Raw genomic sequence first — 57,671 nt, forward strand, 5'->3', positions numbered from 1 at the left:
GTAGAGCATCTGACTTTTAATCAGAGGGTCGACAGTTCGAGCCTGTCACGACTCATTTATTTTATTTTTTTTGCGGGTGTGGCGGAATTGGCAGACGCACTAGATTTAGGTTCTAGCGTCGAAAGACGTGGGGGTTCAAATCCCTTCACCCGCACCATATATGCCGACTTAGCTCAGTTGGTAGAGCATCTGATTTGTAATCAGAGGGTCGGGCGTTCGAATCGTCTAGTCGGCATTTTTTAATATTTATGCGGAAGTAGTTCAGTGGTAGAACATCACCTTGCCAAGGTGGGGGTCGCGGGTTCGAATCCCGTCTTCCGCTTGTCAGAGTTCTTGCCGGGGTGGCGGAACTGGCAGACGCACAGGACTTAAAATCCTGCGGTAAGTGATTACCGTACCGGTTCGATTCCGGTCCTCGGCATTTATTTATTATGATGCACCCATAGCGCAATTGGATAGAGTGTCTGACTACGAATCAGAAGGTTGTAGGTTCGACTCCTACTGGGTGCATTAATCGGGAAGTAGCTCAGCTTGGTAGAGCACCTGGTTTGGGACCAGGGGGTCGCAGGTTCGAATCCTGTCTTCCCGATTTTTTTTACTTGAAGGACTTGTTTCTTTTGATTTATGTTTCGGGAAGTAGCTCAGTTTGGTAGAGCACTACGTTCGGGACGTAGGGGTCGCAAGTTCAAATCTTGTTTTCCCGATAATATATAGATTATAAAAGCTATGGAATATATTTCTGTAGCTTTTTTCGTTAACAAATTTTAATAACTTAGCAAGATCTGAGTATTAGTCCTAAATGTAGAAGTTGCTAGGAGCACAAACTAGAATGAAATGAAAAATGAAATTTATTTATTTTGTCCTGTCATTTTTAGAAGTTTTTAATATTAAGAGTTGCTAAAAAATATTTTTGTGGTTTAATCTTTAACAAAGCAAATAATATTTACAATCGTATTAACTTTGCATTTGCAATTTTTTTCCGTATAATTAAAGTCAGTATTAGTCAAATTAAAAAGGATGATTGTATGCAAAGTCAAAATATTTCAGATATCATCGAAAAGTACTTGAAAAGTATTTTAGGCGATTCGCAACAAATTGAGATAAAACGCTCAGAAATTGCTGAACTTTTTAATTGTGTACCATCTCAGATTAATTATGTTATCAACACAAGGTTTACTATTCAAAACGGATACGTGGTAAAGAGTAAACGTGGTGGTGGTGGGTACATTAGAATTGTTAAAGTTAACTTACTAGATGATTCAGATGTTATTAAGGATTTAGTAAATATAATTGGAGATGGGATTGATTTTAATAAGTCACTTCAAATTATTCAAAGTTTATTTCAAGAAGATTTGCTTACAAGAAGGGAGTCTAACTTGATTATTGCAAGTATTGATAAACGAACGCTTGCATTTGAAGATAGGCAAATTGAAAACATTGTTAGAGCTAGAATTTTGATTAGTATATTGAATCGTTTAAGGTACGATGACTAGAAAGTGAGGGGTTACAAATGGATAATTTATTTACACCAAGCGCAAAAAAAGTGTTAGTTTTAGCACAAGAGCAAGCAAAATATTTTCGTCACCAAGCAATTGGAACGGAGCATTTATTACTTGCCTTGACCCTCGAAGAACATGGTATAGCAGCAAAAGTGCTCAAGCAATTTATAGTTACTGAAACTGATGTACGTGAAGAGATTGAAAGAATAGCCGGCTACGGTACTTTAAAAAACACTGACAAAGTTGGATATTTGCCATATTCACCAAGAGCAAAAGAAATTTTAGCTTTAGCGGGTGATGAAGCAAAACGAACTAATGCACAAAAGATTGGGACAGAACATTTGTTGTTGGCATTACTCAAAAATAACGATATTTTATCTTCCCGTATTTTGCAAGCACTTAACGTTGATACAAGAAGAATGTATCAGTCTATCATTCATAAGCTGGGTCTAAGTGAAGCTCAAATGAAGAAATTTGAGAAGAAGGCGACTAAAGTAAGTGGAACACCAACACTTAATTCACTTGCAAGAGATCTTACTGATTTGGCGCAGAATAAAAAAATTGATCCGGTAATAGGGCGTGAAAAAGAAGTAAAGAGATTGGTGCAAGTCTTAAGCCGGAGAACAAAAAATAATCCTGTGTTATTAGGAGAACCTGGTGTTGGGAAGACAGCAGTAGCTGAGGGATTGGCTGAAGCCATTGTTGCTGGAAATGTTCCTGAATCATTACAAGATAAAAGGGTAATGATGCTTGATATGGGGTCGCTTGTAGCCGGAACTAAGTATCGCGGAGAATTTGAAGATCGTGTTAAAAAAATAATCGATGAAATATATGCCGATGGTAACGTAATTTTATTTATCGATGAATTGCATACGCTTATTGGCGCTGGAGGAGCGGAAGGAGCTATTGATGCTTCTAATATTTTAAAACCTGCTCTAGCTAGGGGAGAAGTGCAAGTTGTTGGTGCAACAACCCTTGATGAATTTCAAAAATATATTGAATCTGATTCAGCACTTGAGCGTCGTTTTGCAAAAGTAATGATTGAGGAACCTACAAGTGAAGATACCGTTGAAATTCTTAAGGGTTTGCGATCAAGGTATGAGGAACATCATCAAGTTGAAATTACTGATGAGGCAATTAAGAGTGCGGTCCAACTCAGTGTACGGTATATTGCGGATCGCTTTTTACCAGACAAAGCAATCGATTTGATGGATGAAGCTGCAGCTCGAGTAAGAATTGAAAATAGTGATGGTAAAAATAAAGTAGCAGATAAAAGGAACCAACTAAGAGATTTGGCAGAGGAAAAGATTGTTGCCTTAGGAGCTGAAAAATTTGATGAGGCTGCTCAAATCAGGAAAAAGGAATTAAAAGTAAAGAAACAACTTGAGACTCTTTTGGAGAATGAAGAAAATAAGAATTCCGGATATTCTTTGAGCGTTAATGCTGAAGATGTTGCTAAAATTGTTTCTGAATGGACCGGCGTACCAGTTACACAAATGCAAAAGAAAGAAACTGAACGTCTAATTGATCTTGAAAAAGTATTGCACAAACGTGTGATTGGACAAAATGATGCAGTTTCTGCAGTTTCACGTGCAATAAGGCGTGCTCGAAGTGGATTGAAAGATCCAAATCGCCCAATTGGTTCCTTTATGTTTCTTGGGCCTACAGGTGTTGGGAAAACAGAGTTGGCTAAAAGCTTGGCTGAAGTTATTTTTGGCTCAGAGGATTCTATGATTAGAATTGATATGAGTGAATACATGGAGAAATATGCGACAAGTCGCTTAATTGGTTCACCTCCTGGATATGTTGGATATGAAGAAGGTGGACAATTAACTGAGAAAGTAAGACAACACCCTTACTCAGTTATTTTATTTGATGAGGTTGAAAAAGCCCATCCCGATGTATTTAATATTTTATTGCAAGTTTTAGATGATGGGTACCTTTCTGATTCAAAAGGACGAAAAATTGATTTTAGAAATACTATTATTATAATGACCTCAAATTTAGGTGCGACAACTTTGAGAGACGAAAAAGAAGTAGGATTTGGTAGTTCAGATGCATCTAATGATTTCAAAAAAATGTCTGCTAAAATCCATGAAGTGTTGAAAAAAGCTTTCAAACCTGAGTTTCTTAATAGAATTGATGAGACAATCATTTTTCATGCTCTTCAAAAAGATGAGCTCCATCAAATTGTCAAATTAATGGCAAATGAATTGTTGAATCGTGTTAGAGAACAAAATGTTACGATTAAAATAACGCCAGCTGCTGTAGATGTAATTACAAAAAATGGCTTTGATCCAGAATATGGAGCGCGACCAATTCGACGAGCACTTCAAACAGATGTCGAAGATAAATTAAGTGAACTTTTAATTACTGGTCAGATTAAGGTTGGAAGTAAAGTATCAATTGGTGCGATGAAAGGCAAAATTAATATAGTAATTGCTGAAAATGAAGAAATTAAAGAATTAACAAAACAATAATTTATAACTATTTAAAAAAGTTGAGTCAAGCAAAATTTTGACTTGGCTTTTTTGCTTGAGAAATGTCTAAGGTAAAGGCTTGACATTTTTTTTGAATATTGATATCATAATGAAATGTAAAACTGTGAAATTGGGAGTTTGTGATCTATTGTCCATAGACTTCCTGTATAAGAAGCAAAAATAGAGTTAATTCGTCGGACGAGGTGACCTGTTTTTGGTTTTTTTTTGCCAAAAAACATGTTTTTTTATAATTTGTAATGTAATTGTAATATTTTTTTGGATGTCGCAGAAAAAATTTGAGAGGTGAACAACTTGGCAGGACATATAGTAAAATACGGTAAACACCGTACACGTAGAAGTTATGCTCGAATCAAAGAAGTGTTGGACTTGCCTAATTTGATTGAGATCCAAAGCGATTCTTATAATTGGTTCTTAGATGAAGGTCTTCGCGAAATGTTTGAAGATATTATGCCAATTGAAGATTTTGCAGGTAACTTGTCGCTTGAATTTGTTGACTATCAGTTACTTGAACCTAAGTATACTGTGGAAGAAGCTCGTCAACACGATGCAAATTATTCAGCACCACTTCATGTAACTCTTAACTTGATTAACCATGAAACTGGTGAAATAAAAGCACAAGATGTTTTCTTTGGTGATTTTCCTCTTATGACGGAACAGGGAACATTTATTATAAATGGTGCTGAACGTGTTATTGTTTCACAGTTAGTTCGCTCACCTGGTGTGTACTATAATTCAGAATTAGATAAAAATGGGCGTGAAAACTACGGAACTACTGTGATTCCTAATCGTGGAGCATGGCTTGAATATGAGACAGATGCTAAAAACATTGCATATGTTCGAATTGATCGAACACGTAAAATTCCGCTTACAGAACTAATTCGTGCCCTTGGATACAGTTCTGATGATGAGATTATTAAAATTCTTGGGAACAATGATAGCTTAATGTTGACTTTAGAAAAAGATGTTCATAAAAATGCCGACGATTCTCGGGTTGTTGAGTCATTAAAGGACATATATGAAAGACTACGTCCAGGTGAACCAAAGACAGCAGATAGTTCACGAAGTTTATTGACAGCACGCTTTTTTGATCCTAAGCGATATGACCTAGCTCCTGTTGGACGTTATAAAATCAACAAAAAATTGGATTTAAAAACAAGACTGCTCAACTTAACATTAGCTGAAACTCTTGCAGACCCAGAAACTGGGGAAATTATTGTTAATAAAGATACTATACTTGACAAGCATGTTATGGAAAAATTAGCACCTTATCTTGAAAAAGCTGACTTTAAGACGGTAATTTTCCATCCTTCAGATGAAGGGGTCGTTACAGATCCAATGAAATTACAAATTATCAAAGTATATTCACCAAAGGATCCAGAACGTGTTGTGAATATGATTGGTAATGCAAATATTGACTTGAAATTTAAACATATTTTACCAGCGGATATTATTGCTTCTATGAACTATTTCTTCAATTTACAAGAAGGCATTGGGTTTGTTGATGATATTGATCACTTGGGTAATCGTCGTATCCGATCAGTTGGTGAATTATTGCAAAATCAATTTAGAATTGGACTTTCACGTATGGAACGTGTTGTTCGTGAAAGAATGTCAATTCAAGATGTATCAACTGTAACGCCACAACAATTGATTAATATCCGACCTGTTGTGGCATCCATCAAAGAATTCTTTGGTAGTTCTCAGTTATCACAGTTCATGGATCAGACAAATCCGCTTGGAGAATTGACTCATAAGCGTCGTTTATCTGCGTTAGGACCTGGTGGATTGACGCGTGATCGTGCTGGTTATGAAGTTCGTGATGTGCATTATACTCATTACGGGCGTATGTGTCCGATTGAAACACCAGAAGGACCTAATATTGGTTTGATTAACAGTCTTTCTTCATATGCTCGTGTTAATAGATATGGGTTCATTGAAACGCCTTATCGTCGTGTATCATGGACAACTCACATGGTTACAGACAAGATTGATTATTTAACAGCTGACGAAGAAGATAATTATGTTATTGCACAAGCTAATTCACCATTGAATGAAGATGGATCTTTTGTTGATAATGTGGTTATGGCACGTAGTAAGAGTGAAAATATTGAAACGACAGTTGATAAAGTCGATTACATGGATGTTTCTCCAAAACAAGTTGTTGCTGTTGCGACTGCATGTATTCCTTTCTTGGAAAATGATGATTCTAACCGTGCTTTGATGGGGGCGAATATGCAACGTCAAGCAGTGCCATTACTTGATCCACATGCACCATTGGTTGGAACTGGTATTGAGTATAAGACTGCTCATGACTCTGGTGTTGCTCTAATTAGTAAGAGTGAGGGAACAGTTGAATATGTAGATGCTCGTGAAATTCGAGTTCGTCGTGCAGATGGATCACTTGACAAGTATAAGTTAATGAAATTCCGTCGCTCTAATGGTGGTAAGAACTACAACCAACGCCCAATTGTTCGTGTAGGGGACCATGTAGATTATGATGAAGTGTTGGCAGATGGGCCATCGATGGAAAACGGTGAATTAGCATTAGGACAAAACCCATTGATTGCCTTTATGACATGGGATGGATATAACTTCGAAGATGCTATTGCTATTAATGAACGACTAGTGAAGGAAGATGTCTATACATCTATTCATATTGAAGAACATGAATCAGAAGCTCGTGATACAAAGCTAGGGCCTGAGGAGATGACACGTGAAATTCCTAATGTTGGTGAGGATGCCTTACGTGATCTTGATGAGTTTGGAATTGTCCGTATTGGAGCTGAAGTGCATGACGGCGATATTTTAGTGGGTAAAGTTACTCCAAAAGGGGTTACTGAACTTTCAGCTGAGGAACGTTTATTACATGCTATTTTCGGTGAAAAGGCTCGTGAAGTTCGTGATACCTCTTTGCGTGTTCCTCATGGTGGCGGTGGAATTGTTCAAGATGTGAAAATCTTTACGCGTGAAGCCGGCGATGAATTGTCTCCAGGAGTTAACATGATGGTACGTGTTTATATTGCACAAAAACGTAAAATACAAGTCGGTGATAAGATGGCCGGACGTCATGGTAACAAGGGAACTGTTTCGATTGTTATACCAGAAGAGGATATGCCATTTATGCCAGATGGAACACCAATTGATATTATGCTTAGCCCAATGGGTGTGCCTTCACGTATGAATATTGGACAGGTACTTGACCTTCATCTAGGAATGGCCGCACGGAAGCTTGGAATTCACGTGGCTTCACCTGTTTTTGATGGTGCGCGTGATAGTGATATCTGGGATGCTCTAAAAGAAGCTGGAATGTCAACTGATGGTAAGACTGTTCTTTATGATGGTCGTACGGGTGATGCTTTCGATAATCGTATTGCAGTTGGTGTAATGTACTACATGAAACTCGCACATATGGTAGATGACAAAATTCATGCTCGTTCAATCGGACCATACTCTCTAGTTACGCAACAGCCTCTTGGTGGTAAAGCACAATTTGGTGGACAGCGTTTTGGTGAAATGGAAGTTTGGGCACTTGAAGCGTATGGTGCTGCTTATACCTTGCAAGAAATTCTTACTTACAAGTCTGATGATGTTGTTGGACGTGTTAAGACGTATGAAGCAATTGTGAAAGGTGAACCAATTCCAAAACCTGGTGTCCCTGAATCATTCCGCGTTTTAGTTAAAGAATTGCAGTCTTTAGGACTTGATATGAAAGTTCTCGATACTGGTAAAAATGAAATTGAATTGCGTGATATGGATGATGAAGATGATGATGTTGTCAATGTAGATGCACTAAGCAAGTTGGCAAAAGAACAAGCTGAAAAGAAAGAACAAGAAGACGGTTTAGAAAAAATAGAATCCAGAACTGAAAACTAGGTAAAAATACTAGTTATTAACTCTAAATCACCTAAATAAGAAAAGGAGGTCGGTCTCTTGATCGATGTCAATAAATTCGATAGTATGCAAATTGGGTTAGCTTCATCAGATAAGATTCGTAGTTGGTCTTATGGCGAAGTTAAAAAACCAGAAACGATAAACTATCGTACTCTTAAACCAGAAAAAGACGGTTTGTTTGACGAAAGAATTTTTGGGCCAACAAAGGATTGGGAATGCGCATGTGGTAAATACAAACGTATTCGATATAAGGGAATAGTTTGTGATCGTTGTGGGGTTGAGGTAACTCGCGCTAAGGTACGCCGTGAACGTATGGGACATATTGAGCTTGCAGCACCAGTAACCCATATTTGGTATTTTAAGGGAATCCCTAGTCGGATGGGGCTTGTTCTTGATATGAGTCCTCGAGCACTTGAAGAGGTAATATATTTTGCTTCTTATGTTGTCACAGAACCTGGCAATACACCACTTGAAAAGAAACAGTTGTTAACTGAACGTGAATTCCGTGAAAAACGTGAACAATATGGACAAGAGTTTAAAGCTGGAATGGGTGCTGAAGCAATCCGTACTTTATTGCAAGATGTTGATCTTGAAAAAGAATGTGCTGAGCTAAAAGAAGAGCTAAAAGAGGCTACTGGGCAAAAAAGAACTCGTGCTGTTCGACGTTTGGATATTCTTGAAGCATTTTTACAATCAGGAAATGAACCAGGTTGGATGGTAATGGATGCTATTCCTGTAATTCCACCAGATTTGCGTCCAATGGTACAGCTTGAAGGTGGACGTTTTGCAACATCTGATTTAAATGATTTGTATCGACGTGTAATCAATCGAAACAATCGTTTGAAACGTTTATTAGATTTGAATGCACCTGGAATTATTGTGCAAAATGAAAAACGTATGTTACAAGAAGCTGTTGATGCATTGATTGATAATGGACGTCGCGGAAGACCTGTAACTGGGCCAGGGAATCGTCCTTTGAAATCTTTGTCACATATGCTAAAAGGTAAACAGGGACGTTTCCGCCAAAACTTGCTTGGTAAACGTGTGGATTATTCTGGCCGTTCTGTTATTGATGTAGGTCCAAAACTCAAAATGAACCAAATGGGAATTCCTCATGAGATGGCTCTTGAATTGTTCAAACCATTTATGATGAAAGAATTAGTTCAACGAGAGATGGCTTCAAATATTAAAAATGCGAAGCGCAAAATTGATCGAGGCGATGAAGATATTTGGGATGTACTTGAAGAAGTTATTAAAGAGCATCCAGTTTTATTGAACCGTGCACCTACATTGCATAGATTAGGTATTCAAGCATTTGAACCTACATTAGTTAACGGTAAGGCAATGCGTCTACATCCATTAGCATGTGAAGCCTACAATGCCGATTTCGATGGTGATCAAATGGCTATTCATGTTCCTCTTTCTGCAGAAGCACAAGCAGAAGCTCGCTTATTAATGCTTGCAGCACATCATATTTTAGCTCCAAAAGATGGTAAACCAATTGTGACACCATCTCAGGATATGGTTATTGGAAATTACTACATGACTGTTGAAGAAGCAGGGCGTGAAGGTGAGGGAATGGTCTTTAAGGACGTTAATGAAGCTCGTATGGCGTACTTAAATAACTATGTTCACTTGCATACTCGTATCGGGTTACAAACTACTTCCTTAGTCAAAGCAGGAAAACCATTTAGTGACTGGCAAAAAGAACGAGTGATGGTTACGACAGTTGGGAAAGCAATTTTTAATGAAATTTTGCCACCAGAGTTTCCGTATTTAAACGAACCTTCAGAAGAAAATTTGATGGGAGCAACACCTGATAAGTTTTTCATTGAACCAGGTGCAGATATTCATCAATATTTAGCTGATCATGAATTAGTTTTACCTTTTAAGGCTGGTTTTTTGAGTGATATTGTCGCTGAAGTTTACAAGAAATTTAAGGTAACTGAGACTTCAAAATTACTGGATAGAATGAAGGATACTGGATATTATGAATCAACTAAATCAGGATTGACTGTTGGTATTTCTGATGTTACTGATTTGAAAGAAAAGCCTGAAATTATTGATAATGCTCATAAAGAAGTAGCCAACGTGGCAAAGCAATTTCGTCGAGGTTTAATTACTGAAGATGAGCGTTATGAAAGAGTTATTGCAATTTGGAATAATGCAAAAGATCAAATCCAAGAAAAGCTTATTCAAAATATGAATCCCAAGAATCCGATTCAGATGATGTCAGATTCTGGAGCTCGTGGTAATATTTCAAACTTTACGCAACTTGCAGGTATGCGTGGATTAATGGCTGCACCTAATGGTAAGACAATGGAATTGCCAATTATTGCTAATTTCCGTGAAGGCTTGTCGGTTATGGAAATGTTTATTTCCACTCATGGGGCTCGTAAGGGTATGACTGATACAGCCCTTAAGACTGCTGACTCGGGATACCTTACTCGTCGTTTAGTTGATGTTGCACAAGATGTGATTATCCGTGAAAAAGATTGTGGAACTGATCGTGGGCTTGATGTTACTGCAATTCGTGAAGGAAACGAGTTGATTGAACCACTATATGATCGTATTTTGGGCCGTTATACGATGAAAGAAGTTAAAAATCCTAAAACAGGGAAAATTATTGTACCAGCTAACGTTATGATGAATGAAGATATTTCCGCTGAAATAATCAATGCTGGCGTTGAAATGGTTACTATTCGTTCTGCATTCACATGTAATACACGACATGGGGTTTGTGAACACTGTTATGGACGTAATATGGCTACTGGAGACGAGGTTGAAGTTGGTGAAGCAGTTGGAACCGTTGCTGCTCAATCGATTGGTGAGCCAGGTACTCAGTTAACCATGCGTACTTTCCATACTGGTGGTGTTGCCGGTGATGATATTACACAAGGACTCCCACGTGTTCAGGAAATTTTTGAAGCACGTAATCCTAAAGGTCGTGCTGAAATTACTGAAGTTACGGGTGTTATTGAAACAATTGAAGAAAACCCGGCTGAACGAACCAAGGAAGTAACTGTTAAGGGTGAAACTGATACAAGAACCTATAGTCTTCCATTTACTTCAGTACTAAAAGTATCTGAGGGAGATCAAATTCATCGTGGTGATGCATTGACTGTTGGTTCAATCGATCCTAAACAATTGATTCAGGTTCGTGATGTATTATCAACGGAAAATTATATTTTACGAGAAGTTCAAAAAGTTTATCGTATGCAAGGTGTAGAAATTTCGGATAAACATATTGAAGTTATGTCTCGTCAGATGTTACGCAAGATTAGAGTAATGGATCCTGGGGATACTGACTTGTTGCCAGGGACTTTAATGGATATTTTTGATTTTAAAGACCAAAACTTTAAGACTCTTGTTAAAGGTGGAATTCCAGCAACTGCTAGACCCGTCTTGCTTGGGATAACAAAAGCATCTCTTGAAACTAATAGTTTCTTGTCAGCTGCTTCTTTCCAAGAAACAACTCGTGTTTTAACTGACGCAGCAATTCGTGGTAAGAATGATCCACTTATTGGATTGAAGGAAAATGTTATTATTGGAAAGATTATTCCAGCTGGGACAGGAATGCCTGATTACCGTGGAATTAAGCCTAAAGAAGTAGGCGCTGTTTCTGAAAATGTTTATTCTATCTCTGACTTAGAGAAAAAGATGAAGGAAGAAGAATCATCTTTGAATAATTAAGCACGATTTAACAATAATGAACTTATGTTTTAAAAAGTATCAATAATTAAAAAATTTCTGATATTATATGATGAAAATCAATTAATATCAGAAATTTTTATTTTACACTGAAATGAACAATGAGAATGTGAAATAAGTTGAAAAAATGGAATTAAACAGAGGATTTTAACTTATGGAACTCAGTTATACGAAACACAGTGAGGTCGGGTCAAAATTAACTTTTGGCACGGCCTTTTATTATTTTACGAGTAAACAAGATTATAATTTGAGATTTTCAAATTAATACTATGGAAAAAGTTTAAAGAGTGCAATTTATTTAAGACATAAGTTTTTATAAATTGGTTAATAAAAAAACAATAATAAAAGCGGAAGATTGAAATGGTAAGAAGGGTATTTTTCTCTTTTTTGTAATCAAAAAAGAAATAATTCCGAGTATTGAAGAAAGTAACAAAATCCAAAGCATATACTTATATCCCATGACAAAATAAATACTAGTTGTATAAATGATATCAGCGAAACCAAATTTTTTTTTGAGAAAAAAAATAGTGAGAATACTTAATAATAGGCAAAATTGTGTGAAAAATGGAAAAGTAAAATGAAACTGCACTAAATAAATAAGTGAGAAAAAAATAAATCCTAAGAATAAACAATTGCTTGAAACTGCATATAACTTATAATCCTGAAGTGTAAGGCAAAAGCTCCACATAATAAATAGAAATAAAATAATACAATTATAAAGAGGATAGTTAAGATAACAGTATAAGATTGCTAATCCGCTTAGAATCTCAAAGATAGTACTTAGAGGGGAAATTTTTGAATTACAAAAATAGCAATGGCCTTTTTGTAGAAGAAATCCCCAGATAGGAATTAATTGAATAATTGTGAGTGCATGATGACAATTATCACAAAATGATCTTTTTTCAAATTGTGATATACTGTTAATAAAGCGCCAGCTGTAGCAAACTACGAAGGAACCAATAATTGTTCCAAGTGAAAAAACTAATATCAATATAAAGTACAAGATCTACACCTACCTTTCTTTTTTATAAATACGCAAAATACGTGAAATTAAAAAAATATATTGACGGAACACTTGGTAGGGTGTTAATATGTTAAAGGTGCTTTATGTAGACAGTTTCTCTCGCAATGAGACATGCTGACTGTGTTGCGTTAGCATACAGATGTTTCATCTGGGTCTTTTTATTTTTTTGCAAAATAATGAACCACCTGGATGTGTGTACTTAGAAAATGTAAATTTAGGAAGGAGGAAGCTTTAGATGCCAACAATTAATCAATTAATTCGTAAAGGTCGTAAGTCTAAAGGTTCAAAATCTGATTCCCCAGCTTTAAACTTTGGGTATAACAGTTATAAGAAAGTTCAAACAAACAATCCTGCTCCTCAAAAACGTGGGGTTGCTACTCGTGTTGGTACAATGACACCTAAAAAGCCTAACTCAGCTTTGCGTAAATATGCACGTGTTCGTTTATCCAACTTGATTGAAGTTACAGCGTACATTCCAGGTATCGGTCATAACTTACAAGAACATAGTGTTGTTTTGATTCGTGGAGGTCGTGTAAAGGATCTTCCTGGTGTTCGTTACCATATCGTTCGTGGTGCTTTAGATACAGCCGGCGTTGCTGACCGTAAACAAAGTCGTTCGAAGTATGGTACTAAGAGACCTAAGAAATAATAATAGATTGGTTTAAGGAGGTTATTTAGATGCCAAGAAAAGGTGCTGTTACAAAGCGTGAAGTATTTCCAGACCCAATTTATAAATCTAAATTGGTTACTCGCTTAATCAACCGTTTGATGGTCGATGGAAAGCGCGGAACTGCTTCAAGAATTTTATACGAAGCTTTTGATTTAATTAAAGAACAAACAGGTAATGAACCATTAGAAGTATTTGAAGAGGCAATGAAGAATATCATGCCAGTACTTGAAGTTAAGGCTCGCCGTGTCGGTGGATCAAACTACCAAGTGCCTATCGAAGTTCGTCCTGATCGCCGTACAACGTTAGGATTAAGATGGTTAGTAAATTACTCACGTTTACGTGGGGAACATACGATGCCTGAGCGTTTAGCTAAAGAAATCGTTGATGCTGCTAATAATACTGGTGCATCTGTTAAAAAACGTGAAGATACACATAAGATGGCTGATGCGAACCGTGCATTTGCACATTATCGCTGGTAATTTTTTTAGGATGGCTATTATATGATTTCGGAAATCTTATAGTAGTCATTTTTTTGAAGTTGCATAATATGTTTTAAATCTTAATAGATTTGGAAGGAGAAAATTCTCAAATGGCTAACAAACGTGAATTTCCACTAGAAAAAACGCGTAATATCGGAATTGTTGCTCATATCGATGCTGGTAAGACAACTACGACAGAACGTATCTTGTATTATACTGGTAAAATCCATAAGATTGGTGAAACTCATGAAGGGGCTTCACAAATGGACTGGATGGAACAAGAACAAGAACGTGGGATTACAATCACATCTGCTGCTACTACGGCTCAATGGAAAGATCATCGTATTAACATCATTGATACACCAGGACACGTTGATTTTACTGTTGAAGTAGAACGTTCACTCCGCGTGTTAGATGGAGCTGTTGTAGTACTTGATGCACAATCTGGTGTAGAACCACAAACTGAAAATGTTTGGCGCCAAGCAACAACCTATGCGGTTCCTCGTATTGTTTTTGCTAATAAGATGGACAAAATCGGTGCTAACTTTGATTATTCTGTAAGTACAATCAAAGACCGTCTTCAAGCAAATGCAGTTGCAATTCAAATGCCTATTGGTGCAGAAGATGAGTTCGAAGGTGTTATCGATTTAATTGAAATGAAGGCTGATATCTACGATGAAGATGAGCTTGGTTCAAAGTGGGATACGGTTGATATTCCGGATGACTATAAAGAAGAAGCTCAAAACCGTAGAGATGCAATGATTGAGGCAATCGCTGACGTTGATGAAGATGTTATGGAAAAATATCTTGAAGGTGAAGAGATTTCTAAAGAAGAATTAAAAGCAGCTATTCGTCGTGCAACATTGAATTTGGAATTGTTCCCAGTTTTAGCTGGTTCAGCTTTCAAAAACAAGGGTGTTCAAATGATGTTAGATGCGGTTAATGATTATTTACCATCACCACTCGATGTTAAACCTTATAAAGCTACGGATCCAGAAACTGATGAAGAAATTGAATTGGTTGCAGGAGATGACAAACCTTTTGCTGGTTTAGCATTTAAGATTGCTACCGATCCATTTGTTGGTCGTTTAACATTCTTCCGTGTCTATGCTGGGACACTTGAAGCTGGTTCTTATGTATTGAATGCAACAAAAGATAAGCGCGAACGTGTTGGTCGTCTTTTGCAAATGCACTCAAATCACCGTACAGAAATTGCAGAAGTATTTTCAGGAGACATTGCGGCTGCTATTGGTTTGAAAGATACAACTACTGGAGATTCATTAACGGATATTAAGCATCCATTAATTCTTGAATCAATGGAATTCCCTGATCCAGTTATTCAAGTTTCAATTGAACCAAATACAAAGGCTGATCAAGACAAGATGGATGTTGCCTTACAAAAACTAGCAGAAGAAGATCCTACTTTTAAAGCTGAAACAAACCCTGAAACTGGTGAAACATTGATTGCTGGGATGGGTGAACTTCATTTGGATATCATCGTTGATCGTATGAGACGTGAATTCAAAGTTGAAGCCAAAGTTGGTGCTCCTCAAGTGGCTTACCGTGAAACATTTACAAAACAAGTTTCTGCCCAAGGTAAATTTGTTCGTCAATCTGGTGGTAAAGGTCAATATGGTGATGTTTGGGTTGAATTTACACCAAATGAAGAAGGCAAGGGCTTTGAATTTGAAAATGCAATTGTTGGTGGTGTAGTTCCACGTGAATATATTCCTTCAGTTGAACAAGGATTACGTGAATCAATGCAAAATGGTGTTCTTGCAGGCTATCCTTTGATTGATGTTAAGGCTAAGTTATATGATGGAAGTTACCATGATGTCGATTCTAGTGAAGCTGCATTTAAGGTTGCTGCATCATTGGCATTACGTAATGCCTCTAAGAATGCAGGCGCTGCAATACTTGAACCAATTATGCGTGTTGAAATCGTTGCCCCAGAAGATTATTTAGGTGATGTTATGGGACATGTTAATGCTCGTCGTGGACGTGTTGAAGGAATGGAAGCTCGTGGAAATGCACAAGTTGTTAAGGCATTTGTACCGCTTGCTGAAATGTTTGGATATGCAACTACATTACGTTCTGCAACACAGGGCCGTGGAACATTTACAATGACAATGGATCATTACGAACCAGTTCCAAAGACTATTCAAGAAGAAATTATTAAGAAAAATGGCGGAAACGCTGAATAATTAAATTAGTTAAAAAATAAGAAGGTGTAGTCAATTAGTTTTGACCTAACCTTCTTTTTTTATTACTATATGTGCTTATTAAGTTAAATATTATCGAATACTCAACGTTAAAACGTGAGGCTATATTTTGATAATTAATATTACCAAGGGCAATCATTATTTAGATAATTTGAAAATTAGTTCTCTATTATAGTTGCTCCTAAACTATTTTTAAAATGGTTTAATGCCCATTCGTGACCAATTTGGTTGAAACTTGCAACAGCATTTTTGGGAATTGTAATATCAAAATTTTTATTGTAGGCATCTATAGCAGTATGAAGTACACAAATATCTGTACATACGCCAGCCAAATAAAGTTCTTCAACAAAGTGTGTACGCAAAAAATTTTCAAGGTTTGTGTTAACAAAAGCAGAATATCTATTTTTGTCATAAAAGTATACGTGATTTGAATTTTTGTGTGCAGAAAACCAGGAACCTACATCACCATAAAGCTCGCGTCCCCAAGTATGTGCAAGATTATGTGGTGGAAAGAGTTTAGTTTCCGGGTGGAAGGGGTCGTTTTTAACATGAAGATCAGTTGGAAAAACAATATAATCTTGATTAGTCAAAAATTCTTCGGCTAAATGTGTAATAGCATGATCAATTGCTTGTCCTGGCTTCCCACATGTTAAAGTACCATTGTTAGCAACGAAGTCGTTGGTATAGTCAATAATTAAAAGAGCTTTATTCATAGATGGAACCTCCTTATTGTTATATATAGTGAGAATAAGCATTTTGCAAAAAAAAAGCAAATTAAATTTAATAAAAAGCTTGCTTTGCAAATGCAATCAAGGTATTATAGATAAGTACTTGTCCAAGGGATGAGTGCGCGCATTAAAAAGAAGTATGAGCTTTGATGTTGAAGGTTGCGACACACCCGGGAGCTTTGCCATGGGGTGGTTGGGAATTTCGACGGAGCTAGTCTTGTTTTTAAAATAGACGAAGGAGGGAACACAATGGCAAAACAAAAAATTCGTATCCGTCTTAAGGCATACGAGCATCGCATTTTAGATCAGTCTGCTGACAAAATTGTTGAAACAGCAAAAAGAACTGGTGCAACAATTGCAGGTCCTATTCCGTTACCAACAGAACGTACTTTATATACGGTTATCCGTTCACCACATAAGTACAAGGACTCACGTGAACAATTCGAAATGCGTACGCATAAGCGTTTGATTGATATTGTTAATCCAACACCAAAAACGGTTGATTCATTAATGAAATTAGATTTACCTAGTGGTGTTGATATTGAAATCAAATTATAATTTGGTAGTGGCTAGTTTACTAGTATAGAAAAATAAAAAATAATTGGAGGTGTACTCATGACCACTAAAGGAATCTTAGGGAAAAAAGTAGGGATGACACAAGTTTTTACTGATAATGGCGAATTAGTTCCAGTAACTGTCGTTGAAGTTAGTGCTAACGTTGTAATGCAAATCAAAACTATTGAAAATGATGGTTACGAAGCTGTTCAATTGGGCTTTGATGATTTACGTGAAGTGTTATCAAACAAACCTGCTAAAGGTCATGCAGCAAAAGCAAATACTGCTCCTAAGCGCTTCATTCGTGAAATTAAAGATGTTGAGCTTGGAGATTACAAAGTCGGAGATGAAGTTAAGGTAGATATCTTTGAAACAGGCGACATCGTTAATGTCACAGGTACATCAAAGGGCCATGGCTTCCAAGGTAATATCAAACGATGGGGACAATCCCGTGGACCAATGGCTCACGGTTCTCGTTACCATCGTCGTCCCGGTTCAATGGGAGCGGTTATTAACCGAGTGTTCAAAGGTAAGTTGCTTCCTGGACGTATGGGTGGCGATCGCGTTACAATCAAGAACCTTGAAATCGTTAAAGCAGATGTAGAAAATAGTGTATTATTAATCAAAGGTAACGTACCAGGTGCTAACAAATCATTAGTTACAATTATTGGTACAGTTAACGGAAAATAATTCGAGGAAGGGAGGACAATTAAATGCCAAAAGTTACATTATTCAAACAAGATGGTAGCAAAAATGGGGAAGTTGAATTAAACGAAAGCATTTTTGGTATCGAACCAAATAATAATGTCGTCTTTGATGCTGTAATTATGCAACGTGCATCATTACGCCAAGGAACGCATGCTGTAAAAAACAGAAGTGCTGTTTCTGGTGGTGGTAAGAAACCATGGCGTCAAAAGGGAACAGGTCGTGCCCGTCAAGGCTCGATTCGTTCACCACAATGGGTTGGTGGTGGAACAGTCTTTGGACCAACACCACGCTCATATAGCTATAAACTTCCAAAGAAAGTTCGTCGTTTAGCAATCAAGTCAGTACTTTCACAAAAGGTATTGGACGAGAGTTTATTGGTTGTTGATACTTTAAGTTTTGAACAACCAAAAACAAAGGCTTTCGCAGAAGTTTTGAATGGTTTAGATGTTAAGACAAAAGTTTTAGTAGTTCTTGAAGATGGCAATGACTTGGCTGCTCTTTCAGCACGTAATTTACCAAATGTTACTGTTGTTAGTGCAAAAGGTGTTAACGTCTTAGATGTTGTTAACAACGACAAGTTGGTCATGACTCAAGAGGCTCTTTCTCAAGTAGAGGAGGTTCTTGCATAAAATGGAAGCACGTAAAGTTATTTTAAAACCAGTTATTACAGAAGCAACAACTGAAAGCTTAGATGCAAAGCGTTATACTTTTGATGTAGATACACGCGCAACTAAAATTGAAGTGAAAAAAGCTATCGAAGAAATTTTTGATGTTAAGGTTGTTAAAGTTAATATCATGAATGTTAAGGGTAAATTAAAGCGCATGGGTCGCTATGCTGGCTACACAAAGAAACGTAGAAAAGCAATTGTTACTTTAAGCGCAGATTCAAAAGAAATTCAATTATTCGAAAATTAAAATTTATAATAGGAGGGAATTCACGTGGGGATCAAAAAATTTAAACCAACCTCAAACGGACGTCGTAATATGACAGGTTCAGATTTTTCAGAAATTACAAAGACAACTCCTGAAAAATCATTGCTTGAATCACAAAGCAAGACAGCTGGTCGTAATAGTTATGGCCGTATTACAGTTCGTCATCGTGGTGGTGGTCACAAACGTCAATATCGTTTAATTGATTTTAAACGTATTAAAGATGATGTACCTGCAACAGTTAAAGCGATTGAATATGATCCAAACCGTTCAGCAAATATTGCGTTACTTGTTTATGCTGATGGTATAAAGTCATATATCATTGCTCCTAAAGGACTTGAAGTTGGACAAGTTGTTCAATCTGGAAAGGAAGCTGATATCAAAGTTGGTAACACATTGGCATTGATTGATATTCCTGTTGGTACGGTTATTCATAATATTGAATTAAAGCCTGGCAAGGGTGGACAGTTGGTTCGTTCAGCTGGAACTTCAGCACAATTACTTGGTAAAGAAGGTAAATACGTTTTAGTTCGTTTAACTTCTGGTGAAGTTCGTATGATTCTTTCAACATGTCGTGCAACGATTGGTGCTGTTGGTAATGAACAACATGAACTTATCAAAATTGGTAAAGCTGGTCGATCACGTTGGGCAGGTAAACGTCCTACAGTTCGTGGATCTGTTATGAACCCTAACGATCATCCACACGGTGGTGGTGAAGGTAAAGCACCTGTTGGTCGTCCAAGTCCTATGTCACCATGGGGTAAAAAGACCATGGGTTACAAGACTCGTTCGAAGAAAGCACAATCTGATAAATTTATTGTACGTAAGCGTAACAAGTAATCTAAGGATTGCATAAGGATTAGTTGATCCGAAAGGAGGATTCACATTGAGTCGTAGTTTGAAAAAAGGACCATTTGCTGATGCTCATTTGATGAAAAAAATTGAAGCACAAGCAGATCAAGAAAAGAAATCAGTAATTAAGACATGGTCACGTCGTTCAACAATTTTCCCAAGCTTTATCGGTTATACAATTGCTGTGTACGATGGTCGTAAGCACGTGCCAGTTTATATTCAAGAAGACATGGTTGGCCATAAGTTGGGTGAATTCGTACCAACACGTACATTCCGTGGCCATGGTAATGACGATAAAAAAACAGGTGTTAAGTAAGGGAGGGTAATAAAATGGCTGAACAAGTTACATCAGCAAAGGCAACTGCCAAAACAGTTCGAATCCCTGCACGTAAAGCACGTCTAGTGATCGATCTTATCCGTGGCAAAAGTGTAGCTGAGGCATTAGGGATCCTAAAGTTCACACCAAGAGCTGGCTCCCCAATCATTGAAAAAGTATTGAAATCAGCAATTGCAAATGCAGAAAACAATTTTGACTTAGACGTTGAAGATTTGTTCATAAGCGAAGCATTTGTTAACGAAGGACCAACTTTAAAACGTTTCCGTCCTCGTGCAAAAGGTTCTGCTTCACCAATCAATAAACGTACTAGTCATGTTACTGTAGTTGTATCTGTAAAATAAGGAGGGATAATGCGTGGGTCAAAAAGTAAATCCAACGGGATTACGTGTCGGAATCATTCGTGATTGGGATGCAAAATGGTATGCAGAAAAAGATTTTGCAGAAAACCTTCATGAAGATTTACACATCCGTGAATACATTCAAAAGAAATTAGCCGATGCATCTGTCTCTACCGTTGAAATTGAGCGTGCTGCAAAGCGCGTTAATGTTTCAATCCATACTGCAAAACCAGGTATGGTTATCGGTAAAGGTGGGGCTGAAGTAGAAAAACTTCGTAAAGAATTAAACGAATTAACAAATAAGAGAGTTCATATCAATATTGTTGAAATTAAGAGACCTGATTTAGATGCATTGTTAGTTGGCGAGAGTATTGCTGTTCAATTAGAGAACCGCGTTGCTTTCCGTCGTGCAATGAAACAAGGTATTCAACGTACAATGCGTTCTGGTGCTAAAGGAATCAAAGTTCAAGTTGCAGGACGTCTTAACGGTGCAGATATGTCACGTGTTGAGCATTTTTCAGAAGGAACTGTTCCATTGCACACATTACGTGCGGATATCGATTATGCATGGACAGAAGCTCAAACAACTTACGGTAAATTAGGTATTAAGGTATGGATTTACCGTGGTGAAGTTTTGCCTGCTAAGAAAGATAATAGTAAAGGAGGGAAATAACCTATGTTAGTACCAAAACGTACAAAGCATCGCCGTGAGTTCCGTGGTAAGATGCGTGGCGAAGCAAAGGGTGGTAAGACAGTTGCTTTTGGTGAATACGGTTTACAAGCTGTTGATTCACATTGGATTACAAACCGTCAGATTGAAGCTGCTCGTATTGCAATGACACGTTACATGAAACGTGGTGGGAAAGTTTGGATTAAGATTTTCCCTCATAAATCATACACTGCTAAAGCTATTGGTGTTCGTATGGGTTCTGGGAAAGGTGCTCCAGAAGGTTGGGTAGCTCCAGTTAAACGTGGCAAGATTCTTTTTGAAATTGCTGGTGTTTCTGAAGAAGTTGCTCGTGAAGCATTGCGTTTAGCATCCCACAAGCTCCCATTGAAGACTAAGTTTGTAAAACGTGAGGAAGTAGGTGGCGAATCAAATGAAGATTAAAGAAATTAATGAATTAACCACTGCTGAAATGCTCGAAAAAGAAAAGCAATTCAAAGAGGAATTATTCAACTTGCGTTTCCAATTAGCTACCGGTCAATTGGAAAATACAGCTCGTTTGAAAGAAGTTCGTAAGACTATTGCACGTATTAAAACTGCATTACGTCAGCAAGAATTAAACAAATAGAATACGAAGAGGAGGAAAAAAAGTATGGCTGAAGCTCGTAACCAACGTAAAGTCTATCAAGGACGTGTTGTTTCGGACAAAATGGATAAGACGATTACTGTTGTTGTTGAAACTTACAAGAACCACAAAGTTTACAACAAACGTGTTAAGTACTCCAAGAAGTTTAAAGCACATGACGAAAACAACGAAGCAAAAGTTGGAGATATCGTAAAGATTATGGAAACTCGTCCGTTGTCAGCAACAAAGAGATTCCGTTTAATTGATATCGTTGAAAAAGCAGTTATTATCTAGATTGTTTATCTGGATTTAAATGTACTTTGATTCGTATTCTGATTCGTTAACGAAAGGAGGTCACATACCGTGATCCAACAAGAAAGTCGTTTGAAAGTTGCTGATAACTCTGGCGCACGTGAAATTTTAGTAATTAAGGTTTTAGGTGGTTCGCGTGTTCGTACAGCGAATATCGGTGACACAATTGTTGCTACAGTTAAACAAGCAACACCAGGTGGCGTTGTCAAAAAGGGTGACGTTGTTAAGGCGGTTGTTGTTCGAACAAAATTTGGAACACACCGTGCAGACGGTTCATACATCAAATTTGATGAAAATGCTGCAGTTATTATTGGTGATGACAAATCGCCAAAGGGCACACGTATCTTCGGGCCAGTTGCACGTGAATTACGTGATGGAAACTTTATGAAGATCGTTTCCTTAGCACCTGAAGTATTGTAATAAACCGATGTTGGCAAGGAGGTGCGAAATATAATGTTCGTAAAAAAGAATGACAAAGTTAAAGTAATTGCAGGTAAGGATAAGGGAAAAGAAGGAATCATTGAAAAAGTTTTCCCTGATAAAGACCGTGTGATTGTTAAAGGTGTTAATGTGATTAAGAAACACCAAAAACCAAGTAACGCAAATCCAAACGGTGGAATTGTTGAGATAGAAGCACCAATTCATGTTTCTAACGTTATGTTGCTTGATCCTTCAAACAATGAGATAACTCGTGTAGGGGTTAAGGTTGTTGATGGTAAAAAAGTTCGAGTTTCTAAAAAAACTGGTGAATCTTTAGATAAATAGAATAGGAAAGGAGGATTACTTTCTTCATGGTTAATCGTTTAAAAGAAAAATATGATAAAGAAGTAGTGCCATCATTGATGGAAAAGTTTAGCTATACTTCAATCATGCAAGCTCCTAAAGTTGATAAAATTGTTATCAACATGGGTGTTGGTGATGCAGTTAGCAATGCTAAGAACTTAGATGAAGCTGTTGAGGAATTGACTTTGATTTCAGGTCAAAAACCTGTTATTACAAAGGCAAAGAAATCAATCGCTGGATTCCGTTTACGTGAAGGTATGCCTATTGGAACTAAGGTTACACTACGTGGTGAACGTATGTATGATTTCTTAGACAAATTAGTTTCTGTTTCATTGCCACGTGTTCGTGATTTTCACGGTGTTAGCAAACGTGCTTTTGATGGTCGTGGTAACTATACATTAGGTATTCGTGAACAGTTGATCTTCCCAGAAATTGATTTTGATGATGTAAACAAAGTTCGTGGAATGGACGTTGTTATCGTTACAACTGCAAATTCAGACGAAGAATCAAAAGAATTATTAACGCAACTAGGAATGCCATTCGCTAAATAAAGAGGGGGTTTCACATTGGCAAAAAAATCGCAAATTGCAAAGAACAAACGCGAAGCTAAGTTCTCTACGCAAGAATATACACGCTGTGAACGTTGTGGTCGTCCACATTCAGTTTATCGTAAGTTTAAGTTATGCCGTGTTTGCCTTAGAGATCTTGCCCACAAAGGTCAAATTCCTGGGATGAAAAAGGCTAGCTGGTAATCCAATAAAGTAAAGGAGGGCAAATTTAATGGTCATGACTGATCCAATCGCAGACTTCTTGACACGTGTTCGCAATGCAAACATGGCAAAGCACGAATCACTAGAAGTACCTGCTTCAAAAATTAAGCACGATATCGCTGAAATCCTCAAAAATGAAGGTTTCGTTCGCGATGTTGAATATATCGATGATGACAAACAAGGAATTATTCGAGTATTCTTGAAATTTAGTAAAGATAATGAACGTGTTATCACTGGTATCAAACGTATTTCAAAACCAGGTCTGCGTTCATATGTTAAAGCAGATGCTGTTCCTAAAGTTTTAAATGGTTTAGGAATTGCAATTCTTTCAACCTCAGAAGGGGTTATGACAGATAAAGACGCCCGTGCAAAGAAAATCGGCGGCGAAGTATTAGCATACGTTTGGTAGAAATTTTCAAAAAGTGAGGAGGTGTCACTACCGTGAGTCGTATTGGTTATAAAGAAGTAACTGTACCTGCTGGTGTCGAAGTTAAACGTGATGGAGACATTGTGACTGTAAAAGGTCCCAAAGGGGAGTTAACTCGTGAATTCTCAGATAAGATTTCAATGGAAATCGAAGGTAATGTTGTCAAGTTTGATCGTTCAAAAGATGATAGTAAGACAAAAGCATTACACGGAACAATGAGAGCAGTATTTCATAACATGGTATTAGGTGTAAGCGAAGGCTTCAAAAAGGAATTGGAACTTCAAGGTGTTGGTTACCGTGCTCAAATGAAAGGTAACACACTTGTATTGAATGTTGGTTATTCACATCCAGTAGAATTTAATGCTGAAGATGGCATAAGTATTGAAGCACCTTCTGCAACTTCTGTAATCGTTTCTGGTATTTCAAAGGAAGCTGTTGGAGATTTTGCTGCAAAGATTCGTTTGACACGCGCGCCAGAACCTTACAAAGGTAAAGGTATTCGTTATAAAGGTGAAATTGTTCGTCGTAAGGAAGGTAAGACTGGTAAGTAATCAGTTTAACTTTAACTAAAGAAACAAATTAAAATTAAGAGGTGAAAATTGTGATTTCAAAACCAGATAAGAATAAGACACGTCAAAAGCGTCATTTACGTGTCCGTGGTAAGATCTCTGGTACAGCTAAGTGCCCACGCTTAAATGTTTATCGTTCAAACAAGAACATCTACGCTCAAATTATTGATGACGTAGCGGGTGTGACGCTAGTTAGTGCCTCTACAATAGATAGTGAAGTTAGTGGTAACTCTAAGACAGAACAAGCTACTTCAGTTGGTGAAGTGGTTGCAAAACGTGCTGTTGAAAAGGGTATTAAGGAAGTTGTCTTTGACCGTGGCGGATATTTATATCATGGACGCGTTGAAGCTCTTGCAACTGCTGCTCGTGAAAATGGATTAGACTTTTAGGAAAGGGAGGGAAACTCATTTATGACTTTTATCGATCCAGCTCAATTAGATTTAGAAGATCGCGTTGTTGCGATTAACCGTATCACAAAAGTTGTTAAAGGTGGACGTCGTTTGCGTTTTGCTGCCTTAGTTATCGTTGGAGACCACAATGGACATGTTGGTTTTGGTACAGGTAAAGCACAAGAAGTTCCTGATGCTATCCGTAAAGCTGTCGATGATGCACGTAAGAATCTCATCACAGTTCCAATGGTTAACGATACGCTTCCTCATGAAGTTTTAGGGGAATACAGTGGTAGCCGTATCATGTTAAAACCTGCTACAGCCGGTTCCGGTGTTGCCGCTGGTGGATCTGTTCGTGCCGTTATGGAATTAGCTGGTGTAGCTGATGTTACAAGTAAATCACTTGGATCAAGTACACCAATTAATGTTGTTCGTGCAACCATGGATGGTTTAACAAAAATGAAGAGTGCTGAAGAAGTTGCTGCACTTCGCGGTGTTTCAACACAACACTTAGCAGAATAAAGGAGGCTCAATATTATGGCTAATTTAAAAATTACTTTGGTTCGTAGTGTCATTGGGCGTCCTCAGAAGCAACGTGATATTGTAAAGGCGCTTGGTTTAGGTCGTATCAACAGTTCTGTTGTGCTTCCAGACAATGCTGCAACACGTGGTGCAGTTACAAAGATTAATCATTTAATCGAAGTATCAGTTGCTGAGTAAATCGTTGATGACATGTTATAATTATTAATAAGGAGGTGCCAACCTGATGAAATTGCATGAGTTAAAGGCAAGTGAAGGTTCACGTCAAGTACGTAATCGCGTAGGTCGCGGAACTTCATCCGGTAACGGTAAAACAGCTGGTCGTGGTCAAAAAGGCCAAAAAGCTCGTAGTAAAGTTCGTTTGGGCTTTGAAGGTGGACAAATGCCATTGTTCCGTCGTATGCCAAAACGTGGTTTCCAAAACATTAACCGTAAGGAATTTGCAGTTGTTAATTTAGACACACTTAACAAATTTGAAGATGGTGCAGAAATCACACCAACACTTTTAGTTGAAAATGGTGTTGTTAAAAAAGAATTGAGTGGTATCAAAGTACTAGGCAATGGTGAGTTAACTAAAAAGTTAACAGTCAAAGCTAATAAATTCTCTGCTTCAGCTAAAGAAGCTATTGAAGCAGCTGGCGGTCAAGCCGAGGTGATTTAATGCTTAAAACAATGAAGAACGCCTTAGCTGTAAAAGAGATCCGTAATAAAATCTTATTTACATTAGGTGTCTTGATTGTATTTCGCTTAGGCACGTATATCACAGTCCCTGGGATCAACGCTAAAGCTTTGAGTAGTGTTGCATCTTCAGGGTTAGTTAGTATCTTGAACACTTTTAGTGGTGGTGGATTGACGAATTACTCAATCTTAGCGATGGGTGTTTCGCCATACATTACAGCTCAGATTATTGTGCAATTGCTTCAGATGGATATTGTTCCACGTTTTGTTGAGTGGAGCAAACAAGGTGAAGTTGGGCGTAGAAAACTTAATCAGGCTACAAGATATTTGACAATAGTGCTAGCGTTTGTACAGTCAATTGGAATTACAGCTGGATTTAATGCTCTGAGCAGTTTGAATTTAGTTGAAAATCCAGGATTAAAGACCTATGTTAGTATTGGGATTATCTTGACAGGTGGCTCATTATTTACAACGTGGTTAGGTGATATGATTACTGATCGCGGTTTCGGAAATGGGATTTCAATGATAATTATGGCTGGTATTATTGCAAGAATTCCAACTGGTATCCATCAGATTTATAATGATGAATTTGTTGATGCTTCTTCAGGCGATTTATGGAAGAGTATCTTGTATGTTGTCATATTAGTAGTTGCAATTTTATTAATTGTTACTTTTGTTACGTATGTACAACAGGCAAATTATAAGATTCCAATTCAATATACTAGACGCCTTGCAGGGGCAACAAATAGCTCATATCTACCATTAAAAATCAATGTAGCAGGTGTTATTCCAGTTATCTTTGCAAGTTCATTTATTGCGACACCGCAGACTATTTTAATGGCATTTACACAGAACTACTCTGATGCAACGTGGTATAAAATTATGACGAATATTTTTAATATGCAAGCTACTGGTGGAATGATATTGTACACAGTCTTGATTGTTGTCTTTACGTTCTTTTATGCTTTTGTTCAAGTGAATCCTGAAAAATTGTCAGAAAACTTACAAAAGCAAGGTAGTTATATTCCGAGTGTTTGGCCAGGTAAAGAAACAGAGAAGTTTGTTTCACGGTTGTTGATGCGTTTAAGTGTAGTGGGTTCACTCTTTTTAGGACTTGTTGCGTTGATTCCTTTAGTAGCCTCAAATGTTTGGGGATTAGATGAATCAATTGGTTTAGGTGGTACAAGTCTCTTGATTGTTGTAGGGGTTGCACTTGAATCAATCAGACAACTAAAAGGTATGATGATGAAACGCGAATATGTGGGCTTTATTAGATAAATAATAAAATGAAAAGTTAGGCTTCACAATTTGTGAGGCCAGCTTTTTCATTTAAACCGAACTACACATTATTATGGAGGTTATTGAGCAATGACAGCAATGAACTTAATGTTGATGGGATTACCAGGTGCCGGGAAAGGAACACAGGCAGAAAGAATTGTTGAGGAATTTAAAATTCCCCATATTTCTACTGGCGATATTTTTCGTGCGGCTATAAAAAATGGGACCCCAATGGGACTGAAGGCAAAGTCTTTTATTGACAAAGGGGAACTTGTTCCAGATGAAGTTACAAATGGAATTGTTAGGGAAAGACTTAGCGAAAACGACACAGATAGTGGATTTTTGCTTGATGGTTTTCCACGTAATATGACTCAGGCCCAAGCTCTTGAAAAAATGGGAAATGAGTTGGATAAATCACTTTTAGGAGTGATTAATATCCATGTAGATCCAGCTTCGTTATTAGAGCGTTTGACTGGACGCTATATTTGTCGCGAATGTGGGGCAACTTATCATAAGGTATTTAATCCCACCAAAGTTGAAGGAACATGTGACCGTTGTGGTAGCCACAATTTTTACCAGCGGGAAGATGATAAGCCAGAAACTGTTAAGAATAGATTAGATGTCAATATAAAAATGAATACTCCTTTATTGGCTTTTTATAGAGAAAAAGGATTGTTACATGAAGTTGATGGTAATCAAGATATTAATCAGGTATTTAGGGATATTAAGGGTATACTTGAAAAATTAAATAAGTAATTCATAAAATTACTTGCTTATATTCTTTTGAAATGATATACTGTTTCAGGTTTATCTTTTCAATAGGATTAGTCTGTCCATTTGGATGGATTAGCTTGCGCAAAATTAGTTACTCCTTGGTTTTAAGGAGTTACCGTTTTGCGTGTAAAGTTTTAAAACCATTTAAGGAGGTACTTTTGCGTGGCGAAAGATGATGTGATTGAAATTGAGGGTACGATCAAAGAAACGTTACCCAATGCGATGTTCAAGGTTGAACTCGAAAATGGACACGAGATATTAGCTCATGTATCAGGTAAGATTAGAATGCATTATATTCGCATTTTGCCTGGAGATAAGGTAACTGTCGAAATGTCTCCTTACGATTTAACTAAGGGCCGCATTACCTATCGCTTTAAATAGATTGTACTTCAAATACATTTGGGAGGTATAATTCATGAAGGTAAGACCATCAGTAAAACCAATGTGCGAACACTGTAAAGTAATTAAGCGCAAGGGTCGTGTTATGGTGATTTGCTCAAATCCAAAACACAAACAACGTCAAGGATAATAAAATTTAGGAGGTGTAATTGTTATGGCTCGTATTGCAGGTATCGATTTACCACGTGACAAGCGTATCGTAATCGGTTTAACTTACATTTATGGAATCGGTAATACTACAGCACAAAAGATTTTAGCGGAAGCAGAAGTTTCTGAAGATGTTCGTGTACGCGATTTAACTTCTGATCAAGAAGATAAAATTCGTGCTGTCATGGATAAGTATAAAGTTGAAGGTGATCTTCGTCGTGAAGTCAGCTTAGACATCAAACGTTTATCAGAAATTGGCTCATACCGAGGTCTTCGTCATCGTCGTCATTTACCAGTTCGTGGACAAAACACGAAAAATAATGCACGTACACGTAAAGGCCCAGCTACATCAATTGCTGGTAAAAAGAAATAATTAATTAAAGGAGGTTAGCTATTTCATGGCAGTTAAGAAAGGTTCACGTAAGCGTCGAGTAAAAAAGAATATAGAAGTCGGCGTAGCACACATTCATTCAACATTTAACAATACACTTGTTATGATAACAGATGTCCATGGTAATGCTATTGCTTGGTCTTCTGCTGGTTCTCTTGGTTTCAAGGGTAGCCGTAAGTCAACACCATTTGCTGCTCAGATGGCTGCAGAAGCAGCTGCAAAGGGTTCAATGGAGCATGGTATGAAGAGTGTTGAAGTTGCAGTTAAAGGTCCTGGCTCTGGTCGTGAAGCCGCTATTCGTGCTTTGCAAACAACTGGTCTTGAAGTTACATCAATTCGCGATGTGACACCAGTTCCTCATAATGGATGTCGTCCTCCAAAACGCCGTCGTGTTTAATGTGGTATTCGTATTCATTTTGAGGTAAATCTTCATAATGTTTTCGCCAGATTACACGTCGTGTTTTGAAAGGGGTAAAGATAAGAATGATCGAATTTGAAAAACCAAAAATTCATAAAATAGAAGAAAATCTTGATTATGGTAAATTTGTTATTGAACCACTTGAACGTGGATATGGTACTACTTTAGGTAATTCACTTCGTCGTATTTTGCTTTCATCACTTCCAGGTGCAGCAATCACGGATATTCAGATTGATGGTGTTTTGCATGAATTCTCAACAATAAAGGGAGTTCTAGAAGATGTTACACAAATCATTTTGAACCTTAAAAAGGTTGCATTGCATGTAGATTCAGAGGAAAATCAGACGTTAGAAATTAATGTTGCTGGTCCGCTTGAAGTTACTGCTGGTGATATTCAAGGAAGTAGTGACGTTGAGATCCTAAACCCTGACTTGTATATTTGTACAGTTGCTGCAGGGGCATCATTTCATGTTCGTATGACTGCTAACACTGGTCGTGGCTATGTTTCAGCTGATGATAACAAAGCTAAGGCCGATGATATGCCAATTGGTGTATTACCGATTGACTCAATTTATACCCCAATCGAACGTGTAAACTATCAAGTTGAGAAAGCACGTGTTGGTCAAAGAGATGATTTTGATAAGTTAACATTGGATGTATGGACTAATGGTGCAATTACTCCAAGTGAAGCAATTAGCTTATCTGCGAAAATTTTAACAGAGCATTTAACTTTGTTTGTTGATCTTACTGATGAGGCGAAGAACGCTGAAATTATGGTAGAAAAAGAAGAAACACATAAAGAAAAAATGCTTGAGATGACGATTGAAGAACTTGATTTATCAGTTCGTTCTTACAACTGCTTGAAACGTGCAGGTATAAACACAGTTCAAGAGTTAACAGATAAGTCTGAAGCTGATATGATGAAGGTTCGCAATCTTGGACGTAAGTCATTAGAAGAAGTTAAGAATAAACTTATTGATTTGGGTTTATCATTACGTCATGATGACTAATCTTTAATAAGGAGGGAAAACTTCATGGGTTACCGTAAATTAGGACGAACAAGTTCACACCGTAAAGCTATGTTGCGTAACTTGACGACTGACTTGCTCGTTAACGAAAAAATCGTTACAACTGAAACACGTGCTAAAGAAGTACGTAAGTCAGCTGAAAAGATGATTTCATTAGGTAAGAAGGGCGACTTAGCTTCTCGTCGTCGTGCTGCAGCATTTTTGATGAATGTTGTTGCTGACGTTAAAGAAGACGGTGATAATGTTGTTGTTCAATCAGCATTACAAAAGCTTTTCTCAGATTTAGCACCACGTTTTGAAGAACGTAATGGTGGTTACACACGCATCCTTAAAATGGATGAACGTCGTGGAGATGCTGCAAAAATGGTTGTTCTTGAATTAGTAGACTAATTCCAAATAGCCGTCATTTTGTCACTTTTATAACGATAACTGGGCGTTACGATGATGGGTATTCCCTAGTCTAGTCCTAAGTACCTAATTGGGAAACTTTCGTTATAAAAAGTGATTTTTTTGGTTCTAAAGCAATTTTGCTTTAGAACCCTTTTTTAATACTTCTTATATGGTATGATAAGTGCTATAAAGTTTAATTGAGGAGAGTAAAGCATAGTGGTGGATATGATTGAGATAAAAAATCTTTCATTTAAATACTCACAACAAGATGGGCAAACCTTTAATGATTTTAATTTGAAAATCAAGCAAGGAGAATGGCTAGCAATTATCGGACACAATGGAAGTGGTAAAAGTACACTAGCTCGCTTGATTGATGGACTACTAGCTCCATCTGAGGGAGCCATTTTTATTGATGGTATTAAATTAACACCTGAAAATGTGTGGGATGTTCGTAGTAAAATAGGAATGGTATTCCAAAATCCTGATAACCAATTTGTAGGTGCAAATGTTGAAGAGGATGTTGCCTTTGGTTTAGAAAATGCGGCAGTTTCGCGGGAGCAGATGCTTGTACGAGTTAAAGAATCTCTTCAAAGAGTCAATATGTGGGAATTTGCAAGCCATGAACCTGCTCGCTTGTCTGGTGGGCAAAAGCAACGTGTAGCACTCGCAGGTGTGATTGCGTTGCGTCCTAAAATTATTATTTTAGATGAAGCAACTAGTATGTTAGATCCAGAAGGAAGAAAAGCAGTTCTTGATATTATTAGAGAGTTAAATCACAAAGAAAAGTTGACTGTTATCTCCATTACCCATGACATTGATGAGGCTTCGAAGGCACAGCGTGTAGTAGTATTAGATGATGGAAAATTGATTCAAGATGATAAACCAGAAAAAGTATTTTCGCGAGGATCTGATTTGGTTAAAATAGGACTTGAACCACCATTTTCTGAAAAACTTAAAGGTGAGTTGGAAAGTTTAGGGTTAGTTGTACCTGAGGATTATCTTACAGAAGAAGGAATGATTAATTGGTTATGGGAATTATTTTCAAGACAGTAAATTATACGTATCAACCCAGTACGCCTTTTGAGCAAAAAGCATTAAAAAATATTTCAGTGGAAATTCCTACAGGAAGTTATACAGCAGTAATCGGGCATACAGGAAGTGGTAAATCGACTTTTTTGCAACATTTGAATGGTTTATTGCGCCCATCTAGTGGTGAAATTGTTATTGGTAAACAAATAATTACGCCAGAAACCAAGAATAAAGAATTGGGTGAGTTGCGTAAACATGTTGGAATTGTGTTTCAGTTTCCTGAGGCTCAACTTTTCGAAGAAACTGTACTTAAAGATATTGCATTTGCACCTAAAAATTTTGGGAAAAATGAGGAAGAAGCAACAGCAATAGCTCGTCAAATGGCTCGTCAAGTTGGTTTGAAAGAAGAACTTTTGTTAAAATCACCATTTGAATTGTCGGGTGGTCAGATGAGAAGAGTGGCAATTGCAGGAATTCTTGCAATGGAACCAGAAATTCTAGTATTGGATGAGCCAACAGCTGGATTAGATCCTAAAGGTCGACTAGAGATGATGGAGATGTTCAAAGAACTCAAAGAAAAGCAAAATTTGACAGTTATTTTGGTGACACATCAAATGGACGATGTTGCAAATTATGCCGACAATGTCATTGTTCTAGAAAATGGACGACTAATTGCTAATGGTTCACCTAAAAAAATATTTGCACAACCAAAATGGTTAATAGAACATCATTTAGCTTTGCCTAAGGCCGGGGAATTTGCAGTGAACTTTGAAAAAAAGACTGGTTATAAATTTGAAACACTTCCGCTAACAGAATCTGATTTGGCAAGCCAAATTGTCAAAATGGTACATGGAGGTGTACAAAATGGGTAAAGTCTTATTGGGAAGATATATTCCAGGTAGTTCACTTGTTCATCGAATGGATTCGAGATCGAAATTAATATTAAGCTTTTTCTTTATTGTTATCATATTTCTAGCTAACAATTGGGAATCGTATTTGTTATTATTTATAGTGACGATTACAAGTATTTTAACGGCTCGGGTAAATTTTTCTTTTTTCATTAAAGGGGTAAGACCGTTAATTTGGTTGATACTTTTTACTGTTTTGTTACAAATTTTTTTCAGTAGTGGTGGAACGGTTTTTTGGAAGTGGGGGCCTTTTACATTATCATATTATGGAATAGTGAATGGAATTTATGTTTTTTGTCGTTTTGTATTAATTATATTCATGTCTACTTTATTGACACTCACTACTGCCCCACTAGAAATTGCTGATGCACTTGAAAAATTAATGATGCCATTAAAAAGAATTAAAGTCCCGGTTTATGAAATTTCATTGATGCTCTCAATTGCATTACGATTTGTACCAACTTTAATGGATGAAACTACGAAAATTATGAATGCGCAACGTTCACGTGGAGTCAATTTTGGTGAGGGCAACATTATGCAACAAATCAAGGCAGTTGTTCCATTACTTGTTCCACTATTTGTTAGTTCCTTCAATCGCGCTGAAGATTTAGCAACTGCTATGGAAGCAAGAGGATATCACGGTGGTGAAGGAAGAACCAAGTATCGCGTCCATTACTGGGAAATTAGGGATACACTTGGATGTACTTTTTTTGTAGTGGTTTTTATAATTTTACTATTTATCAGGCAGTGGTAAAGGTCGAATGTGAGGAATTAAATGGCAAAGAGATATATGATAACGTTGGCCTATGATGGAACCAATTTTGCTGGTTTCCAGAGTCAACCTGATCAAAGAACTGTTCAAGATGTTTTGGAAAAAGCTGTGAATAAGATGAGCACTTCAAAAAAATTTGTCCATATTTTTGGTTCTGGTCGCACAGATGCAGGCGTACATGCTTTTGGGCAAATTGTGCATTTTGATTTAGAAAATGATATTCCTGAAAAGGGAATTGTAAATGGATTAAATAGTTTATTGCCACTTGATATGCAGATCGTCTCAGCAAAGGTGGTAACAAATGATTTCCATGCTCGTTTCACAGCACATGGAAAAAGATACATGTATCGTGTGAGTCGAGGACGTTTTGTTGATCCTTTTAAACGATTTTATACTGGACATTACAAGTATCCTTTAGATATAAAATTAATTGAAGAGGCAATGGCTGATGTAATAGGAACTCATGATTATTCGAGTTTTGTGGCATCAGGGAGCCAGTCGTCAAGTCATGTGCGAACAATTTATGACGCTACTGTTCGAGAAGATCGAGCAAACAATGAAGTAATTTTTGAGTTTTATGGTAGCGGTTTTTTATATAACCAAGTACGAATAATGGTGGCAGCGCTTCTTGAGATTGGAAATGGGAAAAGACCAGTTCATGACTTTTTACGATTATATGAGGTGAAGGATCGTAATGAATGTCGCGTAACAGCACCTGCTAGTGGGCTATATTTAAAGCAAGTTTATTATGGATCTGAATCAGATAAGGAAAGCTAAAAATTAATTCAAAAAAGTGATTAATTTTTAATTGACTTTGAGAGTGAAAAAACGTATCATAATAGTTGGTATTGTTTGCCCCACAGTAGGCCCCGGAAACTTATTTTGTGTCAAACAAGCATATATAAATGGAGGAAATAAACGTGCGTACAACATATATTGCAAAACCAGGCGAAATCGAACGTAAATGGTACGTAGTAGATGCAACTGATGTTCCTTTGGGACGTCTTTCTTCAACTGTTGCTTCTATCTTACGTGGAAAAAATAAACCAGTATTTACACCAAACGTTGATACAGGTGACTTTGTTATCGTTATCAATGCAGAAAAGGTTGCTTTGACAGGTCGTAAAGCAACAGACAAGATTTATTATCATCATACAGACCATCCAGGTGGTTTGAAGAGCCGTACAGCTGGTGATTACCGTGAAAAGGATCCTGAGAAGTTAATCGCTTTATCCATCAAGGGAATGCTTCCAAAGGGAACACTTGGTAAAGCGCAAGCTAAGAAGTTACATGTTTATCGTGGTGCAGATCACAAGCATGAAGCTCAACAACCAGAAGTATTGGATATCACAAACTTAATCTAGGAGGAAACTTAATTGGCTCAAGTACAATATAAAGGCACTGGCCGTCGTAAGAATTCTGTTGCCCGTGTACGTTTAGTACCAGGTACAGGTAAAATTGTTATGAATGGCAAGCCTGCAGAAGAATATGTTCCATTTGCAAACTTACGCGAAGTTATGGTTCAACCATTTGACGTTACAGAAACAAAGGATTCTTATGATGTTCTTGTTAACGTTAATGGTGGCGGCTTCTCTGGTCAAGCTGGTGCAACACGTCATGGTATTGCACGTGCATTGCTTGAAGTAGATCCTGATTTCCGTGGCGTTCTAAAACGTGCTGGTCTTTTGACTCGTGATGCACGTATGAAGGAACGTAAGAAACCAGGTCTTAAGAAAGCTCGTAAGGCTTCACAATTCTCAAAACGTTAATATTATATATTACGATTTTAGACATCTCTTAGTGAAAGAGGTGTTTTTTTTGTTAGAGGAAAAAATATTTGGCTAATTCAATTTACTAATTTGACAAAAGTCTGTAATATAGTAGAATTATAATATAATTAAATACCGTATTGATATCAAGAGTCGGTGAGTGGTTACACACTTTGACCCGGCAGCAACCTACCTCAATGGCAAGGTGCTCCACTGTAACTGGATATACGTCACTTAGTCGTGTTCGTATGTCGAGCGCGGCTATTTTTTTATAAACAGTTTAAGTGATGGAAAATAGGGAGGGCTATTGAAATGAATGAAAAATTAGAAAAAGACTTACGGTTAATATTGTTTAAGGAATATGGATTTGAAAAGATTCTTGATAATTTTTATATAGATAAATCAGATTTAACCTTAATCAGAGAAAATACAGTAGATATACAATTAAAGAATCGTCTTGGAAAGATAATAAAAAAACGCAACCAAAGTGAATTAGTTGAGGCCTCCAAGAAGTATAATGAATTAAAAGATAAAAAAGGTTGGGCTGTATCTCTCCTTAAAAATTATTATTTAAATGTAATAATGAGACAAAATGAAGAGTAATAAAATTACTGCTTAAAAGACTTTGATTAGAGTCTTTAATGATAAAATAAAGACATTGGTAGATTAATATGTTTTTTAGGAGGAAAATGAATGCCATTAGTAAGATTTGATGTAATTAAGAATAGTTATAATGAAGAAGAAATCAAACAAATTTTAGCAACTACGCAAGAGGTTGTAATTGCATCGTTTCATGTGCCAACGCGCGACCGTTACCAGATTGTGACACAACATGAACCATATGAAATGGTAATTGAAGATACCGGGTTAGGTATTTTGCGCTCTGAAAAAGTTGTGGTAGTATCACTTACGAGTAGGCCAAGAACCAAAAGTGATATTGAAAACTTTTATACATTATTAGCTACTAGACTATCTGAAAAAGACCTGGTTGCTAAAAATGATTTGATGGTTAACATTACAGTTAACTCGGATGAAGGATGGAGCTTTGGATATGGTAAGGCTCAATTTTTAACGGGAGAGCTATAAGTTCAAAGTAAATTATTTTTTTATATCAGTTAAAAGGTTGTAATAAAAATAATGAAGAAACAATATTGCGCAAAAAATGCAAGATATTGTTTTTTTTTCAACTTTTTTTGAAGAAAAAAGACTAGATGTTTAGGGCGTTATATGTATGCATTAATAATTCCGAAAAAAAATCACTAGTATGCTTTACAAACTAGTCGAGGAATGATATCTTTTAAGTAGTCAGTAATACATACTAGTGAGGAGGTAAAAGAGTGAGTAAAACACAAATACTGAAAGGTATTCTAGAAGGTTGTGTTCTGCAAACAATTTCAAAGCATGAAACCTATGGTTATCAACTTGTACAAGATTTGCGTTTTGCTGGCTTTGAGGAAGTAAGTGGAGGAACTGTCTATCCAATTTTACAGAAACTTGAAAAAAAAGGAATAATATCTGGTGTAGCAAAATTATCACCAGAAGGGCCAAAACGTAAATATTTTAGCATTACAGCATTAGGAGAAGTTGAGCTTAACAATTTTAAAATAGAGTGGCAAGAAGTAAATAATAGCGTTAAGAACGTGTTTAATGAGGGGGAGAGTAAATGAATACGAAGGATCAAAGAACAAAGGAATATCGTGATAAGTTAAATGAAATTGAAAAAAAATTAAAAGGTGAAAATCGTAATTTTTTTAAAGACTTAAGAGACTATTTGGTGACTTCAAGTTTTTTTTATGATGAAGAAGATGTGACTGAGCAAACTTATAATGTATGTCTAGATTTACTTGATGCACAAGAAAATGGGCAAAATGCAGAAGAATTTTTTGGAAAAAATAGTCGTAAACTTGCGGATAGCATGATTAAAAACTTTAAGCATGCAAGTTTTAAGGATAGCCTATATTTTATTTTACTGCCAATTGGAATTTATTGGATAGTCACATTTATTGGGGATTTTGTAACGCCGGGAGCACTTAGAATAAATTTATTGGAATATTTTTTAGTTGCAGTACTTTCACTTGTAATTTGTCCTTTTATTTTTTGGGTAATTCATAAATCGGTCTATCTAAGTGAGAATAATCCAGTCAGAAAATCAAAAGTTATTCAGTATTTACTGGGGACAATCTTTTTTGCATGTGTAATTGGGCTTTTCTTGTTAATTAATATATTGACTCCAGCAGTCGGAGTAATTAAATTAGTGTTCCCTTATGATACGCTATTTATTCTTGTGATAGCAGCAATCTTCATCGGATGGATTTTGATTAAAAAGGAACAAGCATTATATTCGATTATTCCATACATTATTTTGATGCTTTTGGGTGGAGTTTTACAACGAACGCCTGTAATGCATAAACTTTTGGGGGATAATAATGTCAAGTTCTTGATAGTTGGAGCTGTAATATTAGGTTTTTTGATTGATGTTATTTGGGGAAGAGTTATTTTAAAGAAGCTGACTAAAGAAGAAAAATAAAATAAGAATGCCAAAGTCAACGCTATCCTTCGTAGGATGTTGATGAGTGCGCACATTTAATCAAAATGTAATAAAAAGCTACCTGAGAAAGACTAGTGAACTAGTACCTTCTCAGATAGCTATTTTAATAATTAATGTTAATGGACAAGTTTTTCTTTGATAATTTTTGCAGAACGATCTAATTGGGCTTTTTCTGCAACTGATAAGGAAATTTTATTAACCTCAATAATTCCTTTACGTCCAACAACTGCGGGATATCCAATGTAATGACCATATTCTTCAATATAAACAGAAGTTGGACAAGCTAGGTGTGCATCAGATAAGACTGCTTGGGCCAACTTAATAGCACAAGTTGCGATAGCGTAACAAGTATAGTGTTTTCCTGAAAAGACTAGCCAACCACCGCGTCGGGCTTGTTGATCAAGTGATTCAAGATCTAATCCCTTCTCGCTTGCAATCTGAGTAATTGGATGCCCTTTAACTTCGACAGTTGACCATGCTGTATACTGGGATTCACCATGTTCACCTAGTACATAGCCGCTAATATTTTTAGGGTCTTCATGTAATGCTTGACCAACAGCTCGTTGCATTCTTGCTGTATCTAGGAATGTTCCTGTACCGAAGACTTGATTTTTACTGAGACCAGATTGTTGTTGTAACAATGTAGTCACAACATCACAAGGATTACTAATGTTGATCAAGACACCATTAAATGTAGTTGCCTTAAGATTGGCAGCAATTTCTTTGACTGCTTCTGCATTGAAGTTTAGTTCACCGAAACGATCGCCATCCATTTTTATAGAAGAGATATTTCCAAAAGCGGTAATTACAAGGTCAGCATCAGATAAAGCATCGTAATCTTGAGGGATAATCTTTGTGAATGTATCCAAGCGTGCAAGAGTATCTCGTAAATCATATTCTTCAGCAGTTGCTTTGTCATCATTAGTATCTATGATGACTAGTTCATCTACAATTCCTTTTGTTACTAAGGTGTAGGCGATTGTGGCACCAACATGTCCCAAACCAATTATTCCAATCTTTCGCATTTACGAATCCCCCATTATTAAAATTAGCAATCAAATACTGTCATTAATTTTAATTTTAAATCCACAATTGTCAAGCAAAAAAATATTTTGGCCTTGACATAATAGTAGTTTTCGCTAGAATTATTCTTATAAACATTAAAATAAATAAAGAACATAATGAAGAGTAGAGTATATATTATTAACTTTAAAGAGAGTTCTCGGATGGTGGGAGAGAATAAGGTAGTAGATAGAAAATGAGCTTGGAATGGTACTGGTATGTGTAGATATCCAGTGACGAAGTTGTGCACGTTTTAGCACAAAGCTAAGAATTGGAATTTAGCTACTGAGGTGTTGTCTACGAGGATAACACAAAAAAAGGTGGTAACACGGTAAGACTCGTCCTTATTTGAGGGGATGAGTCTTTTTTGTACCAAAAATTTTATGAGTTTGGGAGGCAAAAGATATGAAAAAAATCAAAGTCAGCTTATTACAATTGGATGTAATTTTTGGTAATCCTGACGAAAATTATCATAAGGTTCGTAAGTATATCGAGAAAGCTGCGCAAGAAAATCCAGATGTGATTGTACTTCCTGAAATGTGGAATACGGGATATTCCTTAGAAAATTTGGCTGAAATTGCAGATGAGGATGGAAAAAAGACGAAAGCTTTATTGTCAGACTTGGCTAAAAAATTGACAGTCAATATTGTTGGTGGCTCCGTTGCGATAAAAAAAGAAGGTAATTTTTATAATAGTAGCTATGTTTTCAATCGAACTGGATCTTTGATAAGTGAATATCAAAAAGTCCATTTGTTTGGATTAATGAACGAAGATAAATTCATTAGTGCAGGGGCAACAAAAAATCAATTTGAGCTTGATGATATTAAAGCTGCAGGGGTAATTTGTTATGATATTCGTTTTCCTGAATGGGAACGTAAGCTAATGTCTGAGGGACAGCAAATTTTATTTGTGAGTGCTCAGTGGCCAACAAAAAGAATTGCACAGTGGGAGACACTTTTGCGTGCACGAGCAATCGAGAACCAAGCATTTGTTGTTGCAGTTAACCGAGTTGGTGAAGCACCTAAAGATAGTTTTAATGGGCATTCTCTAGTAATTAATCCACTAGGTGAAATATTAGTTGAAGGAACTCCAGGTGTTGAAGGAATTTTTACATGTGAGTTTGACTTAGATGATTTAAGCAAAATTCGTGGTGATATCCCTGTGTTTAAAGATCGTCGACCAGAACTGTATTAATAAACTATATATTGAAGAAGAGAGGAAATTTAAAATGAAATTTGAAGAATCAGAACTTTTAAAAAATTTACCCACCCAATTTTTTGCGACGCTTGTAGCGAAGGTCAATAAAAAAATTGCTGCGGGGAAAGATGTTATTAATTTGGGACAAGGAAATCCAGATCAACCAACGTTTGATTATATTGTTAAAGCACTTCAAGAGCAGGCTCTTCGTCCGATTAATCATAAATATTCACAATTTAGGGGACTGCATGAACTTAAGGTAGCAGCAGCCAAATTTTATAAGGACCAGTATGATGTTGAACTTGAACCAGAGTCGGAAGTGGCAATTTTGGGTGGTTCCAAAATAGGATTAGTTGAACTGCCATGGGCTTTGATGAATCCAGGAGAACTTTTATTGTTACCTGATCCAGGATATCCTGATTATTTATCGGGAGTAACATTGGGTAAAGTTAACTATGAAACATTTCCATTACGAATAGAAAATGATTTTTTACCAGATTATGATGAAATTGATAAAGAAATTGCAAAAAAAGCTAAATTCATATATTTGAATTACCCTAATAATCCGACTGGAGCAGTAGCAACAAAAGAGTTTTATGAAAAAACTGTTGAATTTGCACAGGAAAATAATGTTGGTGTAATTAGTGATTTTGCTTACGGGGCACTTGGTTTTGATAATTATCAGAATCCGAGTTTTTTGCAAGCAAAGGGTGCAAAAGATGTTGGAATTGAGATGTACACTTTTTCAAAAACATTTAATATGGCTGGGTGGCGAATCGCTTTTGCGGTTGGTAATTCTTCAATGATAGAAGCTATTAATTTAATTCAAGACCATCTGTTCGTAAGTGTTTTTCCAGCAATTCAAGAAGCGGCAGTGACTGCATTGTTAGATCCACAAGCAAAAGTAGAAATCAACGGATTAGTTAATAAGTATGAACAACGGCGTAATGCTTTTGTAAGTGCTGCAAAAAAAATTGGTTGGAATGCTTTTGTTCCCGGGGGGACCTTCTATGCATGGATGCCAGTTCCAAAGGGATATACTAGTGAGAGCTTTGCTGATTTATTGCTTGAAAAAGCAGATGTGGCGGTTGCACCTGGTAAAGGATTTGGAAGTATGGGGGATTCATATGTACGTATTGGGTTATTGGTTGAACCTGAAAGATTGGTTGAGGCTGTGAAGCGTATAGAAAAGTTAAAACTTTTTTAAGAAGACGATGAAAGTGTTTTACTTATGAATAAAAAAAATATAATTAGGGATATATTAAAATATTAAAATTCTATTTTTTGTTCTTAGAATCTTATAATTATAGTTTGATATACAAAGCTTTTTAATGTATTGGTGCAAAAAATAAAAAATCAGTTTAAGATATTTAGTTTTTTGTTGGACAAAAATCAATAGTTTAAAAAAATTATAAGTTATAAGAAAAATTTTATTTTTACAAGCATTTTTATTAATATATAGTGAGTAATATTAGTTCTTTTTTTGATTACTTAGTAGTACAATGTGTAAATAAGAATTGATTATTATTCTTAATGCTATTGATATGGTGAAATCAATAAGTGAATACTTAAATATAATGATACCTAATAAGTGAGAAGAGCATATAAATGGTTTTTTAGCTTAAAAGGGATATAATAATGGTAAGAATTTAGATTAAGTTGTAATTGTAAAGCACCATGGCTTGACAGTAGCAGTTAATTCTAGTATATTAAATAAGTCTAGGTTGTAGATAAAAAAATAAAGCAATTATGGAGGAAGACAAGTGATAACTTTACAAAAATCTTTAACTAATTTAATGCAAGTATTACGGTTACATGAACATCGTCAAAATGATCCTGATTTTGAAAAATTAGGTGCAATTGATGTGTACTATTTGGAGGCAATTTACCAATTAAAAGAACCAACAATTGGAATGATTTCAAAGTTGCTTGATCAATCCACACCTAATACTAATTATCATATCAAGAAGTTGATGCGTCTTGAATTGATTGAAAAACGTTTGGATGATACTGATCGACGTGTTACTCATTTAATGGTTACTGAAAAGTATCTTAAGATGCTTGAAGCTGACAATGATTTTTGGCAAAGACTAGAAAATCGTTTAGAAGATGAAGTTGCACCAAAAGACTTAGCTATTTTCAAGCGTGTTTTGCGTCAAACAATTGAAATTGTTTCTGATGAAAGTCTTGATGAATTTTAAATAGAAAAAAGAACTCTGACATGATTGCCGGAGTTCTTTTTTTATAAATTAATTTTTTGTGGAAGTATTTCCAACAAACTCTGTTGAAGTTTAGTTAGTGTATGGGATCGGCGATATACAATTGAAAGTAAAAATTCGGGTTGATCTGAGTCTGCAATATCTAAGACTTTGATTCCTTTTTCTGGTGGTAGAGCTAATTCTGTTAAAAAACTAATTCCCATATTTTCCTTGATCATAGCTTTTAAGATATGGACATCATTCGATCGATGAATGATTTGCGGTCTAAATTGATTTGCATGACACATTTTGTTAAAGGCAACTGAATGAATAAAATGATCATCTAAAATAATGAACTTTTCTTGAGCTAGTTCCTTGAATTTAACGCTATCTTGCTTGGCTAAAGGATGGTTTTCACTAACTGCAATTTTAAAATGTGTTCGTTCGAAAATCTTAGCATCTAATTTTGTATCAACAATTGGAGTAATTGAACCAATTAATGCAAGATCCAATGTGCCGTCAAGAATATAATTAAGCATTTCGTTAGAGCCGGACTCGAAAATATCGAGTTTGTCAATTAGACCAGCTCTCAATAATTCAGGGGCAACATGCGGGAAATAATAGGTACCAATAATTGGTGGTAAGCCAAACATTACTTTTTCACTTGAAATTCTCAAAAGTTCTTTTTTCATGACTTCAAGTTCATTCAATATTTGAGTTACATGGCGATCTAGTTGTTCGCCACTTGGAGTAACTACTAATTGTTTATGCGAACGATCACGAACAAATAATTTGACTCCGAGTTCCGACTCTAAACGTTTAATAGCCATTGTGATGGTTGGCTGACTGACATTGAAAAAAGAAGCAACTTGCGAAAAGTTTTTGTCTTCAACCAATTTGTGAAAATAATGGAATTCCTTGATATTCATAACAATTCCTCCTTGTAGAAGTAATTACTTATACTTCATATAAAAACATTTGATAGTATAACATGGTTTTGACTATAAATTAACACAAGTTTAACATATCGTGTAAGTTTAGCAATGCTTTTAGAGGTGAAAGTAATGAATATCTTAATTTATTTCTTAAATAAGCGTCTTATCCTATATGGTGGTAATCAAATATTGCCATGAGAATTATCTTTTTTTATATAGGATGTAAATTTGTTTAGGTACGATAAATAATAATTTTTATTATGGAGGTAATAAGAAATGACAGTATTTTTGACTTCTGTTTCGAGCGTAACTGTAATTGTTTTGATTATGGCTTTGGGATATATTTTGAGGAAAACTGGTTGGTTTTCGGATAGCTTTGGAAAAAATATTTCCTCTTTGATCACGAAAATAGCTTTACCAGCTTCAATTTTTGTTGCAGTTATGAACAATTTGACACGTAGTAAACTATTTGGTTTATCTACGGGATTAATTTTTCCAGCAATTGCTGTTGTTATTGGTTATATAATTGCATGGTTAACAGTCAAAGTTTTAAAGATTCCAGCAGGTCGTCGAGGGATTTTTATGAATGCGGTTGTTAATGCAAATACAATTTTTATTGGGATGCCCTTGAATAATGCACTTTTTGGACAAAAAGCGACAACTTATTTTCTAATTTATTACATTATTAATACTGTTTCTACATGGGCATTTGGTGTTTTTCTAATTTCAAACGATGATCCAACTGTCGATAAAAGCAAGAAAAAGTCACAGAAATTAAACTGGAAGAAACTTTTACCAATGCCACTCGTTGGCTTTATAGTTGCAGTTATTTGGATGTTAATTGGAATTCCGGTGCCATCATTTGCAGAACAAACTTTGTCTTATGTTGGTTCTTTAGTTACACCATTGTCACTGATTTATATTGGAATTGTACTTGCAGATGCAGGATTGAGTAATATGCGACTTGATCGAGATACAGTTCTTGCATTATTAGGACGTTTTGTATTGTCTCCTATTGTATTAATTATTTTGATTGAACTTGGGATTTCTTGGGGTCTAGGAATGCCAAAACTAATGAGTCAAACTTTGATTGTTCAATCTGCAACTCCAATGCTTGCAGTATTACCAATTCTCGCTAATGAAGCTCATGGAGATGTCAAATATGCAACGAACATTGTAACAATTAGTACCGTCTTATTTATTGTAATTGTTCCAATATTGATGGCAGTTATTCAATTTATATAAAAATATGATTAATTAATAAAATTAAATATCTACTTTTTAACTAAAGAAAAATTTGAGTTTTGTCTAAAAATTAAGACTTTGTTAAAAATAGTAAATGATAACGAAGAGATACGAATTTTTTGTTTCACTATCTTTTCGTTATTATTTTTGGTTAATACTCGATGTCTCCCACCAGTCTTTACACTGTGATATAGTCATGTTCTGACTGTCAACCATCTCCGTTTAACTACGAATTTCTCATAGCAAAAAGCGAGCTATTTTGAAATTCTAAGTTAATACTCGATGTCTCCCGCCAGTCTTTACACTGTGATATAGTCATGCTCTGACTGTCAACCATCTCCGTTTAACTACAAATTTCTCATAGCAAAAAGCGAGCTATTTTGAAATTCTAAGTTAATACTCGATGTCTCCCGCCAGTCTTTACACTGTGTGATATAATCAAGTCTAAATAATACAAGCGGAGTTGGAATAATTGAATAATCATAAAAAAATAAGAAGGCTCGTCTTTTTAGCTTTTTTTACAGCAATCATCATCGTTCAAAATTTAGTTCCTTTTTTAGGTTATCTTCCAATAGGGCCACTAGATTTAACATTAATTCATATCACAGTAATTGTAGCAGCTTTTGTTCTTGGACCAGTTGATGGCGCAATTATCGGTGGAATATGGGGATTTGTCACATTTATAAGAGCGTTTGTCTGGCCAACTAGTCCTTTGGCAACAATTGTTTTTGTGAATCCTTTGATCGCAATTTTACCGCGTATTATGATTGGTGTAGTTGCTGGAGGAATATTCGCGGTAGCTCTTAAAAAAAGTCAAAAACCAAATAAATTTTTACCAATGGCCGCAATTTTAGGTGCATGCTGCAATACTTTTTTAGTTTTGGGACAGATTTACTTGTTTTATCAAGGAAAATCGCAAATTCTGTATCATATAGATTCTAAAGCATTGCTACCGTATTTGCTTACTGTTGTGGGAACAAACGGAATACCAGAAGCAATCCTTGCAGGAATAGTGGCTCCATTAATTAGTATTCCATTAATTAAGAAATGGAATTTTCATGAATAATTTTTTTGAAGATGAAAGGTTGAGTTTTTGTGCCCAGAAAAAAGATTACTAAAGCAAGAACAATTCGAAAAAAGCGTGTAACTACTAGAAAAAGCCCAAGAACAAAGAAGAAAGATGGCCTATTCTTCTCTCGGGGGCATATTCAAATTTTGAATGTAGTTGTGGCATTACTGATTTTGGGGATTGTTGCTGTACAGTTGCTTGGATGGGTTGGTAGAAGTCAGCAAAATAGGCAAAGTATGCAAACGAGTCAAATAAGCGATACTATGAAGCGCAAATTTATTACTCAAATTCTGCCAATAGCACAACAACAACAAAAACAAGATAAAGTACTAACAAGCATAACTCTAGCACAAGCAGCACTTGAATCTGACTGGGGACAAAGCCAATTGGCAACAAAATATCATAATCTATTTGGAGTTAAGAGTGATGCTACTGGGGCAGAGAACTTAACAACCAAAGAATATGTTAATGGACAATGGATTACGGTGACTGCAAGTTTTGCCGTTTATGCGAGTTGGGCGGAGTCAATTGAGGCACACACAAAGTTATTTATGGAAGGAACAGCATGGGATAAACAACATTACCGTGCAGTTTTGGAGGCTAGCAATTATAAGGAGGCTGCGCAAGCACTACAAGAAAAGGGATATGCAACCGATCCTAGTTATGCAACAAAATTGATAAATTTGATTCAGACATATGATTTGAATAAGTATGACAGTATATCTGAGGAAAACACGAATGAATAGTATTGAAAAAAGAATTTTTGTATGTTAATCTTCAATAGGATTAAGCTTATATAATGTCATAATAAGGATGACAAGTTTCTACCCAAGACCGTAAATCTTGGACTATAAGTAAAAAAGCTATTATATTTAATATTGGCTTCTTTTACTGTTTTTAACTGTAAAAGAGGCTTTTTTATTTTAAAAGGAGAGAAGAACGTGAAGTTATTAGAAGATCGTATCCGTGAAGATGGATTAGTATTACCAGGAAATGTTTTGAAGGTAAATCAGTTTTTGAATCATCAAATTGATCCTGATTTGATGTATAAATTAGGGCAAGAATTTGTAAGCCTTTTTGAAGGTGAAAAGATTACTAAGATATTGACAATAGAGGCTTCAGGAATTGCCCCCGCGATGATGACTGGCCTAATTTTACATGTTCCAGTCTTATTCGCGCGTAAACAAAAAAGTGTCACCATGAATGACGGCCTATTTACTGCAGAAGTATATTCTTATACTAAAAAAGTCAAAAATACAGTTTCAGTTGATCAAAAATTTTTGAGTAGTGACGACAAAGTTTTAATTATCGATGATTTCCTAGCTAATGGGCAAGCTGTTCAAGGCCTGATTGAAATTTGTAAAGAAGCACAGGCTGAATTGGTTGGTGTTGGTATTGCGATAGAAAAATCATTTCAAGATGGTGCTGCACTGATTGAAAAACAAGGAATAAAGTTAGAATCACTTGCACGAATTTCTTCTTTTGATGACAACAAAGTTCATTTTGTAGGAGATGAAACAAATGAATAATACTGAGTTTAAAGAAGTGTCACATAGCAAGGCAGCAGTTTTAGGAATTCAACATTTATTGGCAATGTATTCTGGAGCTGTTGCAGTACCTTTGTTAATTGGGACAGCATTAAATTTCAATAGTACAGAGATGACCTACTTGGTTTCAATTGACATCTTTATGTGTGGATTGGCAACTTTTTTGCAATTATTAAGAAATCGGTATTTTGGAATTGGCTTACCAGTTATACTTGGTTGTGCAATTCAAGCAGTAGAACCACTTAAAATGATTGGTAAACAATTTTCAATTGGAACAATGTATGGTGCAATTATTATTGCTGGTATTTTTGTTTTCTTAATCGGGGGACAATTTGCTAGAATAAAGAAGTTTTTCCCACCGGTTGTAACAGGTTCTTTAATTACAGTTATTGGACTTACATTGATTCCAATTGCAATTCAAAATATCGGTGGTGGTGATTCCACGGCAAAGAGTTTTGGAAATATTCAAAGCCTGATACTTGGTTTAATTACAATAGTTGTTATTTTATTAGTCCAAGTTTGGGGAAAAGGCTTTTTTAGTTCAATTGCTATTTTGATTGGTCTGATATCTGGGACTGCTGTAGCAGCAACTATGGGTCTTGTTTCTACTTCGCCGATAACGGAAGCCTCATGGTTTCATATACCACAGCCCTTTTATTTTGGGGCACCACAATTTGAATGGTCATCTTCTTTGACAATGATAATTATTGCATTGGTTTCAATGGTTGAATCAACGGGTGTATTTTTTGCTTTAGGAGGAATCCTAAATAAGCAAATAACATCAGATGATTTAAAACGTGGGTATCGTGCTGAAGGGTTGGCAGTTATTTTAGGAGGCATCTTTAATACTTTCCCATATACAACTTTTTCGCAAAATGTGGGCTTACTTCAACTTTCGGGGATTAAAACAAAAAGGCCAATTTATTGGTCAGCAATTTTGTTGATGATAATGGGGCTTTTACCTAAAATTGGGGCAATTGCGACAATTATTCCTACTCCCGTGCTTGGTGGTGCAATGTTGGTTATGTTTTCAATGATTAGTGTTCAAGGAATCCGGATGCTATTTAATGTCGACTTTTCTGATGAACGTAATATATTGATTGTTGCACTTGCTGTTGGAATGGGTTTGGGGGTTTCAATATATCCTGGGATTTTCCAATTCTTGCCTAAAACAATCCAATTATTCTTAGGTAATGGGATTGTTGTTGCAAGTATAACATCGGTCTTATTAAATGTTATTTTTAAAGGAAAAGATGGACTAACAGATTAGACTTAAATAGGGGAGTATGCCTTAATCCGGTAAGAAGTGACCTGGATATGGCATACTTCTTTTCCTTTAATGCTCAAAGGCTAGGCATTTTTGACGCACTTCTATATTTTAACGTGCTTACAAAAATAACCTTCTGCGCTTAAAGCAAATAACTTATTGCCAAATTCTTGCAATTGCGTAATTTTTCTTTAATGCTCAAAGGCTAAGCATTTTTGACGCACTTCTATATTTTAACGTGTTTACAAAAATAACCTTCTGCGCTTAAAGTAAATAACTTATTGCCAAATTCTTGCAATTGCGTAATTTTCCTTTAATGCTCAAAGGCTAAGCATTTTTGACGCACTTCTATATTTTAAATTTTTTTCACGTCATATCATGATATGTTATGATAAAATATGATAAGAGTACTTGAATAGAACGCTAATTCAACGGCTGACATAAATTATCCAGATGGAAAGTAGTGAGAGAATGGAAAGAAAGATTTTATTTCCAGGAAGTACAATAGGAATAATAGGTGAAAGCTCTAATGGAATAATGTTAGCGGAAGCTGCAAAAAAAATGGGCTTTAAAGTGATTGCTTATAATAGTGACGAAGCTGCTCCAACAATGCAAGAAGCTGATTTGGGAATTGTTGGTTCTTTAAGCAATGAAAGTAAGGTGCAAAACTTTGCAGAGCGGTGTGACCTTGTAACCTATGAGTCAGACAAGGTCTCTCCTGACGCTGTAGCTGTTGTTAAGCAGTATACACAGGTTCCACAAGGCAGTGAAGCTTTAGAAATCGCACAGGATCGTTTATTAGAGCGTGCTTTTTTGGAACAAATGAATGTCAATATTGCTCCTTATGCTACAATTGTAAGCTTAGATGATATTTATCAAGCAATCGGGTCAATTGGGTATCCGTGTGTATTAAAACCAATTCAAAAAGGGTTTGGCAGAAAAAGACAACAAGTTATTAATAAACAATCTGATATTGCTAAATGTGCAGATATTATTGATTTGGGGACCTATGTTCTTGAGGCATGGATTCCCTATGATAAAGAACTGTCTGTAATAATTGGGAAGGAAGTTGACGGTAAGTTAAACTTTTTTCCAACGGTAGAAAATACTTATCGAGATCACCACCTATTTCAATCAAGCGTTAAAAGTCAAATTGATGAGGAAATACAGATAGAAGTACGACGGATTGCTACTGAAATTGCAACGCAACTCGATTATGTGGGTGTACTTGAAATTGCATTTTTCTTAACAAAGAGCGGTTCTTTATATGTAAAACGTATCGTACCTGCACTCCACAAAGCTGGGTTCGTTTTTGAAAAAGCAACAAATATTTCGATGTTTGAAATGCATCTGCGGATATTGGCGCAGATGCCAATTCCACAAGTTAAATTTGTACAACCGACTGTCATGGTGGCAGTAAAAAATGAAGACCTTGATAATTTGCGTACACAATGGTTGCTCAAAGATAACTGGTTTTATCGTTTCTATCGTTATCCACAAAATAACAGAGTTGTTAATCCCGGATATTTATTAGTTTTAGCAGAGACAACAACGGCAGCTATCCAGCAGATAGAAGCAACAAATATTTGGAACAAAGAAACTATAGATGATAGTTTAGTACTTGATGATGCTTCAGATGAGACGACGGAAGAATAGTTGCAGTTTGTTCAGTCAAGCTCAAGCAATGTTAAAGTTTGAAAAAGACAAGGCTTTTGAATTAATTAAGTATTAAAAGATTAACGATACTGGACAGAATATAAAGGCTAGGGGAGACAATTTTTACCTGGCTTTTTTTGTGCTCAATTTTTTATGACTTATAAATAGCATTTATCACAGTAGTCTTTGATGTCTAATATAATTGTAAAACGATGAATCAATGAATATCACGTATTTTTTGAGTATATATTAATTTTTAAAATCTCAAAATTTGTCAGTTAATCTTAAATCATTCGGGGAAAAGCTCTGTGCTATATTTCTAATGCTATATTGATGCTCGAAGTTATCTATCAGATGTCACACTCTTTCTTCTTTTTTGGTATAATAAAAAATGATTGGATTAAAAGAGAGGATTGAAAAAATTGACAGCAGACAGACTACTAAAAGGAATGAATAACAAGCAACAAGAGGCGGTCTTATGTACTGAAGGTCCGCTTTTGATTATTGCGGGTGCTGGGAGTGGAAAAACACGTGTTTTGACTCATCGTGTGGCATACCTGATTGAAGAAAAAAATGTCAATCCTTGGAACATTTTAGCAATTACTTTTACAAATAAGGCAGCAGCAGAAATGCGTGAACGTATTGGAAAACTATTAGAAGATGGGGCAAATGATGTCTGGGTTTCGACCTTCCATGCACTTTGTGTCCGCATATTAAGACGAGACATAGACAAAATTGGCTATAATCGGGCATTCACCATTACAGGGACTAGTGAGCAGCGTACTTTGATTAAACATATTCTTGCAGATCTAAATATTGATGTGAAAAAATTTGATCCCCGCACAATTTTAGGTGCAATTTCGAATGCCAAAAATGACTTGAAGTCTCCAACACAGTATCGTATGAATGCCAAAGGGCCTTTTGAGCAAGTTGTTGCGGATGTCTATCCAGAATATCAGAAACAATTGGAAAATAATCAAGCTGTCGATTTTGATGATTTGATAATGTTAACGCATCGTTTATTTAAAGAAGTTCCAGATGTATTAGAATTTTATCAGCGGAAATTCCAGTATATCCATGTTGATGAATATCAAGATACCAACCAAGCGCAGTACGAACTTGTAAGTCAGTTGGCGCAAAAGAATCGTAATCTATGCGTTGTAGGAGATGCTGATCAGAGTATCTATGGTTGGCGGGGTGCTAATATGGAAAATATTATGAATTTTGAAGAAGATTATCCAGATGCAACCTTGGTTAAATTGGAGCAAAATTATCGTTCAACTAAGACAATTTTACAAGCGGCAAATTCGGTAATTAACAATAATGTTAATCGTAAAGCTAAAGAATTGTGGACACAAAATAATGATGGCTCAAAGATAAAATATTATCGTGGTCAAAATGCAAACGATGAGGCTTTTTATGTTGTTCGTAACATTCAAAAAATGATGCGAACAGATAATTATCGTTACAATGATTTTGCCATTTTGTACCGAACAAATGCTCAATCGCGGACAATTGAAGAAACTTTTATGAAAGCAAATATTCCTTATAAAATTGTTGGAGCACATAAATTCTACGATCGTAAAGAAATTAGAGATGTCTTGGCGTATATGCAATTAGTCACAAATCCACAAGATTCATTGAGCTTCGAAAGAATTGTTAATGAACCAAAGAGAGGAATTGGGGCAACAAGTTTAGAAAGGTTAACGGATTTTGCACAAAATATGCAAATGAGTTTGTTGGATGCGGCAAGTAATGCAGTTTTAGCAAATATTTCTGGTAAAGCCAGTGTTGCTCTGACGGATTTTGCAAATTTAATAAATGATTTACATGTATTACAAGACAGATTAAGTGTGACAGAGTTAACTGAGAAAATTCTTGAAAAAAGTGGTTATCGAAAAGTTTTGGAAGATACTAAATCCTTGGAGAATCAGAGTAGACTTGAAAACTTAGATGAATTTTTATCGGTTACGAAACAATTTGATGATTCATGGCAACCAGACGATGAAAATAGTGATCCATTCGTTGACTTTCTGGCAGATTTAGCATTAGTTTCAGATCAAGATAGCTTAGTTGAAGAAGCTGATGAAGTTACTCTTATGACATTACATGCTGCTAAAGGGCTTGAGTTTCCAATTGTTTTTTTGATGGGAATGGAAGAAGGAATTTTTCCATTATCGCGGGCAATGATGGATGAAAATGAGTTAGAAGAAGAACGTCGTTTAGCATATGTAGGTATAACGCGAGCTGAGAAAGAATTATTCTTAACGAATGCTTTTTCGAGACTGCTATATGGCAGACGTCAAAATAATCCAGCCTCCAGATTCATTGAAGAAATCGATTCAGATTTACTACAGGCAGAAAATCAACAAGTTTCGAATACGAATATCAAGAGTAGTAGTACCAAGAAAGAATATCCTTTTGGAAAAGCACAGACACATTATAAAATGCCAGCTGGGACTGTTGAAGAAAATAAGGGAACTGGTGCTGAAAAAGTTGGTTGGAGTGTAGGGGATAAGGTGTTGCACAAGGCTTGGGGTGAAGGAACAGTGGTCAAGTTATCTGGAACTGGTGAAAATATGGAGTTAGATATTGCATTTGCTGGAATGGGAATTAAACGATTGTTAGCATCCTTTGCACCTATTACGAAAAAGAATTAGCCTAATCAAGAGGAGGCCAGATGATGACAGCTAGTAAAAATATGCAGGCACAGTTACGGATAAAAGAACTCGTAAAACAATTGAATGATTGGGCACATCAGTATTACGTTGAAGATCAACCAGTTGTTGAAGATTATGTTTATGACGAAGCATACAATGAGCTGGTTAAGCTAGAAGAAAAGTATCCAGCACTAGTGCAACTGGATTCTCCTACAAGAAGAGTAGGGGGCGAGGTGCTCACTGGATTTGAGAAAAAAGAGCATGAAATTCCAATGCTTTCATTAGGGGATGTGTTCTCTAAAGGAGAATTACAGGAATTTGATAATCGTTTAAGTAAGAAACTTGGAGTTGATGTGAATTATAGTTGTGAGCTCAAAATTGATGGGCTGGCAATTTCACTTATTTACAAAGATGGAGTGTTTGTTCAAGGATCAACGCGTGGTAATGGAACAATTGGTGAGGATATTACGGAAAACTTAAAAACAGTTAAAGCAATTCCTTTAAATTTAAGTGAGCCACTTTCATTAGAGGTTCGTGGTGAATGTTATATGCCCAAAAAGGCTTTTGTAATGCTTAATCAAAAAAGAGAAGAACAGGGTCAACCGATTTTTGCGAATCCCAGAAATGCAGCTGCTGGGAGCTTGCGACAATTAGACACTAGAATTACCGCAAGTAGACAACTTAGTACATTTATGTATTATCTAATTGAACCTGAAAAATATGGTCTGAAAACACAAACAGATGTACTAAGAAAATTGCATGATTGGGGATTTAAGGTTAATTCAGCCTCAAGACAGAGTAAAACAATTGAGGAAGCTTTTTCGTATATTGACGAATATCAGGTTGAACGTGCAAAATTGGCATATGAGATTGATGGAATTGTCTTAAAAGTTGATGACTTATCAACTCATGCTATAGTTGGTAACACGGTTAAGGTGCCACGTTGGGCAATAGCTTATAAGTTTCCTCCTGATGAACAAGAAACTGTCGTAAGAGAAATTGAATGGACAGTTGGGAGAACGGGAACAGTGACACCTACAGCAGTAATGGATCCGGTACAACTGGCAGGGACGACTGTATCACGTGCATCTTTACACAATCCTGATTATCTTAGGGAAAAAGATATTAGGGTGTTCGATACCGTACGTTTGCATAAAGCTGGCGATATTATTCCAGAGGTTTCAGATGTTGTATTGGCTAAGCGTTTACCAGAATCGAAACCATATAAGATTCCGCTGAATTGCCCAGTATGTAATGCAAAATTAGTTCATTTAGATGAAGAAGTTGCTTTACGCTGTATTAATCCAAAATGTCCAGCATTAGTAAAAGAAAGTCTAGTCCATTTTGCATCTCGTAATGCGATGGAGATTGCTGGATTGGGTCCTAAAATAATTGAACAATTGTTTGAAAAAAATCTAATTAGCGATGTTGCCGATTTGTATCAGTTAACTTTTGAAGATTTGCTTAAATTAGATAACTTTAAGGATAAGTCTGCTAATAACTTATTGACAGCAATTGATAATAGTCGGCATAATTCTGTAGAACGATTACTTTTTGGATTAGGAATTCGACATATTGGAGCAAAAGTTGCAAAGCTTTTGATGGAACACTTTATAACTTTGGACAATCTATGTAGGGCAAGTGAAGAAGAAATTGCGCAATTGGATTCACTTGGAGAGGTAATTGCTAAGAGTATTGTTACGTACTTTGATAATGCTGAAGTTAAGAATTTAATTGGCGAATTAGCGAATGCAGGTGTTAATTTTAAGTATCAAGGTGTTATGCTAAGTGAGTCTAGCAATACTTATTTTACCGGTAAAAAAGTTGTTTTAACTGGTACGTTGGATCAGATAAAGCGTAATGATGCGAAGAAATGGTTGGAGGCAAATGGAGCGAATGTTGTTGGAAGTGTCTCCAAAAAAACTGATATCGTAATTGCGGGGCATGATGCTGGAGGCAAATTGGCAAAAGCAGAAGATTTTGGACTTGAAATATGGAATGAGCAACAGTTTATTGAACAAATGGAGGCTGTAAAGTGAAAAAAATAGGAGTCATACTGGGAGCTGCTTTGAGTTTAGTTTTACTTGCTGGGTGTGCAAAGCTAGATTCAGCAACATCTACAGTTAAGAACGCTGCAAAGAGCTCTACTTCTTCTGGTTACCAAGTAACTGGTAAAGCAGAAGACAGTGAGTATCAAGGTGTAGTTGAAGATGGTAAGTATTTAACTAGCAAGGCACGTGGTGTAGGTATATCTCAAAATTCAGATAACTTATTGAATTTAAAGAGTTTTGAGTCTGGGTTAACACAATTATCAAAGACTAAGTATTCTACAAGTAAATACGTTTTCCGTGAAGGTCAGCTGTTATCTTCTGCAACGGTCGAAGATTGGCTAGGTAGAAAATCAAAGAGCAATCCAAATGGTTTGAACCCAGTAAATAATGGGCAAACGGATGCTGATAAGCGTAATCCTATATATGTTCAACAAATTGAAGAACAAGATTATATGAAAGAAGTTGACGGAAAGCTTCAACTTGCAGGAATTACAGTCGGAATTGGAATGAATCGAAAAGATTACTATCAAAAAGAACAATATGGAGCAACATATACAACTGATATATCAAAAGAAAAGATGATAGCTGAAGGACAACAAGCAGCTGCCAAGGTATTAGAAAGACTTCGAAAAACGAGTGGAGTATCAGCAGATACCCCTATCATCATTGCAATGTTCCAACAAGCATCAGATGACAGTTTAGTGGGTGGTTCTTTTTATCAGTACACCTATGTGACAAGTGGGGCAACAATCAATGATTGGACAAGTCTTGATTATCGTAGTTATGTATTTCCTTCAACTTCTGTTTCTTCTGTTCCTAATGATAATGATGAGACGTCTTTTGAGAGCTTCAAGAAACAGGTGCAAAACTTCTTCCCTAACCTTGCAGGAGTGACTGCACAAGCCGAGTATAAAGGAAAAGCTCTTCAAGGGATGAATGTAAATATAACAACGCAATTTTATAGCTTAACCGAGATAACTAGCTTTACTCAATATTTAGCACAGGCAGCTAAAACATACTTACCAAGTGGAATTCCAATTGATATAACGGTCAAAGGAACAGATGGAACAGTTCAGAGCTTTTTGGCACGTAAGGCAAATGCAACTAATTTTTATACTCATGTTTTTGGAAGCTATTAAAAAAACTGAGTTAAATGTCCATTAGTTAAGAGTTTATGCTAGAATAATTACTAAAGAAATAGGGAAAGAAGGAGTTTGAATGGCAATTAGTGCAAGTGAAGTTAAGCATGTTGCAAGTTTAGCAAAATTAGCATTTACGGATGAAGAATTGCAAAAATTTACAGGACAGATGGATGATATTATTGGAATGGTGCAACAACTCAGCGAAGTAGATACTGAAGGAGTTACTGTGACAACTCATGTAACGGATGCAATCGGTGTGATGAGAGAAGATGTTGCAGTCACTGGAACAGCTCGTGAAGAGTTAATGAAGAATGTGCCACAACATCAAGATGGTTATATCAAGGTGCCCGCAATTATTGACGAAAGCGAGGAAGCGTAGTTCATGGATTATTTTAAGCAAGACCTTGCAAGCTTACACAATTTACTGGTGAAAAAAGAATTAAGTGTGAGTGATCTTACAAACGCAACTTTTGATAATATTGAAAAAAGAGATCGTAAAATTGGGGCTTTTTTGAATCTAAACAAAGAAGAAGCACTGAAAAAAGCTGCTAAATTAGATGAAATCGGAATTTCAGCGGATAATATTTTGGCAGGAATTCCTTTAGGAATTAAAGACAATATTGTTACAAAAAACTTAGTAACAACAGCAGCAAGTAAGATGCTTGAAAATTTCAATCCTATCTATGATGCCACAGTAATGGAAAAATTAAATGCACTTCAAACTATCACTGTTGGGAAAACGAATATGGATGAATTTGCGATGGGTGGTTCAACTGAAAGCTCTGCATTTAAGTTAACAAAAAATGCTTGGAATCAAACAAAGGTTCCAGGTGGGTCATCTGGTGGCTCCGCTGCAGCCGTTGCTTCTGGCGAAGTTATCGCAACGTTAGGTTCAGATACTGGTGGTTCAATCCGTCAGCCTGCAGCATATAATGGAATTGTGGGAGTTAAACCAACTTATGGTCGTGTTTCTCGCTATGGATTGATTGCTTTTGCTTCGAGTCTTGACCAAATTGGACCACTTACTAGGAATGTTAAGGATAATGCAATCATGTTAAATGCGATAAGTGGGATGGATCCACGCGATTCAACGAGTTCAAATCAAGCAGTTCCTGATTTTGTTGCTAAGTTAGATGGTGATATTAAGGGAATGAAGATTGCAGTTCCAACTGAATACATGGGTGAAGGGGTTGCACCTGAAATTCGAGCTGCAATTAAGCAAGCTATTACTACTTTTGAAAAATTAGGGGCAACTGTTGATGAAGTTAGCTTACCGCACAGTAAATATGGCGTTCCAGTCTACTACATCATCGCATCTTCTGAGGCAAGTTCTAATTTACAACGTTTTGATGGGATTCGTTATGGACACCGTGCTAATGATGTAAGAAATTTAGAAGATGTTTATGTTAAGTCACGTTCTGAAGGGTTCGGTGATGAGGTAAAACGCAGAATTATGTTGGGAACTTTCTCTTTGTCTGCGGGAACTTATGATGCATTCTTTAAGAAGGCTGCACAAGTTAGAACTTTAATTTGCCAAGATTTTGCTAATGTTTTCAGTGATTATGACCTTATTTTGGGGCCAACGT

64 protein-coding genes, 7 tRNA genes and 1 riboswitch (1 of these 72 running past the window's edge) are annotated in these 57,671 nt (G+C 36.2%); of the genes, 67 read left to right on the forward strand and 4 right to left on the reverse strand.

Features of this window, described 5'->3' with window-relative positions:
* Positions 1–72: 72 nt before the first annotated feature.
* From FC80_RS07990 to rpoC, 11 genes are all read left to right on the forward strand, one after another.
* A tRNA-Leu gene (locus FC80_RS07990) sits at positions 73–157 on the forward strand.
* A 5-nt stretch (positions 158–162) separates the two neighbouring features.
* Positions 163–235, forward strand: a tRNA-Thr gene (locus FC80_RS07995).
* A gap of 15 nt (positions 236–250) precedes the next feature.
* A tRNA-Gly gene (locus FC80_RS08000) sits at positions 251–322 on the forward strand.
* A 13-nt stretch (positions 323–335) separates the two neighbouring features.
* Positions 336–421 (forward strand) — tRNA-Leu (locus tag FC80_RS08005).
* Between the two features lie 15 nt (positions 422–436).
* Positions 437–510 (forward strand) — tRNA-Arg (locus FC80_RS08010).
* A 5-nt stretch (positions 511–515) separates the two neighbouring features.
* Positions 516–589: transfer RNA gene (locus tag FC80_RS08015), tRNA-Pro, on the forward strand.
* Between the two features lie 41 nt (positions 590–630).
* Positions 631–704, forward strand: a tRNA-Pro gene (locus FC80_RS08020).
* Positions 705–1,025: 321 nt separating this feature from the next.
* Positions 1,026–1,493 (forward strand): CtsR family transcriptional regulator, encoded by a 468-nt coding sequence (locus FC80_RS08025; protein ID WP_057829624.1) that lies wholly within the window; start codon positions 1,026–1,028, stop codon positions 1,491–1,493.
* Between the two features lie 17 nt (positions 1,494–1,510).
* Positions 1,511–3,979: an ATP-dependent Clp protease ATP-binding subunit gene (locus tag FC80_RS08030; RefSeq protein ID WP_057829625.1), complete on the forward strand. Its 2,469-nt coding sequence runs from the start codon at positions 1,511–1,513 to the stop codon at positions 3,977–3,979.
* A gap of 303 nt (positions 3,980–4,282) precedes the next feature.
* Positions 4,283–7,873: a DNA-directed RNA polymerase subunit beta gene (gene rpoB, locus FC80_RS08035; protein ID WP_157055609.1), complete on the forward strand. Its 3,591-nt coding sequence runs from the start codon at positions 4,283–4,285 to the stop codon at positions 7,871–7,873.
* Positions 7,874–7,930: 57 nt separating this feature from the next.
* Positions 7,931–11,584: a DNA-directed RNA polymerase subunit beta' gene (rpoC, locus tag FC80_RS08040; RefSeq protein WP_057829627.1), complete on the forward strand. Its 3,654-nt coding sequence runs from the start codon at positions 7,931–7,933 to the stop codon at positions 11,582–11,584.
* Between the two features lie 331 nt (positions 11,585–11,915).
* Here rpoC and FC80_RS09435 read toward each other — a convergent pair whose 3' ends face one another.
* A complete protein-coding gene (locus FC80_RS09435) occupies positions 11,916–12,605 on the reverse strand; it encodes a prepilin peptidase (protein ID WP_338038266.1) in 690 nt (229 codons plus the stop codon).
* Positions 12,606–12,861: 256 nt separating this feature from the next.
* On the opposite strand from FC80_RS09435, the gene rpsL reads away from it, so the two are divergent.
* From rpsL to fusA, 3 genes are all read left to right on the forward strand, one after another.
* On the forward strand, positions 12,862–13,275 hold the full coding sequence (gene rpsL, locus FC80_RS08045; RefSeq protein ID WP_057829628.1) for a 30S ribosomal protein S12: 414 nt from the start codon (positions 12,862–12,864) through the stop codon (positions 13,273–13,275).
* Positions 13,276–13,304: 29 nt separating this feature from the next.
* Positions 13,305–13,775: a 30S ribosomal protein S7 gene (gene rpsG / locus FC80_RS08050; RefSeq protein WP_057829629.1), complete on the forward strand. Its 471-nt coding sequence runs from the start codon at positions 13,305–13,307 to the stop codon at positions 13,773–13,775.
* A 110-nt stretch (positions 13,776–13,885) separates the two neighbouring features.
* The gene (gene fusA, locus FC80_RS08055) at positions 13,886–15,979 is read left to right on the forward strand and encodes an elongation factor G (RefSeq protein WP_057829630.1); all 2,094 of its coding nucleotides are present in this window, start codon (positions 13,886–13,888) and stop codon (positions 15,977–15,979) included.
* A gap of 176 nt (positions 15,980–16,155) precedes the next feature.
* Here the strand turns inward: fusA and FC80_RS08060 are convergent, their stop codons facing one another.
* Positions 16,156–16,710, reverse strand: a complete 555-nt coding sequence (locus FC80_RS08060; RefSeq protein ID WP_057829631.1) for a cysteine hydrolase family protein — start codon at positions 16,708–16,710, stop codon at positions 16,156–16,158.
* 264 nt (positions 16,711–16,974) lie between these two features.
* On the opposite strand from FC80_RS08060, the gene rpsJ reads away from it, so the two are divergent.
* The 39 genes from rpsJ to FC80_RS08255 all read left to right on the forward strand — a co-directional run bounded on the left by rpsJ (position 16,975) and on the right by FC80_RS08255 (position 38,035).
* On the forward strand, positions 16,975–17,283 hold the full coding sequence (gene rpsJ / locus FC80_RS08065) for a 30S ribosomal protein S10 (RefSeq protein WP_003689445.1): 309 nt from the start codon (positions 16,975–16,977) through the stop codon (positions 17,281–17,283).
* Between the two features lie 57 nt (positions 17,284–17,340).
* Entirely contained in the window at positions 17,341–17,970 is a 630-nt protein-coding gene (gene rplC / locus FC80_RS08070; RefSeq protein ID WP_057829632.1) for a 50S ribosomal protein L3, read from the forward strand.
* 23 nt (positions 17,971–17,993) lie between these two features.
* Positions 17,994–18,617, forward strand: a complete 624-nt coding sequence (gene rplD, locus FC80_RS08075; protein ID WP_057829633.1) for a 50S ribosomal protein L4 — start codon at positions 17,994–17,996, stop codon at positions 18,615–18,617.
* A 1-nt stretch (position 18,618) separates the two neighbouring features.
* Positions 18,619–18,903 carry a 50S ribosomal protein L23 gene (gene rplW / locus FC80_RS08080; RefSeq protein ID WP_057829634.1) on the forward strand — a complete coding sequence of 95 codons (285 nt, stop codon included), beginning with the start codon at positions 18,619–18,621 and terminating at the stop codon, positions 18,901–18,903.
* Between the two features lie 24 nt (positions 18,904–18,927).
* Positions 18,928–19,758: a 50S ribosomal protein L2 gene (gene rplB / locus FC80_RS08085; protein WP_057829635.1), complete on the forward strand. Its 831-nt coding sequence runs from the start codon at positions 18,928–18,930 to the stop codon at positions 19,756–19,758.
* A gap of 46 nt (positions 19,759–19,804) precedes the next feature.
* Positions 19,805–20,086: a 30S ribosomal protein S19 gene (rpsS, locus tag FC80_RS08090; protein WP_057829636.1), complete on the forward strand. Its 282-nt coding sequence runs from the start codon at positions 19,805–19,807 to the stop codon at positions 20,084–20,086.
* Positions 20,087–20,100: 14 nt separating this feature from the next.
* Complete coding sequence (gene rplV, locus FC80_RS08095) at positions 20,101–20,448, forward strand: 50S ribosomal protein L22 (protein WP_057829637.1); 348 nt, start codon at positions 20,101–20,103, stop codon at positions 20,446–20,448.
* Between the two features lie 13 nt (positions 20,449–20,461).
* A complete protein-coding gene (rpsC, locus tag FC80_RS08100) occupies positions 20,462–21,118 on the forward strand; it encodes a 30S ribosomal protein S3 (protein WP_057829638.1) in 657 nt (218 codons plus the stop codon).
* Positions 21,119–21,121: 3 nt separating this feature from the next.
* The gene (gene rplP / locus FC80_RS08105; protein WP_057829639.1) at positions 21,122–21,556 is read left to right on the forward strand and encodes a 50S ribosomal protein L16; all 435 of its coding nucleotides are present in this window, start codon (positions 21,122–21,124) and stop codon (positions 21,554–21,556) included.
* Positions 21,546–21,740, forward strand: coding sequence for a 50S ribosomal protein L29 (rpmC, locus tag FC80_RS08110; RefSeq protein WP_057829640.1), 195 nt, complete (start codon positions 21,546–21,548; stop codon positions 21,738–21,740). Before rplP ends, rpmC begins: the two co-directional genes overlap by 11 nt.
* A 24-nt stretch (positions 21,741–21,764) precedes the next feature.
* Entirely contained in the window at positions 21,765–22,031 is a 267-nt protein-coding gene (gene rpsQ / locus FC80_RS08115) for a 30S ribosomal protein S17 (RefSeq protein ID WP_057829641.1), read from the forward strand.
* 69 nt (positions 22,032–22,100) lie between these two features.
* Positions 22,101–22,469, forward strand: coding sequence for a 50S ribosomal protein L14 (rplN, locus tag FC80_RS08120; protein ID WP_057829642.1), 369 nt, complete (start codon positions 22,101–22,103; stop codon positions 22,467–22,469).
* 33 nt (positions 22,470–22,502) lie between these two features.
* Complete coding sequence (gene rplX, locus FC80_RS08125) at positions 22,503–22,814, forward strand: 50S ribosomal protein L24 (RefSeq protein WP_057829643.1); 312 nt, start codon at positions 22,503–22,505, stop codon at positions 22,812–22,814.
* Between the two features lie 26 nt (positions 22,815–22,840).
* A complete protein-coding gene (gene rplE, locus FC80_RS08130) occupies positions 22,841–23,383 on the forward strand; it encodes a 50S ribosomal protein L5 (protein ID WP_057829644.1) in 543 nt (180 codons plus the stop codon).
* Between the two features lie 15 nt (positions 23,384–23,398).
* Positions 23,399–23,584 carry a type Z 30S ribosomal protein S14 gene (locus tag FC80_RS08135; protein WP_003689416.1) on the forward strand — a complete coding sequence of 62 codons (186 nt, stop codon included), beginning with the start codon at positions 23,399–23,401 and terminating at the stop codon, positions 23,582–23,584.
* A gap of 28 nt (positions 23,585–23,612) precedes the next feature.
* Positions 23,613–24,011: a 30S ribosomal protein S8 gene (gene rpsH, locus FC80_RS08140; RefSeq protein WP_057829645.1), complete on the forward strand. Its 399-nt coding sequence runs from the start codon at positions 23,613–23,615 to the stop codon at positions 24,009–24,011.
* A 32-nt stretch (positions 24,012–24,043) separates the two neighbouring features.
* Positions 24,044–24,580, forward strand: coding sequence for a 50S ribosomal protein L6 (gene rplF, locus FC80_RS08145; protein WP_057829646.1), 537 nt, complete (start codon positions 24,044–24,046; stop codon positions 24,578–24,580).
* Between the two features lie 50 nt (positions 24,581–24,630).
* Positions 24,631–24,987: a 50S ribosomal protein L18 gene (gene rplR / locus FC80_RS08150; RefSeq protein ID WP_083486956.1), complete on the forward strand. Its 357-nt coding sequence runs from the start codon at positions 24,631–24,633 to the stop codon at positions 24,985–24,987.
* Between the two features lie 21 nt (positions 24,988–25,008).
* The gene (gene rpsE, locus FC80_RS08155; protein ID WP_057829648.1) at positions 25,009–25,509 is read left to right on the forward strand and encodes a 30S ribosomal protein S5; all 501 of its coding nucleotides are present in this window, start codon (positions 25,009–25,011) and stop codon (positions 25,507–25,509) included.
* Between the two features lie 15 nt (positions 25,510–25,524).
* Complete coding sequence (gene rpmD / locus FC80_RS08160) at positions 25,525–25,707, forward strand: 50S ribosomal protein L30 (RefSeq protein WP_057829649.1); 183 nt, start codon at positions 25,525–25,527, stop codon at positions 25,705–25,707.
* 46 nt (positions 25,708–25,753) lie between these two features.
* Positions 25,754–26,188, forward strand: a complete 435-nt coding sequence (gene rplO / locus FC80_RS08165; RefSeq protein WP_057829650.1) for a 50S ribosomal protein L15 — start codon at positions 25,754–25,756, stop codon at positions 26,186–26,188.
* On the forward strand, positions 26,188–27,483 hold the full coding sequence (secY, locus tag FC80_RS08170) for a preprotein translocase subunit SecY (RefSeq protein ID WP_057829651.1): 1,296 nt from the start codon (positions 26,188–26,190) through the stop codon (positions 27,481–27,483). The genes rplO and secY overlap by 1 nt, the downstream gene beginning before the upstream one ends.
* A 99-nt stretch (positions 27,484–27,582) precedes the next feature.
* Positions 27,583–28,239: an adenylate kinase gene (locus FC80_RS08175; RefSeq protein ID WP_057829743.1), complete on the forward strand. Its 657-nt coding sequence runs from the start codon at positions 27,583–27,585 to the stop codon at positions 28,237–28,239.
* Positions 28,240–28,419: 180 nt separating this feature from the next.
* Entirely contained in the window at positions 28,420–28,638 is a 219-nt protein-coding gene (gene infA, locus FC80_RS08180) for a translation initiation factor IF-1 (RefSeq protein ID WP_003689399.1), read from the forward strand.
* Between the two features lie 34 nt (positions 28,639–28,672).
* Positions 28,673–28,786 carry a 50S ribosomal protein L36 gene (gene rpmJ, locus FC80_RS08185; protein ID WP_003689393.1) on the forward strand — a complete coding sequence of 38 codons (114 nt, stop codon included), beginning with the start codon at positions 28,673–28,675 and terminating at the stop codon, positions 28,784–28,786.
* A gap of 24 nt (positions 28,787–28,810) precedes the next feature.
* Positions 28,811–29,176 carry a 30S ribosomal protein S13 gene (rpsM, locus tag FC80_RS08190; protein WP_057829652.1) on the forward strand — a complete coding sequence of 122 codons (366 nt, stop codon included), beginning with the start codon at positions 28,811–28,813 and terminating at the stop codon, positions 29,174–29,176.
* 25 nt (positions 29,177–29,201) lie between these two features.
* Positions 29,202–29,591 carry a 30S ribosomal protein S11 gene (gene rpsK, locus FC80_RS08195; RefSeq protein WP_057829653.1) on the forward strand — a complete coding sequence of 130 codons (390 nt, stop codon included), beginning with the start codon at positions 29,202–29,204 and terminating at the stop codon, positions 29,589–29,591.
* A gap of 86 nt (positions 29,592–29,677) precedes the next feature.
* On the forward strand, positions 29,678–30,622 hold the full coding sequence (locus FC80_RS08200; RefSeq protein WP_057829654.1) for a DNA-directed RNA polymerase subunit alpha: 945 nt from the start codon (positions 29,678–29,680) through the stop codon (positions 30,620–30,622).
* 24 nt (positions 30,623–30,646) lie between these two features.
* A complete protein-coding gene (rplQ, locus tag FC80_RS08205) occupies positions 30,647–31,030 on the forward strand; it encodes a 50S ribosomal protein L17 (protein WP_057829655.1) in 384 nt (127 codons plus the stop codon).
* Positions 31,031–31,255: 225 nt separating this feature from the next.
* Positions 31,256–32,083, forward strand: a complete 828-nt coding sequence (locus FC80_RS08210; protein WP_057829744.1) for an energy-coupling factor ABC transporter ATP-binding protein — start codon at positions 31,256–31,258, stop codon at positions 32,081–32,083.
* Positions 32,059–32,931 (forward strand): energy-coupling factor ABC transporter ATP-binding protein, encoded by an 873-nt coding sequence (locus tag FC80_RS08215; protein WP_057829745.1) that lies wholly within the window; start codon positions 32,059–32,061, stop codon positions 32,929–32,931. The genes FC80_RS08210 and FC80_RS08215 overlap by 25 nt, the downstream gene beginning before the upstream one ends.
* Entirely contained in the window at positions 32,924–33,721 is a 798-nt protein-coding gene (locus tag FC80_RS08220) for an energy-coupling factor transporter transmembrane component T family protein (RefSeq protein WP_057829656.1), read from the forward strand. The genes FC80_RS08215 and FC80_RS08220 overlap by 8 nt, the downstream gene beginning before the upstream one ends.
* Before the next feature lie 21 nt (positions 33,722–33,742).
* Complete coding sequence (gene truA, locus FC80_RS08225; protein ID WP_057829657.1) at positions 33,743–34,516, forward strand: tRNA pseudouridine(38-40) synthase TruA; 774 nt, start codon at positions 33,743–33,745, stop codon at positions 34,514–34,516.
* Between the two features lie 143 nt (positions 34,517–34,659).
* Positions 34,660–35,103 (forward strand): 50S ribosomal protein L13, encoded by a 444-nt coding sequence (gene rplM, locus FC80_RS08230; RefSeq protein WP_057829658.1) that lies wholly within the window; start codon positions 34,660–34,662, stop codon positions 35,101–35,103.
* A gap of 12 nt (positions 35,104–35,115) precedes the next feature.
* Positions 35,116–35,508, forward strand: a complete 393-nt coding sequence (gene rpsI / locus FC80_RS08235) for a 30S ribosomal protein S9 (protein ID WP_057829659.1) — start codon at positions 35,116–35,118, stop codon at positions 35,506–35,508.
* 312 nt (positions 35,509–35,820) lie between these two features.
* Positions 35,821–36,111, forward strand: coding sequence for a hypothetical protein (locus FC80_RS08240; RefSeq protein WP_057829660.1), 291 nt, complete (start codon positions 35,821–35,823; stop codon positions 36,109–36,111).
* A 90-nt stretch (positions 36,112–36,201) separates the two neighbouring features.
* A complete protein-coding gene (locus FC80_RS08245) occupies positions 36,202–36,594 on the forward strand; it encodes a tautomerase family protein (protein ID WP_057829661.1) in 393 nt (130 codons plus the stop codon).
* Between the two features lie 251 nt (positions 36,595–36,845).
* Positions 36,846–37,175: a PadR family transcriptional regulator gene (locus FC80_RS08250; RefSeq protein WP_057829662.1), complete on the forward strand. Its 330-nt coding sequence runs from the start codon at positions 36,846–36,848 to the stop codon at positions 37,173–37,175.
* The gene (locus FC80_RS08255) at positions 37,172–38,035 is read left to right on the forward strand and encodes a hypothetical protein (protein WP_057829663.1); all 864 of its coding nucleotides are present in this window, start codon (positions 37,172–37,174) and stop codon (positions 38,033–38,035) included. The genes FC80_RS08250 and FC80_RS08255 overlap by 4 nt, the downstream gene beginning before the upstream one ends.
* A 137-nt stretch (positions 38,036–38,172) precedes the next feature.
* On the opposite strand, the gene FC80_RS08260 is transcribed toward FC80_RS08255, so the two are convergent.
* The gene (locus tag FC80_RS08260; protein WP_057829664.1) at positions 38,173–39,081 is read right to left on the reverse strand and encodes an L-lactate dehydrogenase; all 909 of its coding nucleotides are present in this window, start codon (positions 39,079–39,081) and stop codon (positions 38,173–38,175) included.
* 451 nt (positions 39,082–39,532) lie between these two features.
* On the opposite strand from FC80_RS08260, the gene FC80_RS08265 reads away from it, so the two are divergent.
* From FC80_RS08265 to FC80_RS08275, 3 genes are all read left to right on the forward strand, one after another.
* Positions 39,533–40,312: a carbon-nitrogen family hydrolase gene (locus FC80_RS08265; RefSeq protein ID WP_057829746.1), complete on the forward strand. Its 780-nt coding sequence runs from the start codon at positions 39,533–39,535 to the stop codon at positions 40,310–40,312.
* Between the two features lie 34 nt (positions 40,313–40,346).
* Positions 40,347–41,522, forward strand: coding sequence for a pyridoxal phosphate-dependent aminotransferase (locus FC80_RS08270; RefSeq protein ID WP_057829665.1), 1,176 nt, complete (start codon positions 40,347–40,349; stop codon positions 41,520–41,522).
* A 556-nt stretch (positions 41,523–42,078) separates the two neighbouring features.
* Positions 42,079–42,516 carry a MarR family winged helix-turn-helix transcriptional regulator gene (locus FC80_RS08275; RefSeq protein ID WP_057829666.1) on the forward strand — a complete coding sequence of 146 codons (438 nt, stop codon included), beginning with the start codon at positions 42,079–42,081 and terminating at the stop codon, positions 42,514–42,516.
* Positions 42,517–42,557: 41 nt separating this feature from the next.
* Here the strand turns inward: FC80_RS08275 and FC80_RS08280 are convergent, their stop codons facing one another.
* Complete coding sequence (locus tag FC80_RS08280) at positions 42,558–43,442, reverse strand: LysR family transcriptional regulator (protein WP_057829667.1); 885 nt, start codon at positions 43,440–43,442, stop codon at positions 42,558–42,560.
* Between the two features lie 282 nt (positions 43,443–43,724).
* Between FC80_RS08280 and FC80_RS08285 the strand changes: the two genes are divergently transcribed.
* The 11 genes from FC80_RS08285 to gatA form a co-directional block, all read left to right on the forward strand.
* Positions 43,725–44,693 carry an AEC family transporter gene (locus FC80_RS08285; protein WP_057829668.1) on the forward strand — a complete coding sequence of 323 codons (969 nt, stop codon included), beginning with the start codon at positions 43,725–43,727 and terminating at the stop codon, positions 44,691–44,693.
* Positions 44,694–45,165: 472 nt separating this feature from the next.
* Positions 45,166–45,759, forward strand: a complete 594-nt coding sequence (locus FC80_RS08290; RefSeq protein ID WP_057829669.1) for an ECF transporter S component — start codon at positions 45,166–45,168, stop codon at positions 45,757–45,759.
* 29 nt (positions 45,760–45,788) lie between these two features.
* Complete coding sequence (locus FC80_RS08295) at positions 45,789–46,508, forward strand: glycoside hydrolase family 73 protein (protein ID WP_235807264.1); 720 nt, start codon at positions 45,789–45,791, stop codon at positions 46,506–46,508.
* A 26-nt stretch (positions 46,509–46,534) separates the two neighbouring features.
* Positions 46,535–46,633, forward strand: a riboswitch (purine riboswitch).
* A gap of 70 nt (positions 46,634–46,703) precedes the next feature.
* On the forward strand, positions 46,704–47,291 hold the full coding sequence (locus FC80_RS08300) for a xanthine phosphoribosyltransferase (RefSeq protein ID WP_057829670.1): 588 nt from the start codon (positions 46,704–46,706) through the stop codon (positions 47,289–47,291).
* Positions 47,284–48,579: a nucleobase:cation symporter-2 family protein gene (locus FC80_RS08305; RefSeq protein WP_057829671.1), complete on the forward strand. Its 1,296-nt coding sequence runs from the start codon at positions 47,284–47,286 to the stop codon at positions 48,577–48,579. The genes FC80_RS08300 and FC80_RS08305 overlap by 8 nt, the downstream gene beginning before the upstream one ends.
* Positions 48,580–49,047: 468 nt before the next feature.
* Entirely contained in the window at positions 49,048–50,232 is a 1,185-nt protein-coding gene (locus tag FC80_RS08310) for a 5-(carboxyamino)imidazole ribonucleotide synthase (RefSeq protein WP_057829672.1), read from the forward strand.
* A 422-nt stretch (positions 50,233–50,654) separates the two neighbouring features.
* Complete coding sequence (gene pcrA, locus FC80_RS08315) at positions 50,655–52,892, forward strand: DNA helicase PcrA (protein WP_057829673.1); 2,238 nt, start codon at positions 50,655–50,657, stop codon at positions 52,890–52,892.
* Positions 52,893–52,915: 23 nt separating this feature from the next.
* Positions 52,916–54,931, forward strand: coding sequence for an NAD-dependent DNA ligase LigA (gene ligA, locus FC80_RS08320; protein WP_057829674.1), 2,016 nt, complete (start codon positions 52,916–52,918; stop codon positions 54,929–54,931).
* The gene (locus tag FC80_RS08325; protein ID WP_057829675.1) at positions 54,928–56,082 is read left to right on the forward strand and encodes a CamS family sex pheromone protein; all 1,155 of its coding nucleotides are present in this window, start codon (positions 54,928–54,930) and stop codon (positions 56,080–56,082) included. The genes ligA and FC80_RS08325 overlap by 4 nt, the downstream gene beginning before the upstream one ends.
* 79 nt (positions 56,083–56,161) lie before the next feature.
* Positions 56,162–56,464, forward strand: a complete 303-nt coding sequence (gene gatC, locus FC80_RS08330; RefSeq protein ID WP_057829676.1) for an Asp-tRNA(Asn)/Glu-tRNA(Gln) amidotransferase subunit GatC — start codon at positions 56,162–56,164, stop codon at positions 56,462–56,464.
* 3 nt (positions 56,465–56,467) lie between these two features.
* A protein-coding gene (gene gatA / locus FC80_RS08335; RefSeq protein ID WP_057829677.1) for an Asp-tRNA(Asn)/Glu-tRNA(Gln) amidotransferase subunit GatA crosses the window boundary here: on the forward strand, positions 56,468–57,671 show its 5' portion. The gene runs 260 nt beyond the window's last position; the window shows 1,204 of its 1,464 coding nt (coding positions 1–1,204); its start codon is at positions 56,468–56,470; the stop codon falls past the right edge of the window.

It is taken from the genome of Liquorilactobacillus cacaonum DSM 21116 (assembly GCF_001436735.1).
Lineage (GTDB): Bacteria > Bacillota > Bacilli > Lactobacillales > Lactobacillaceae > Liquorilactobacillus > Liquorilactobacillus cacaonum.

Excerpts from the sequence above, each read along its gene's own strand:
- rpmC (WP_057829640.1), top strand. The coding sequence starts at position 21,546 with ATGAAGATTAAAGAAATTAATGAATTAACCACTGCTGAAATGCTCGAA.
- FC80_RS08215 (WP_057829745.1), top strand. The coding sequence starts at position 32,059 with ATGGGAATTATTTTCAAGACAGTAAATTATACGTATCAACCCAGTACG.
- ligA (WP_057829674.1), top strand. The coding sequence starts at position 52,916 with ATGACAGCTAGTAAAAATATGCAGGCACAGTTACGGATAAAAGAACTC.
- FC80_RS08240 (WP_057829660.1), top strand. The coding sequence starts at position 35,821 with ATGAATGAAAAATTAGAAAAAGACTTACGGTTAATATTGTTTAAGGAA.
- rplO (WP_057829650.1), top strand. The coding sequence starts at position 25,754 with ATGAAATTGCATGAGTTAAAGGCAAGTGAAGGTTCACGTCAAGTACGT.
- FC80_RS08305 (WP_057829671.1), top strand. The coding sequence starts at position 47,284 with ATGAATAATACTGAGTTTAAAGAAGTGTCACATAGCAAGGCAGCAGTT.
- FC80_RS08260 (WP_057829664.1), bottom strand. The coding sequence starts at position 39,081 with ATGCGAAAGATTGGAATAATTGGTTTGGGACATGTTGGTGCCACAATC.
- rpsM (WP_057829652.1), top strand. The coding sequence starts at position 28,811 with ATGGCTCGTATTGCAGGTATCGATTTACCACGTGACAAGCGTATCGTA.
- FC80_RS08200 (WP_057829654.1), top strand. The coding sequence starts at position 29,678 with ATGATCGAATTTGAAAAACCAAAAATTCATAAAATAGAAGAAAATCTT.
- FC80_RS08255 (WP_057829663.1), top strand. The coding sequence starts at position 37,172 with ATGAATACGAAGGATCAAAGAACAAAGGAATATCGTGATAAGTTAAAT.
- FC80_RS08210 (WP_057829744.1), top strand. The coding sequence starts at position 31,256 with ATGATTGAGATAAAAAATCTTTCATTTAAATACTCACAACAAGATGGG.
- FC80_RS08175 (WP_057829743.1), top strand. The coding sequence starts at position 27,583 with ATGAACTTAATGTTGATGGGATTACCAGGTGCCGGGAAAGGAACACAG.
- rplC (WP_057829632.1), top strand. The coding sequence starts at position 17,341 with ATGACCACTAAAGGAATCTTAGGGAAAAAAGTAGGGATGACACAAGTT.
- truA (WP_057829657.1), top strand. The coding sequence starts at position 33,743 with ATGGCAAAGAGATATATGATAACGTTGGCCTATGATGGAACCAATTTT.
- FC80_RS08285 (WP_057829668.1), top strand. The coding sequence starts at position 43,725 with ATGACAGTATTTTTGACTTCTGTTTCGAGCGTAACTGTAATTGTTTTG.
- rpmD (WP_057829649.1), top strand. The coding sequence starts at position 25,525 with ATGGCTAATTTAAAAATTACTTTGGTTCGTAGTGTCATTGGGCGTCCT.
- rplW (WP_057829634.1), top strand. The coding sequence starts at position 18,619 with ATGGAAGCACGTAAAGTTATTTTAAAACCAGTTATTACAGAAGCAACA.
- rpsH (WP_057829645.1), top strand. The coding sequence starts at position 23,613 with ATGGTCATGACTGATCCAATCGCAGACTTCTTGACACGTGTTCGCAAT.
- rplV (WP_057829637.1), top strand. The coding sequence starts at position 20,101 with ATGGCTGAACAAGTTACATCAGCAAAGGCAACTGCCAAAACAGTTCGA.
- FC80_RS08245 (WP_057829661.1), top strand. The coding sequence starts at position 36,202 with ATGCCATTAGTAAGATTTGATGTAATTAAGAATAGTTATAATGAAGAA.
- rpsJ (WP_003689445.1), top strand. The coding sequence starts at position 16,975 with ATGGCAAAACAAAAAATTCGTATCCGTCTTAAGGCATACGAGCATCGC.
- rpsL (WP_057829628.1), top strand. The coding sequence starts at position 12,862 with ATGCCAACAATTAATCAATTAATTCGTAAAGGTCGTAAGTCTAAAGGT.
- rplE (WP_057829644.1), top strand. The coding sequence starts at position 22,841 with ATGGTTAATCGTTTAAAAGAAAAATATGATAAAGAAGTAGTGCCATCA.
- rpsE (WP_057829648.1), top strand. The coding sequence starts at position 25,009 with ATGACTTTTATCGATCCAGCTCAATTAGATTTAGAAGATCGCGTTGTT.
- rplD (WP_057829633.1), top strand. The coding sequence starts at position 17,994 with ATGCCAAAAGTTACATTATTCAAACAAGATGGTAGCAAAAATGGGGAA.
- FC80_RS08310 (WP_057829672.1), top strand. The coding sequence starts at position 49,048 with ATGGAAAGAAAGATTTTATTTCCAGGAAGTACAATAGGAATAATAGGT.
- rpsK (WP_057829653.1), top strand. The coding sequence starts at position 29,202 with ATGGCAGTTAAGAAAGGTTCACGTAAGCGTCGAGTAAAAAAGAATATA.
- FC80_RS08060 (WP_057829631.1), bottom strand. The coding sequence starts at position 16,710 with ATGAATAAAGCTCTTTTAATTATTGACTATACCAACGACTTCGTTGCT.
- FC80_RS08280 (WP_057829667.1), bottom strand. The coding sequence starts at position 43,442 with ATGAATATCAAGGAATTCCATTATTTTCACAAATTGGTTGAAGACAAA.
- rplP (WP_057829639.1), top strand. The coding sequence starts at position 21,122 with ATGTTAGTACCAAAACGTACAAAGCATCGCCGTGAGTTCCGTGGTAAG.
- FC80_RS08030 (WP_057829625.1), top strand. The coding sequence starts at position 1,511 with ATGGATAATTTATTTACACCAAGCGCAAAAAAAGTGTTAGTTTTAGCA.
- gatC (WP_057829676.1), top strand. The coding sequence starts at position 56,162 with ATGGCAATTAGTGCAAGTGAAGTTAAGCATGTTGCAAGTTTAGCAAAA.
- fusA (WP_057829630.1), top strand. The coding sequence starts at position 13,886 with ATGGCTAACAAACGTGAATTTCCACTAGAAAAAACGCGTAATATCGGA.
- FC80_RS08270 (WP_057829665.1), top strand. The coding sequence starts at position 40,347 with ATGAAATTTGAAGAATCAGAACTTTTAAAAAATTTACCCACCCAATTT.
- FC80_RS08220 (WP_057829656.1), top strand. The coding sequence starts at position 32,924 with ATGGGTAAAGTCTTATTGGGAAGATATATTCCAGGTAGTTCACTTGTT.
- rpmJ (WP_003689393.1), top strand. The coding sequence starts at position 28,673 with ATGAAGGTAAGACCATCAGTAAAACCAATGTGCGAACACTGTAAAGTA.
- rpsG (WP_057829629.1), top strand. The coding sequence starts at position 13,305 with ATGCCAAGAAAAGGTGCTGTTACAAAGCGTGAAGTATTTCCAGACCCA.
- FC80_RS08025 (WP_057829624.1), top strand. The coding sequence starts at position 1,026 with ATGCAAAGTCAAAATATTTCAGATATCATCGAAAAGTACTTGAAAAGT.
- rplX (WP_057829643.1), top strand. The coding sequence starts at position 22,503 with ATGTTCGTAAAAAAGAATGACAAAGTTAAAGTAATTGCAGGTAAGGAT.
- secY (WP_057829651.1), top strand. The coding sequence starts at position 26,188 with ATGCTTAAAACAATGAAGAACGCCTTAGCTGTAAAAGAGATCCGTAAT.
- rpsQ (WP_057829641.1), top strand. The coding sequence starts at position 21,765 with ATGGCTGAAGCTCGTAACCAACGTAAAGTCTATCAAGGACGTGTTGTT.
- rplQ (WP_057829655.1), top strand. The coding sequence starts at position 30,647 with ATGGGTTACCGTAAATTAGGACGAACAAGTTCACACCGTAAAGCTATG.